Origin of the sequence: Alistipes sp. An54 (genome assembly GCF_002159375.1) — a bacterium.
Lineage (GTDB): Bacteria > Bacteroidota > Bacteroidia > Bacteroidales > Rikenellaceae > Alistipes > Alistipes megaguti.
Window position 1 is genome coordinate 1 of sequence record NZ_NFIA01000012.1, and the last position, 57,671, is coordinate 57,671.

Genomic DNA, 57,671 nt, shown 5'->3' on the forward strand with positions numbered 1-57,671 from the left:
GTTTCTGTTTGCAAAGGCAAAGATAGATAGTTTCCGGTTATTCGCAAAGAAATTCCGGTCATATCATTTTATACCACCATCAGCAGAAACGATACGCGGCATCCGACCTGCAAATCGGATGCCGCAATCGTTTTTCAGATTCGTTTCAGTTTCGCGTTGGAACTTTGCAGCAGGAAATAACGGAAACCGATTACAGACGATTATGAAAAAGTTCACGATTCTTTTGGCCGCCCTGCTGGCCGTATGCACGACCGTTGCGGCTTTGGCCGGCAACGACCGGATGATCTCCGTCGGGGAGCTCCCCGCTTCGTCGCAGCAATTTATCAATACCTATTTCAAGGGGCTCGAAGTCTCCTATGCCAAGGTCGACGAGGAGCTCTTCGACAAGAGTTACAAGGTCCTCTTCGTCGATGGTTCGAAGGTCGAATTCCGGCGGAACGGCGATTGGAAGGAGATCGAGTGCAAGTATGGCGAAGTCCCGGCCGAGATTGTTCCCCGGCCGATCCGGGATTGTGTCTCGACCCGTTTCGCTCAGCGCCGGATCATCAGCCTCGACCGCGATCGCCGCGGTTACGACGTCGAGCTGGACAACGGGCTGGATCTGGAGTTCGACAGCAGCTTCCGCCTGGTCGACATCGACGACTGATCCCCGAAACCAACCTCCGGCAACGATTGCGGCATCCGATTTGCAGGTCGGATGCCGCGTATCGTTTCTGCTGATGGTGGTATAAAATGATATGATCGGAATTTCTTTGCGAATAACCGGAAACTATCTATCTTTGCCTTTGCAAACAGAAACCATACAACCTGAAAACGTTACCGCTATGTTGAGTCAAAAGCTGCACGAGGCGCTCAATGCGCAGATCAATGCCGAGATGTGGTCGGCGTATCTCTATCTTTCGATGTCGGCGGATGCCGAGGCCAAGGGGCTGAAGGGCATTGCCAGTTGGTTTTACGTTCAGTTCCGCGAGGAGCAGGACCACGCCCGGATCATCATGAATTACCTGCTGACGCGCGAAGGCAAGGTGACGCTGCGTCCGATCGAGGCCGTACGGACCGAATGGGCCTCGCCGCTGGAGATGTTCCAGGATACGCTCAAGCATGAAAAGGAGGTGACGGAGATGATCAACCGTCTGGTCTCGATCGCCGCCGAAGACCACGATTACGCCTCGTCGAACATGCTCGTGTGGTTCGTCAACGAGCAGGTCGAGGAGGAGGAGACGGCCCGTGAGATGATCGCCGCCTGCGAAGCGGTCGACGGCAACAAGTTCGGCCTCTACATGCTGGACAAGGAGCTCTCGTCGCGCACCTATGCGCTGGCTGCACCGCTCTCGTCGACCGAGGCCTGACGGCTGTAATGCCGCCTCTCCGGATACGGAGGCCTCTTTCCGGAGCCGTGTTGCCCGGATGATTGTACCGAAAAGGTTTTTGTCATAGTAGAATAGTAGTTGTGAGGTCCGGTCCCGGCGTGTCGGGGCCGGATTTTTTTTTGAGCGCTGGGGTCGCTGGCGGGATCCAGAGGGCGGTGGCGCGGGGCGGCATGTCCCGTTTTTTTTTTGCAAATCACGGATATTATTGTATTTTTGTTCGGCTCCCGATTCTCGGAGATCCCCGGGAGCGCGCAGATGAGAGCTGCCAGCGAAAATACGCAACAGGTGGTCGACATGCAGGACAACCGTACGGTCGTCCGACTGCTCCATGCCGGCGACGAAGCGTGTTTCCATGCGCTCTTCCGGCGCTACTACAAACCCCTGTGCACCTATGCAACCCGCTTCGTGACCATCGACCGGGCCGAAGAGCTGGTGCAGGATACCATGATGTGGCTCTGGGAACACCGCATGACGTTGCTTCCCGAGATGCCGCTCAAGTCGCTGCTCTTCACCATCGTCAAGAACAAGTCGATCAACAGCGCCTCGCGCCATACGGTCCGCAACCGCATCTTCCGCGAACTGGCCCGGGATTGCGAGGAGGAGTTCGACGATCCGGACTTCTACCTCGAGGGCGAACTCATGCGCCGTCTGAACGAGGCCCTGGACAAACTGCCTGCGGAGTTTCGGCAGACGTTCCGCATGCACCGTCTCGAGGGGATGACCCACCGGGAGATCGCCGAGGCCCTCCACGTCTCGCCCCAGACGGTCAACTACCGCATCGGTCAGACCGTCCGCCTGCTGCGCGACGAGCTGCGCGAATACTGGCCTCTGATCGCGCTGGTGCTCGGAAACAGGCTTTCCTGAAAAAAAAGTGAAAAAAATGCGTCTCTCCGTTAGTAACTTTTACCGGCGGATTGTATTACTATGCAGACAAGCAGATGAAAATGGCGGATTTTGAAATCAACGAAGCGACGCTGGCCGCTTATCTGAGCGGAGAACTCGACGCGCAGCAGCGTGCCGCGGTGGAGGCCTGGTACGATGCCTCGCCGGCCAACCGTCGGCGGTTGGGCGAGATCTATCGGCTGCTCTATCTCAACGACCGCATCAACGATACGGCCCGCATCGACGTGGAAAAGGCCTACGGGCTTTGCCGCACGCGGCTCCGCGAACGGGTTCGGCGGATGGTGTGGATCCGCGGTCTGAAGCGTGTGACGGCCGCTGCGGCCGTGGCCGTCGTGCTGCTGGCCGGCGGCTGGATGGCCCGGACCTCCGTCGAGCGGCTGACTCGTCCGGTTGTCGTCTATACCGAACTCGGCGAACGCTCGCAGGCCGTGCTGCCCGACGGCACGAAGGTCTGGCTCAATTCGTCGAGCCGCGTGGAGTATGCCGCCTCGTTCTTCTCGCGCAAGCGCCGCGTGAAGATGGACGGCGAAGCCTACTTCGAGGTGTCGCACGACCGGCATGCTCCGTTCGTCGTCTCGACCAACGGCCTCGATATCCGGGTGCTGGGAACGCGTTTCAATATCCGGAACGATGCGCAGAAGCACCTGATAACCACCGTTCTGCTCGAAGGATCGGTCGAGGCCTCCGTCACGGGGGAGCACCGGCCCGCTCTGCGGCTTCGCCCCTCGCAGCAGCTGCTCTTCCATACCGATACGAAAGACATGCAGCTGTCGGATATCCCGACGGCCGAACGCTCGATCAACTGGATCTACGGCCGCTTCAGCTTCGAACACAATACCCTCGAAGAGATTGTCCGGGAGCTCAACCGCTACTACAATGTCGATATCCGCTTCAAGGACGATGCGCTGCGCGGGCTGCGTTTCTCGGGCGACTTCCAGGTCGAGGACGGCATCTACCACATCATGTCGGTGCTGCAGCTGACCTACAAGTTCAACTACCGGATCGTCGGTGACGACATCGAAATATACGCCAACTGAAGGCCGGCCGGAAACCCCTCCAACCCGGATCCCGGCTCCGGCCCAACCTGACCAAATACCAACCAACCCCGAAAACCTAACTTGAAACCGTAAGACCTCTGCTGCCTATGGAGAACTGACCGACCTGCTCCTGCCCGCGGTAAACCGCGGCGAAAACGACCTGAAAACATTACCAACCTACTTTAACCTTTTTATGAAAACTTTCAACCTTGTTGCAGGCAAGGCGGGGCGGATTGTTGCCCTATGTTTCCGCAGCCTGCTGCTTGTCTCGATGCTTTTGTCGGGATATTCGAGTGCCCGGGCCGCGGCCCAGACGCCGCAATCGGCTCCCCGCGTAAGCCTCGGCGTACGGAATGCCGCCATCATCACGGTATTCCAATCCATTCAACAACAGACCGGCTATTCGTTCGTCTACAACACCTCCGATATCGATACGGAGCGCAAGGTGACCCTCTCGGCGCATGACGAGGTGCTTGAGAGTGTGCTCGACCGCCTCTTTGCGGGGCTCGACATCGCCTACACGCTGCGTGACAAACACATCGTCCTCTCGCGCAAGGCCTCTTCGCCGGCCGCAGCGTCCGCCGCGCACAATGGCGTGAGCGGTACGGTCAAGGATGACAAGGGGATGCCGCTGGTGGGCGCCACCGTCCTGCTGAAGGGGACGACCATCGGTGTGGCGGTCGACCTGGACGGCAACTTCTCGCTGCCGCAGGCCAAGCCGGGCGACGTGCTCGAGATCTCGCTGATCGGCTATACGAAACAGGAGATTCCGGTGACGGGTGCCGTCACGTCGCTGGCCGTGGTCATGCACGAGGACAACGAGGTGCTCGATGCCGTGGTCGTTACGGCCCTCGGTATCAAGCGCAAGGAGAAGTCCCTGACCTACAACGTGCAGGAGGTTGCCGGCTCGATCGTCAACACGGTCAAGGACGCCAACTTCATGAACTCGCTCTCGGGCAAGATCGCCGGTCTGCAGATCAATGCCAGCGCCTCGGGTGCGGGCGGTTCGACGCGCGTGGTGATGCGTGGTGTCAAGTCGCTCAACGGCGACAACAACGCCCTCTATGTCGTCGACGGTATTCCGCTGCCGAGCCTGCGCTCGAAGCAGACCGAGGGTATCTACGAGACCCCCGACGGCGGTGACTACGAGGGTATTGCCAGCATCAACCCCGAGGATATCGAGTCGATGTCGGTGCTGACGGGCGCCACGGCCGCCGCACTCTACGGTTCGCAGGGTGCCAACGGCGTGATCCTGATCACGACCAAGCGTGGTGAAGAGGGGCGCGTGCGGGTGAACTACTCGAACAGCACGACCTTCTCGTCGCCGTTCGTCATGCCGAAGTTCCAGAACACCTACGGCACGGATCTCAACTCGCCGTCGATGAGCTGGGGCGAGAAGCTGGCCACGCCCTCGTCGTACGATCCGAAGGATTTCTTCCAGACGGGATTCGACGAGACCAACGCCATCGGCATCACCGCCGGTACGAAGCGCAACCAGACCTACTTCTCGGCCGCTTCGGTCAACACGCGCGGTATCATCCCCAACAACGTCTACAACCGCTACAACTTCTCGCTGCGCAACACGACGGCTCTGGTCGAAGACAAGCTGACGCTCGATCTGGGCGCTTCGTACATGAAGCAGTACAGCCGCAACCCGCTGATCCAGGGTATCTACCACAACCCGCTGATCGGTGTCTACCTCTTCCCGCGCGGCGACGATATCTCGAAATACCAGCTCTACGAGCGCTACAACCCGAGTCTGGGCTACAGCGAGCAGTTCTGGGGGCTGGAGTTCATCAACGGTGTCGAGAACCCCTACTGGGTGGTCAACCGCGAGATCTTCGAGAACAACATGCAGCGCTATACGTTCAACGCCACGCTGAAGTGGGACCTCTTCGACTGGATGAGCCTGACGGGCCGCGTGCGCACCGACAACATGGTGATGAACTACACGCGCAAGATCTACGCCTCGTCCAACCCGCTCTTCGCCTCGGAGTACGGAAACTACCTGAACCACACGTCGCGTCACAGCAACCTCTACGCCGATGCGCTGCTGTCGATCGACAAGAGCTTCTGGGAGAACGCCTTCTCCGTGCAGTTCAACTTCGGAGCGAGCCTGACCGACGACCGCAACGCCCTGACGGGCTATGAGGGTCACCTGGCCGGCATTGCGAACAAGTTCACCTACAACAATATCGTCTCGAGCGACCTGAACACGCTGCCCATGGAGGAGAACTACCACGACCAGAACCAGGCGATCTATGCCACGCTGCAGCTGGGCTGGAAGGGGATGCTCTACCTCGATGCCACGTTCCGCAACGAGTGGGCCTCGCAGCTGGCCTTCACCGATCAACTGAACATCTTCTATCCTTCGGTGGGTCTGTCGGCCGTCATTTCGTCGATGGCCGATCTCTCGAAGGCCGGCATCTCGTTCCTGAAGGTGCGCGCCTCGTATGCCGAGGTGGGTAACCCCCCGCAGCGCTTCATCACGGGCCCCAACTACGCGATCAAGAACGGCGTGATCACCACCCAGACCTATGCTCCGGCCTCCCACCTGCGTCCCGAGCGCACGAAGTCGTTCGAGGTGGGTATGAACGCCAAGTTCCTCGGCAACAGGATCTGGCTCGACGCCACCTACTACGATACGAACACCTACAACCAGCTGTTCCTCTACGATGCGCCGCCCAGCACGGGTTACAAGCAGTCGTATCTGAACGCCGGAAAGGTCAACAACTGGGGTGTCGAGGCCGTGGCCGGATACAACAACACGTGGGGTGACTTCGCCTGGTCGACGTCGTTCAACTTCTCGCTCAACCGCAACAAGATCCGCGAACTGGTTCCCGAGGGGACGATCGACCCGGTGACGGGTGCCGAAGTGTCGCTCCCGGAGGTGAACATGGACTACGGCGGCTACCGCGTGAAGCTGCGCGCCGGCGGTTCGATCGGTGACTTCTACGTGACGGGTCTGAAGACCGACGACCAGGGTCAGATCTACGTCGATCCCAACGGCGGTACGGTGACGATCGACCCCGATACGTGGATCTACGCCGGCAATACCGATGCCCGCTACCGCATGGGCTGGAACAACCAGTTCTCGTGGAAGGGCATATCGCTCGGCGTGCTGGTCGACGCCCGCATCGGAGGCCGCGGCGTTTCGGTGACGCAGGCCCTGATGGACCGTTTCGGCGTGTCGCAGGCCTCGGCCGATGCCCGCGAGGCGGGAGGTGTCCGCATCTCGGAGAAGCAGACGATCTCCGGCGTCAAGGAGTTCTATGCCAACTCGGGCGACGGCATGGGCATGCTCTCGCGGTATGTCTACGACATGACGAACGTGCGTCTGCGCGAGCTGACGCTGGGGTATGACCTGCCTTCGTCGTGGTTCAACGACAAGCTGCGTGCGACGGTGTCGCTCGTCGGCCGCAACCTCTTCATGTTCTACAACAAGGCGCCGTTCGATCCCGAGGTGACCGCCTCGACGAGCACCTACTACCAGAACCTCGACTTCTTCATGCAGCCGAGCGTGCGGACGATCGGATTCAGCGTACGGCTTCAATTCTAATACCAACCATTCATGAAAACGACTGTGAACAGAATCAAGATATGGGTCGGAGCCGTGGCCGCGATGGCCGTTGCGGCTACCGCCTGCACGAGTGAGTTCGAGAGCTACAACACCGATCCCAACGCCGCCCAGGTGGTGGATCAGGCCTCGCTGATCACCACCATGGAGCTCGATGCCGCCTATCCGACGACGGGCGAAACGACTGTCCCCGTCAACCGCTACCAGACGGGCTGGAACCTGCTGGCCGACCACTATGCCGGCTATATGGCCTGCGCCAACCACTTCGACGGCGGCAGCAACCCGATGGTCTACAACCTGACGGCCAACAACTGGAGCAATACGGTCTTCGAGGTGGCCTTCACGCAGGTGATGCCTGCCTGGCTGATGCTCAAGGCGGGGTATGACGAAGGGCTGCTGAGCGCCCACGCCATGGCCGTGGCCGATATCCTCAAGGTGCTGACGCTGCACCGAGCCAGTGACATGTACGGTCCGCTGCCGGTGCTCCATTTCGGGGAGTCGGTCAGCCCCTACGATTCGCAGGAGACCCTCTATCACCACTTCTTCGAGACGCTCGACCGTTCGATCGAGGCCCTCAAGGCACAGATTGCCGTGGCGCCCGGCGACAAGTCGCTCGAGAAGGTCGATGCCATCTATGCGGGTGATCTGAACAAGTGGCTGCGCTTCGCCAATTCGCTCAAGCTGCGCCTGGCGATCCGTATCCGCTACGTCGAGCCCGACCTCTCGCTGCAGTATGCCCGCGAGGCCATTGATGGCGGGGTGATCACCTCGACGGCCGACAACGCCATGCTGAAGAGCTACCGCCAGATTACGATCAACAACCCGATGGAGATGATCTGGAACTCGTACAACGACGCCCGCATGAGTGCCTCGATGGACTCCTACCTGAACGGTTACGAGGATCCGCGCCGGGCTTCGATGTTCCAGCCCGCGACGATCGACGGAGGCGGTTTCCACGGCGTGCGCAACGGTCTGGGCGCCACCGAGCAGAAGTTCTACACGAAGATGTCGGCCCCGAACATTCAGACCGATACGCCGATGAACTGGCTGCTGGCCTCGGAGGTGGCCTTCCTGAAGGCCGAGTACTGCCTGATGACGAGTGACAATGCGGGGGCGAAGAGCAATTACGAGGAGGGTGTCCGCCTGTCGTTTGCCGAGAACGGACTCTCGGCAAACGAGGCTGCGACCTATCTGGCCAGCGAGAAGACGCCGGCGACCTTCACCGACGTTTCGGAGAACCCGACGAAGTATTCGATCAGCGCCCGCGGCCGGGTGACGGTCAAGTGGCAGGACGACGGCAACGAACTCGAGCGCATCATTACGCAGAAGTGGATCGCCCTCTTCCCGAACGGCATGGAGGCTTGGGCCGAGTTCCGTCGTACGGGCTTCCCGCGGTTGTTCCCGATCGTGGCCAACAGCGAGGATCCGACCATCAGCAAGGAGACGCAGATCCGCCGCATGGTCTTCCCCAAACTCGAGTATTCGAACAATGCCGGAGCGGTCCGTGCGGCCGTGCGGCTGCTCGACGGCCCCGATGCCGGCGGTACGAAACTCTGGTGGGACAACAAGAAATAAGCGACCTTATCCAAGTAAAACAGACTAATCAAGATGAAAAGAGAACTGATTCATATATTGACCGTGATGGCCGGCGCGGCCCTGCTTTTCGCGTGCGAGAAGATGACGACGCCCGAACCGGTCCGTATCCAGTATCCGGACAAGCAGTCGCCCATTCTGCGTGACGACGCCTACTACGCCCGTCTGCGCGCCTACAAGCAGACCGATCACAAACTGGCCTTCGGCTGGTACGGTTCCTGGACGGGAATCGGCGCCTCGGAGCAGAGCCGCCTGCGCAGTGCGCCCGACTCGATGGACATCATCTCGATCTGGAGCCAGTGGCACAGCCTGAGCCCCGAACAGCTCGAGGACAAGGCCTACGTGCAGCAGATCAAGGGGACGCGGGTCGTCTTCTGTATCTCGGCCAAGGACATGCCCGAGGAGTTCAAGGTCAACGGCCAGATCACCGAGGAGGGTATCGTGGCCTACGCCAGGGCCTGGGGCAAGGACTCGATGGACAAGTACCAGTACGACGGTATGGACATCGACTTCGAGACGGCCGTCGACCACCAGGGCCCGATGAACAAGAACCCGGAGAACTTCAAGCGTTTTGCCGAGGAGCTGAGCAAGTATATCGGTCCCAAGTCGGGGACGGGGCGCCTGTTCCTGATCGACGGCAACATCGACAGCAACTGGCTGCCGGCCAACATCGGCGAATTGTGCGACTATGCCGTTTCGCAGGCCTACAACTGCTCCGGCGCCGGCAACCTCCGCAGCCGTACGCAGAGTGCCGCAGGCCGCGGCTGGCGTCCCGAGCAGATCATCTTCACGGAGAACTTCGAGTCGCTGTGGCAGACCGGCGGCACCAGCTACGGCTACAACGGCACGTCGATCCCCTCGCTGCTGGGCATGGCCTACTTCGCCCTCGAGGAGACCTCGGCCGGCTTCGGATCCTACCACATGGAGTATGAGTACGGCAACGCCAGCATGCCCTACAAGTATATCCGCGAGGCGATCCAGATCGCCAATCCCGCGCCGCAGGGCGACTATACGAAGAACCTCCTGACGCTCGACCAGGCCGGTGAGACGACGGTCGAACTGACGCCCTCCCCGTCGGGTGCCACCGAGGCCGTGACCATTCCGCTGTCGGGATCGCTGTCGGCCGTGGCTGCCGGGGAGATGACCCTCCCGCTGATCCTTGACTCCTCGCTTGTCGGGCCCTACAACGAGTACAACTATACGGAATACGAGGCCATTGATCCTGCGAGCGTTACCTTCACGGCACCGCTCCACTTTGCGGCGGGCGAGCGGCACTCCTCCGCGGAGACTCCCGTGCAGATGATCATCACGGGCAAGGGTCTCGAGGCCGGCAAGGAGTATCTGGCCGCCGTGCGCATCGACTGTTCGGGTGTGGAGGGCGTTGCCCCGAATACGGCCCGCGAGGTGCTCTACGTGCGGGTAAGCCTGAAATCCAGGCAGATGGCCAATACGGTCGCGATCTCGGGCTGGACCTTTACGGCCAACGAAAAGGACTACACGACGGCGATGTCCGACGGACAGCTGACCGGCGGATGGACTGCCTTCACGGAGGAGACCCCCGAAATCAAGGTGAAGATCGACCTGGCAGCTCCCCGCACGATTGTCGACTGGCGGATGGGATCCATCGACTCCTCGTTCAAGAATCTGCGCGACATCGAGATGAGCCTCGACGGCCAGAAGTGGGTGGCGCAGGCCTCGGGAACGGTCGAGCTCGCGCTCACGGACGGCACGGGCGCTATCTGCAACTGCGCAGTCCGGTGGAGTGCCGCTACATCCGCATGACCATCGTTCCCTACACGTGGGCCTGCAACATCTGTGAGTTCGAGGCCTATGCACCGAAAAATTAACCGATCAAAACGACTTAAACCATGAAAATGAAACAGATATGGGCCTCTTTGGCACTGGTTGCCGCACTTGCGGGCTGCCAGGAGGCTGCCCAATACGAGCCCGCGATCTACATCACGGAGGCACAGCGTGAGCCGGCGAAGATCGTCACCATCACGCAGGCGGGCGAGAAGGCCACCTTCTCGGTCTCGGCCTCGCAGATTGTCGGCCATGAGACGCACGCGACGCTGCAGGTCTGCCCCGAACTGCTCGAGGCCTACAACTCGCGCTACGGCCGTACGTGCGTGCTGCTCGATGAGAAGCTCTACGATTTCGAGAAGCAGGAGGTGACCATCAAGGCCGGCACCAGCGTCTCGGATGAGGCTGAAATCGTCGTCAAGGAGGCGCTTCAGCCGGGTACGTTCTACTGCCTGCCGATGCGGATCGTGCAGACCGACGGCTCGATGTCGATTCTCGACGCGTCGAGTACACTCTACCTCGTCTTCCGCGCACCGGTTCACGGCAAGGGCGTCTACATCGGTTCGGGCAACAAGTACATCGTGCCGGGCTTCTACGATCAGCGCGGACAAGAGGGTACGCGGGACTTGTCGGCCCTGCCGGAGCTGACGCTCGAGTGCCGGGTCTATGCGAAGAGTTTCCAGAAGAGCGATCCCTACATCTCCTCGATCATGGGTCTCGAAGGAAACGTCTGCATGCGTTTCGGCGATGTGAAGATCGGTTACGACGTGCTTCAGGTCTGCAAGGGCGATTATCAGCCGGCGGCGATCAACGCTCCGTGCGCCACGAACCAGTGGTATCACGTGGCGGCCGTATGGACCCGCAGTTCGCTGCGCGTCTACATCGACGGGCAGTTCATTACCGAGACGACCCACAAGGGCGAAACGGTCGACATTTCGCAGGTTCAGCTGTGGAACGGCCGCGGTATCGGCTTTGGCCTGGGCTGCGCCTCGAACTACAACAGCAACCGTCCGCTCGACGGCTATCTGGCCGAGGCGCGTGTCTGGACCCGGGCACTCTCGGCCAGCGAGATCGCCAACGTGAAGGATCTGGTGATTGCCGATCCGCAGTCGCCCGATCTGCTGGCCTACTGGAAGATGGACGCCAGCGAACCGGCTTCGATGAGCGAATCCTACTCGGGCTGGAACCTGAAGAACAAGGTGGTTGACCAGACCGGTCACGGGTATGATGCCTACGGATTGTCCTCCGATCCGCAGTATCTGGAGGCAACCTGGTAATAACAGGGAGTTTTGGTGCGTTGATTCTGCCGGGATCCGGTATGGAATATTGGGGTCCTCGGGTTCCCGGCGGAACGGCGCTAAAATGAGATCAGAGAGGAGCGGACGGCTTTCGGGCCGTCCGCTTTTTGTGTGTGAGGAGCGTTTTTCTGTGTGAGGAGAGGTGCTCCGCGGATTGTCAGAAGAGGGAGACGACCCCTTCGAACGAGGCCAGGATGACGATGTAGCGCAGCGTCTTGCCCGCGAGCATCGAGCCGGCCGTCAGGTAGATGTTGCTGCGCATGAGCCCCAGCACGATGGCGATGGCTTCGCCGATCGTGGGCAGGAACGAGAAGAAGGCCATCAGTGCACCGCGGCCGGAGAGGAACTTGCGGGCCCGGGCCAGTTGGCGCGTGGAGACCCCGATACGGGTGATCCACTCCGTGCGGCCGAGCGTGCCGATCCAGTAGCAGGTCATGCCTCCGAGGGTGTTGCCCAGCGCGGCGGCCGCAACGCATCCCACCGGATCGAGCCCCATGCGCACCAGTACGACCATTACCGCCTCGGAGCTGAACGGCAGCACGCTTCCGGCGATGAAGGCCGAGAGAAAGAGGCCCCAGTAGCCCCAGTCGATCAGAAATTGGGTGACAGCTTCCATGTGTTCGGTTTTCGACCTTCGTTCGGAAGGCTCTGCGGGGCAAAGATAGGAATTTTTTGATTCCATCCCCTCTTTGGAATCTCCCGTCCTGTTGTGCCGATGTCGCTTTTTCGGGGCCGTTCCTCTTCGGGGGATCGGCTATTCGCCGAGGATCGTGGCCGTGATCTGCCGTCCCGAGGCCCGGTCGCGGAACTCGCAGAGGTAGATCCCCTGCCAGGTCCCCAGCCCGAGACGCCCGTCGATGATCGGGATTGTCAGATCGACTCCCACGAGAGCCGATTTGGCGTGGGCCGGCATGTCGTCGTCTCCCTCGAGCGTATGGGTGTAGTAGCTTTCGCGTTCGCGGACCAGCCGGTTGAAGATGGCTTCGAGATCCTGCCGTACGTCGGGGTCGGCGTTCTCGTTGATCGAAAGCCCCGCCGAGGTGTGGCGGATGAAGAGGTGCAGCAGCCCCGTTGCGGGGAGCTCGGGCAGGTGGCGGCGGATTTCATCCGTCACCAGATGAAAGCCCCGGCCGTGAGGACGGAGCGTGAAGGTGCATTGGCGAATCATGGGTATGGTCGGTTGTCGGTTGTCGGTTGTCGGTTGCGGGGCGGCGGCCGGCGGCGGCCGGCGGCGGTTCGTCGGGACGGATTCCGGCTCGGATGTCTGTGGCGGCGGTTGTCGGCCCGGATACCAGCGGCGGCGGTTACTCCTCCTCCTGGTAGTAGACTTTGTAATATTTGCCCTTTTCGTCCTGACCCTGCTCGATCAGGTCGCGGTTGCCGTGGATGTAGATGTGGAAGTTGCGGTCGAGTTTGATCACGCTCTTGTAGGCCCGGGCCTGCCGCTTGACCGCCGCATCCGAGATGCCGAATTCATCCTCGATGCGGATGTCGCGCTCCTCTTCGTAGGCCTGCTTGAAGCGGGCGAAACTCTCGGCCACCTCCGGCTGGCGGATCACCCGTTCGGAGAAGTCCGACATCGAGAAGTTGTCCTGCTCGCGGAAGTAGTTCATCGTCTCGTTGAGCAGTTCGGCCTGGTCGGCCTTCGAGACGTCGAACTCCCGGGCCAGATGCTTCGTGACGTATTTCTTGCACATGGCCAGGGCATTGTGCGTCTGGTGGTAGCTGTCCTGGCGCTCGCGCACGTGGAGAAAGTCGTCGATCCAGTAGCGGGCTTCGGTGCGGTTGGTGTTGTCGACGATCTGCACGACGAAGCCCTCGTCGCGATCGAGGTTGAAGATCACGGCTCCCTTGTCGAGGTGTTTGATGTCGATACCCTGGTGGGTTGCAAGGCGTACTCCCTGCTCTTCGGGATGGGCGTCGAGGTAGGTGTCGCGCGTCTCGGACTTGAAGAGCCCGACGGCATCGACCGTCTCACCGGCACCGCGGCAGTTACGGAAGCAGACGACATAGAACTCGCCGCCCTTGATCTGGGGCAGCGTGCCGCAGGCGTAGAGGTGGCGGGCCAGATTCACCGAGTTTTCGTAGAGGGTCGAGGGGTCGTCGAAGATCCGCCCGACGAAGTTCCAGACTTCGTTGCACGACAGATCGCTTTCGTGATGGAGGTTGTAGAGGATCTCCTCCTTGAAACCGTCGAGGAAATAGGAGGTCAGCGTGCGCATGAGTTCCTCGTCCGAGGTTTGGGGCGAGAGACCGGGCGAGACGAGCAGCGGTTCGTCCTTCGACTGGTTGCCGACTACGTGTACGGCCAGTGCTTCGATGCGGGTATCTTCGGTGTAGAGCATGTTTTTCGGAATTTTGCGACGTGCAAAGATGCGGATTTTTCACCGTTCGGGCAAATTCCGACGGTGGAAACGGGCTTCCAAAAAGAGCCCCTGCCGCAAAAGACGGCAGGGGCGTGGCTCCGACCGGAGGGGCGCGTTACTCCTCCTTGATGTCCACGAAGGTTGCCTTCACGTTGTCGATGAAGAAACGGTTCAGCTTGTCCTGGATACCCGTGAATTCGATCTGGGTCTCCTTGGTCGCGCCAACGATGTAGAGCGTCATGCTCTCCCATTTGTTGCTCGACGTGAGTTCGTATTCGACCTCCGACTCTCCGTCGATCGTGCCGCTGTTGTGGACCTTGATCATGAAGCGGCCGAGGTCGGTGTTCATGATGCCGACATTGAAGCTCAGCGTGACCGTCACCCGTTTCTCGCCGATGGCTGTCATGGCGGGGCTGGTGAGCCAGCCGCGGCTGCTCGACGTGCTGATCTTGGCGAAGCCCGGATGCTGGTAGACGCGCGTTCCCGACCAGCCGTTATGGTAGGTGGGGCCTCCGTTGTCGGATCCGGGCAGCGTACTGTTGTCCTCGCCCGCCTTGCCGACGCACCAGTCGAAGGTCTCGTCGAAGATCGTATAGGTCTCGTACTCGACGATGTCCTCGACGAAGGTGATGGTCTGACCGCTGCCGTCGCCCTCGGCCAGTTCGATATCGTCGATCCGGTAGTTGCGGGCATTGGCGCCGTGGAAGCGCACGTAGAGCTGCGAAACCCCCTCGGGAAGGTAGAACGGAAGTTCGCTCCGCTCCCAGGCGGCGGCCGTTGAACGCGTATAGGTGAGCTGGGTCCAGTTCTGGCGGTCTTTGCTGATGAAGAGCTGCAGGGCGTCGGGATCGAACGCCGCATCGGAGGTCATGCTGGCGAACGAAAGACGGAAGTTGATGTCGCCCTTCAGATCGATGCCTCCGAGCATGAAGTCGGCATCGTCACTCCCGAAGGTAATGTTGTTGCCGCCCGAAGCTCCGTCGTAGCCCGTCGAGGGTGAACGGCTGTCGACCAGGGCATCCGTACCCCAGTACTGGCAGCGCAGGCTGCCGATGCCCCGATTCTCCCACGCCTCGAACCGGTTGATGGAGAGCTGCGAGGCTCCGTCGCCGAAACGGCCTTCGTAGAAGGTGACCCGACTCTCCGCACCGGACTGCCGGACGGTGAATCGTTTCATTTCGCCCTGCCGGGTTTCGAAAACGAGGACGGCCGTACGTTCGGCCCCGTTGTTCGGGGCCGCCTCGACGACCACCTCCACATCGCCCGATCCGGCCGTCGGGGAGAAGTTGAGCCATTCGGCCTGTGTCTGCGTGCGGATCATCCAGTAGGTGTTCGAACGGACGTCGATGACCGGAGTTTCGCCTTCGGCATCGAGTCCGCGCTTGTTGATGTCGAGCTCCTGCAGTCCGGTCTCCACGAAGTCCTGACGGGGTTCGGGTTCGTCGCTGCAGGCCGTGGCCGCGGACGCTCCGACGAACCACAGCAGGAGATACAGATATGTGCTGAACGTTTTCATGTTGGTCTGTTTTGGATTCGATTACTGGTTGTAGCTGTTGGTCGAGAAACTCTTCGGACGGGACATTACCTCCTTGTAGACGTTGCCGAAACGGTCGGTGACGGTGATCGTCAGCGTGGTGTTGGCGTCGGGCGCCTGAACCGAGAAGAGGTGGATGAGCGGCGTCGAGGCGAAGGACTGCGTATACTCGCCCGCCTCGGAGACGCGCGGCACGTCGTAACTGATCGTATGGAGCGGATCCCGCTGGTAGATCTGATCGACGGGCAGATCCCGTGTTCCGTCGTTGACCTTGATCTCCCAGTCGGCATCCCAGTTCCAGACGTTGATGTAGACGATATTCTCGCCCACGTCCCGGTAGTCGTCGCGCGAGGGGTAGACCTTCAGGAAGTTCACGGCCATCTGGTTGATGCTGAAGTGGCGTTTTACCTGATTCATGTCGTAGGTGAGGAACTGCCGGTCGGCATCGAGTCCGAAACCCTTGTAGCGCCATTTGATCTTCGTACCGTCGATCTCGAAGATGCTGTAGCCGCCCGGCGAACCGTCCCGGCAGACCTGGCCGTTGCCGTATTTGCCCGTCCACCACCACGTCGAGCAGGCTGCCGCCGTGTTGTGCTCCATGATCGAGGGGGAGTAGACCGTGTTGTGGTTGTAGTGGGTGTGCCCCGTGAGGAAGTGGACGTCGGTGAAGCCCTCGAAGCAGTTGAGCAGATTCGTCCGGTCGCTCTCGGCATACATGGCGTTGGTCACCTCCAGGTCGCTGTTGAATCCGAAGATCGGGCAGTGGAGCCCCACCAGAATCGGGGTCTGTTTGTCGACCAGCGCCAGATCCTTGCGCAGCCAGTCGAGCTGTATCTGCGTGAGATAGCTGCGGAACGTCCGGTCGCCGGACACCCCTTCTGCGCCGCCGTTGTTGATGTAGACGTTGTTGTCCAGCGCGATGCAGTGGACCTTCCCGAGGTTGAACGAGTAATAGGTCGGGCCCAGCAGCTCCTTGTAGGCGGCTTCGGCCTTGAAGTCATCGGGACAGTAGGGGTCGTTGTCGTGGTTGCCCGGCAGGTGGAAGAACAGCGAGGGGAGTTCGGCTTCGTTGAGCGTGGTGATGTAGTTCTCGAGGTTGAACTTGTTGGCATACCAGAACTGGTCCCACGACATGTCGCCCAGCACCATCGTGTAGAAGGGCCGTGTGCCGCACGCCTCCATCGAGGCGAGCAGATCGGGCACGACAATCGAATTGTACTGCGTCAGGTCGCTGTTGCGGTTGGCCAGATGGATGTCCGTGGTGACGAAGAGGGTGAAGTTGTCGTTGTCGGTTTCGACGAGTTCGAAGTTGTGCTGTTCGTGTTCGAGCAGCGACCCCGTGAGCGGCTGCCAGAATTGCGGAAGAGAGCCTTCGGCCAGCGGCAGATACCCCGAGGGGATCGTGACGAAGACGTAGCCGTGGTACTTCTCCGACGGAAGCCAGTAGTAGCCGCTCTCGTCGGTGGTGGTCACCTCGACGCCGTCCGAGACTACGGCTCCCTGGATGGCCTTTTCGCCGCAGAAGACGGCTCCGCGGATCGTCATGCCGGGTTTGTCCGGAACGTTCAGGTCGATGCTCTGGCGGAATTTCAGAATGCCCAGCGCCTGTTCCTCGGTACCGCGCACCAGCGTCAGCGTGTATTCGCCCGTTGCGAGATCCCGCGGAACGGCAAACGTGACGTAGGTGGATTCCAGGGCGGAGGTCTCCAGCGGAATCTCTTCGGAGCCGTTGCCGCGCAGGCAGAAGCGGTCGCCGGCCTGGAATCCCTTGCCCTGAATGGTCAGCGTTTCGATGGCCGAGACATAGAAGGTTGTCTCCGGAACGTAGAGGTGGGTGACGAGCTTCTCCTGTTGGAAGGTATCCCCGGCCGTTTCGTCGTTCTGGCACGAGAACACGCACGGCGAGAGCATCAGGCAGCTCAACAGCCAGAGCGTATGGAAGGTATGTTTTTTCATTGCGTCTTGCATTTAGGTTCTTTCGGGTTGAATCCCTCCTCGCCCGGAGTCTCCGTGCGGGCGGCTCCGGAGAGAGGAGAGTGGTGGATTATTTTTGTTCGGTGAGGGCCCAGAAACTGATTCCCGAGTAGCCGCCCGAACTGATGGCCAGACCGTTGGCTCCGGCACGGTGGTTCTCCGTGGCGCGGAAGCGGATGGTGAAACTGCGCTTCGATTTCAGTTCGTCGGGGAGTTTGGCCGTAAACTGCCGCAGATGGAAAGCTCCGCCTTCGTTCCACAGCGGGCTGACGAACTCCTCAATGGGGTGATACTCGTTCAGCGGGGCATCTTCGTTGTCGGCCCATTCGATGCACATCTCCAACGGGCCGTACCAGCTGCTGGCGATCGTGAAGGTCAGCCACAGATCGCCGCCCGAGGGGGCAAAGTCGGTGACGTTGAAGACCCAGGCCTCGCCCTTGTAGTCGGGATCGGTGCTGCCTTCGCGGTTCATCGACGAACCGGTGTGATTCCAGAAGTCACGGGCGAGGATGTAGGGATAGGTGTTCTCCTGGCCGTTTTCGGGCGGGGTGACGGTTTGTTTGCCGTTCGCTCCGACGGTGAGGACTCCCGGGATGTTGCGCGTATGGCTGTAGCCGAGCTCAAGAGCGATGCTCTGTGTTGACTGCAGCCCCTTGAAGGCCGTGGTCTTGATCTCGCCTGAACCGACGACCGGCGTCACCTTCTCCAGCGGGATGGCGTTCCAGTCGAAGGGCCCGAACTGCACGAGCGTACGGGTCAGACGGGTCGATTCGTCGTCGGAACCCTCGATGTCGCCGATCGTGCGGACGCGGAGCGTATTCTCCGTCAGGTTGTTCTTCGTGTATTTCATCACGATGCCCGTGACCGAGCAGGCACCCTGCGGCACGATCCGGTTGTAGCGCTCGAGGAAATAGCTGCGGGTCAGCAGTTTGGTCCAGTTTCCGGTAGCGTCGCGCAGGATGTGCACATAGCGCAGGTGACCGTCCGTGTAGGGCTCGGCCTGGAGGTTGACCGAACCGGCGGACGTCTGGTCGTACTGATCCTCCTGGCTGTTGTAGAGAGTGCCCAGCGGCACGGAGAACTCGACGCTCGGCAGCTTGACCAGCGTGTTCTCGTAGTTGTCGAGCCGGTCGATTGTCACCTCCACCGGCTGGATCGGCTCGCCCGCCGACTGGTCGAAGATGGCATTGGGCGTGAAGGCGGCCAGCTTCGAACCCATCGTCACGGGATCCTGCACGAACTCGGCCTCGTAGAGATGGAGTTTCAGCTTGTCGTTCAGTTTGTAGATGTTATCCTTCGTGTTGGCGAACTCGATCAGAATGCCCTGCCCGCTCTCGTCCTGCACCACCATCTGATTGCTTTCGATATTGAGCAGCGAGGGGTCGCTGACCACGGTGGCCTCCACCCAGAGGTTCTCGGTGATGTGTCCGATGCCGTTGTTGAGGCGCTGCTTGATCTGGGCAATGGTCTGCTGCGTTCCGTTGTAGGGGTCGTGCTCCTGGTCGAACTGCTTGATGATGACGTTGGTGTAGAACTCTTCCAGTCCGGTGCCGAGGGCGAAGAAACGGATCTCGCCGCTTCGTTCGGCGCCGCTGTTGGGCTTCACGCTGACGATCTGGGTGCTGTCCGTGGCCTCGCCGAACTCGATCCACGAGGCGGCTTCACCGACGGCTTCGGCCTTCCAGCCGACGTTCGTCTGCAGGGCGATGTTGAATTCGCTGCCCTGGGCCGAGGCCTTCAGGGTGTTGTTGCCCATGCCGAGGGCGAAGATCACGTCGCCCGATGCCTGGCGGACGGTGAACGATTTGACGGATTTGCCGCCGACCACCACGTTGACCGTGCCGTAACGCGCGAAGGCTTCGGTATTTTCGCCGACGGTGATGGTGAAACGGCCGCTGTTGTGGCCTTCGCGGGGCCAGATGTCGATCCACTCCTCATCCTCGGCGAAGGTGGTCTCGATGGTCCAGTCGCCCATGTTGGTATACATTTCGAAATCCTGCGCGCCGCCCGCACGGTCGTAGGAGATCTCCCGGATCTCTTCGCCGAAGCGTACGTAGGGTTCGTCCGCTGCCGTCTCGTCCTGCGAACAGGCGCTTCCCGAGAGCCCCAGCGCGAAGATCAGCCCCAGGCGCAGCAGAAGATTCGAATGAAATCGTATCGTTTTCATGAAATAGTAGGATTACGTGTGAATGAATCAGTTGTTGACGGCCTTCAGGCTCCACCATACGGGAATGCGCATGTTGTCGCCGCCCATCTGCTCGACCGCTTCGGCATAGTGCTCGCTGTTGGTCTGCTGCGAACGCTGGGGATACATCAGACGGGTCGGAAGCACGCCGTTGTTGTCGGTGCCCGTACCGATGATCAGCTCCGGATAACCCGTCCGGCGGTAGTCGGCCCACGCCTCGTAGCCGCACCAGAACTGGGCGATGTACTTTTGCTCCATGATCTGCTTCAGGGTGTTGTTGTAGGTCGTCTTCTGGAGGTACTGCTCCTTCTGGAGCTCGTTGATGTGCACCGACGAGGGGTTGATGCTGTCCCAGTAGTCGATCGAGGCGAGGATGCCCTGTTCGTAGTAGCGCTGGGCCTGGATCTCGCCGCCCTTGATCATGCCGCGGTAGGTGGCTTCGGCCAGGATGAAGAGCACCTCGTCGTAGCGCATGAAGCAGTAGGGCGAGGTGTAGTCGCCCAGAATGGCCTTGTTGAGGGTGGCGCTGCCGTTGTTGATGGTCTCCGTGGTGGGGTAACCGCTCGGCAGACCCTGCCACGTGTCGCCCTGCAGCACGGCGTAGAGCGGCAGCCGCGGGTCGCCCAGTTCGTTGAGCAGGTTGATGAAGTATTCGGCCATCACCCGCACGTTCGACGAGAAGTTCTTCTCGGTATATTTGCCGAAGCGGTTGATGTTGGGCGAGATGTTCGTGTAGACGTACATGGCGTTGTCGCTGTTGTCCGTGAAGATCGGGTAGGTCGACGGATTGTTCAGCATCGCCTGCATCTTCTGCGAGACCTGCATCTCCTCGTCGCGGTTGCTCAGACGCATCAGCAGCCGCAGGTGGAGCGAATTGGTGAATTTGCGCCATTTGCTCAGGTCGCCGCCGTAGAGGAGATCCTTGTTGGGACTTTGCAGGGGTTTGTTGACGTTGTAGAGCGAGTTGGCCCGTTCGAGATCCTCGAGCAGCTGTGTATAGATCTCCTGTTGCGTGTCGTAGCGGGGCTGGGTGATGGCTACCGTGTCACGCCCCTTGTAGGCTTCGCTGAAGGGGATGCTGCCGAACAGGTCGGTCTGGTTCGAAACCATCAGCGCCCGCATGGTCAGGGCGATGGCTTCGCAGTTGGGCTCGTTCTTCAGGATGGCCAGACGCCGCATGTGGTCGGCATTGGCCGCCTGACGCGAAAGGTAGCTCCAGGGTGTCTGTACGAAGGCGTCGCGGATGATGTAGCGATGGATGTTCTCGGCCTGCAGGCTGACGGTGTACTGCATCAGCTCGCCGTTGAGCTGCCAGGTGCCGTACATCAGGCCGTCGGCTGCCGAGAAGAGCAGTTGTTCCATCATGCCCTCCGGATGGATCTGCCACATTTCGATGCTGTTGGGGTCCGTGTTGTATTCGTCGAACAGGTGTTCGCAACCGGAAACCAGCGTCGCGGCGATGACCAGGGCGAGATATTTGATTTTTTTCATGGTTCAGCGTATTAGAAGTTCAGTTTCAGGTTCAGACCGTAGGTGCGGGTCAACGGATAGGCGCCGGCCTCGATACCCCGGTTGATGGAGGAGCCGACCATGTATCCGGCTTCGGGATCGTAGATCGGGAAGTTGGTCCAGCAGAAGAGGTTCGTGGCATAGAAGGCCAGCGAGGCGCTCTGGACGATCTTCAGCTTCTCGCAGATCCGTTTCGGAAGGGTGTACTCGAGGCGCAGCTCCTTGAACTTGAGGAAGGAGGTGTCGAAGGTGTTGTTTTCGGCATTCTCGCGGGCGTAGACATAGGTGCTGTAGTAGTCGACGATATCCTTGGTGATGGTCGTGTTCCGGCGGTAGGTTCCGTCGTCGTTGAGGTTGACGCCCTCGTGGATCAGACCGGCGTAACGGCCCGGCAGCGAGTTCTTCAGCTTGCCCTGGTAGGCCAGTGCGAAGTGGGTGACCGAGTAGGCGTTGCCTCCCCACTGTCCGGTGAAGGTGAGCGAGAGCTTGAGGTTCTTGTATGACAACGTATGGGTCATGCCGGCCTTCCAGTCGGGGTAGATGCTGCCCAGATCGAGCAGCGGGTCCTCCGTGCCGGTGAGGACCGGAGCACCGCTCGCGGCGTCGACGATGACCTGTCCCGAGCAGTCGATCTTCGCGCCGTTCTCGTCGACGTAGAAGGCGCCCTGCGGAGCCCGTTTGTAGCCGCGGCCGTAGAGCCGGCCCAGCTCCGTTCCCGGATAGGCGTTGATGTAGATGTTGCCGCTGACGTTCATGTTCGAGTTCATCTGCCAGACCTCCACGCCCGGGGCGAGGCTGACGAGTCGGTTCCAGTTCTTGCTCCAGTTGAGGTTGATCTCCCAGCGGGTGTCCTTCGTCCGGATGGGGACGATGCGCGTGGAGAGTTCGACACCCTCGTTGCGCACTTCGCCGGCATTGATAAGTTTGCTGGTGGCGCCGGTGACCTGGTCGACGGGTACACCGATGATCTGGTCGGTGGTGCTCGAGTGGTAGTAGGTGGCGTCGAAGGACCAGATGTTGTCGAAGAGGTGCACTTCGGTACCCACTTCGAAGCTCTCGACGTTTTCGGGTTTGATGTCGGGATTCTGAATGGTGCTCGAGAGGTAGTAGGCGCTGGCGAAATTGCTCGACGAGTAGACGTGGTTCAGGCTGTAGGGCGAGGTGTCGTTGCCGACGTTGGCCCACGATCCCCGGATCTTGAGCATGTTGATCCACGGCGCGCTGTCCCCGAGGTTGAGCAGCCGATCGAGCAGGATGCTGGTGCTCACCGAGGGGTAGAAGTAGGAGTTGTTGCCGCGAGCCAGGGCACTCGACCAGTCGTTGCGGCCGGTGATGTCCAGGAAGATCATGTCACGCCACGAGAGGTTGACCAGTCCGTAGAAACTGTTGACCGACTTGTTGCTGCGGCGCACGTAGGAGAGCGGCGTCGACCGCGAGTTGTTGATTTTGTAGATGTTGTACTCCTGCAGACCGTCCTTGGCCGTCAGCTGTACGTTCTGGTAGTTGTAGACCATGTTGTTGCCGCCGAATGAGGCCGTGAGGTCGAAGTCGCCGAAGCGGCGCTTGTAGGTGAGCAGAAAGTCGTTGTTCATCTCGTAGTTGCGCACAGTCTGCTCCTTGTAGTAGCCGTACTTGTAGCCGTACGAGTACCAGGGTTTCTGCTGGGTGCGGAAGTCGTTGTAGAAGTCGACACCCGAACGCAGGTCGAGCGTGAGGTTCTTGTGCAGGTTGAGCGTCAGGGCGACGTTGCCGTAGACGCGGTCACGATCCAGCGTGTTGAGCTGCTGGTAGAGCTGCATGTAGACGTTGTCGGCGTACGAGGAGTTGATGAGCAGATACTCCGTACCGGCTTCGTACATCTGGCGGATCCGGTCGTTGTAGTACTCCCGGGCGTAGGAATCCACGCCGATGACCGTCGGATTCCACAGCAGCGTATAGAGCGGTGCGGCGGGGTTGTAACCCGACATGGGGAGGTTGTCGCTGTTTTTGCGGTAGTAGGTCACCTTGCCCTTGAGCGAGATGAAGCGGTTGAGCTTGGAACTGACCGAGAAGCTGATGTTCTGGCTGTTGTATCCCGTGTTGGGAACGATCCAGTTGTTGCGCGAGTCGCGGATCGAGAGGCGGACCGACGTGCCGTTGCCGTTGCTGCCCTCGACCGATACGCTGTTATTGTAGGTGATGCCGGTCTGGAAGAGTCCCTTGTACCAGTTGTCGTTGTATTGCCAGGGGAGTTTGTGGTATTTGCCGGTCTCCCAGTCGCGTGATTCGTACTGGTAGAACATCTGACCCTCGAATTTCGGTCCGAAGCCCATGCGCGAATAGATGCGCGTCGGGGCTTCGATGCCGTCTTCGGCATCCTCGGCCCGGACGGTCCAGTAGTTGTAATACCGCTGCTGGATGACGTTGGTGAGGTTGCCGTTTCCGGCACCGTATTCGGTCTGGAAGTCGGGCCAGTAGCCGGCACGCTCGAAGGTGAACGACGAGTTGAACGAAACGCCGATGCCCTTGGTCGTGCGGCCCGATTTGGTGGTGATGATGATGGCGCCGTTGGCGGCCCGCGATCCGTAGAGGGCCGTAGCGGCCGGACCCTTGAGTACCGATACCGATTCGATGTCCTCGGGGTTGAGGTCGCTGGCGCCGTTGCCGTAGTCGATCGGGGCGTCGGTGTCGAAGGTCTGCGAGGCAGAGCTGCTGGCGGTCATGTCGCTGCTGATCGGAATGCCGTCCACGACAAAGAGCGCCGTGTTTTTGTCGTGCGAGAGCGAACCTTCGCCGCGCAGCGTCACGCGCAGCGAGCCGCCGGGTCCCGATGAGGTGCCTTCGAGGTTCAGACCAGCGACCTTGCCCGAGAGCGAATTGAGCCAGTTGCTCGAGACGGTGGTGTTCAGCGCTTCGTTGTCGACCTTCGAGACGGCGTAACCGAGCGACTGCTCCTGACGGGTGATGCCGAGGGCCGTGACCACGACATCCTGAATGGCTGTCGACGAGGCGCGCATCGTCACGTTGACGATCGACCGCGTGGGCGAGACGGGAATCTGCTGCAGGTCGTACCCGATGAAGGAGAAGAGCAGCACGGGTGAACGGTCGCTCTCACGGACGGTGATGCGGTAGGAACCGTCGGCATTGGAGGTGGTGCCGCGCGTGGTGCCCTGCAGCAGGATGGTGGCTCCGACGATCGGGGAGCCCTGTTCGTCGGAGATCTTTCCCGAGACGGTCCAGGTCTGTTCCTGCTTCATGGTGGCACGGTCGGCCAGGAAGATCTTCCGGTCGGCGATGCGGTACGAGATGCGTGTTCCGGCGAAGAGTTCGGTGAGAACCTCCTTCAGATCGGCGTTGGTCTTGCGGATCGAGACGTTGCGTGTGACGTCGACCACCTCGGGGCTGAAGGCGAACGTATAGTGCGTCTGGCGGGAGATCTCGTCCAGAACCCGTTCAAGCCGGGTTTGCGAGAAGATCAACGTGACTTTCTGGGCCCACAGGTTCGTCGTCGACGAAAACACGAAAAAGACAATCAGGAAAGCGATCCGGGCCAATGGGTATTTTTTTGACCCGACTTCCCCCGAATGTAATTTGTTTTTCATACATTTGCGGTTGGTTAGAATTGGAAAAAGAGGACTGATTCTGCCATTCGGGTCGGGCATGTGGGGCATGTCCGACTTTTTTGGGTATTGGGGGGTGTCAGGTCATAGGCGGGAAGTTTTGAGGTTTGTTCAGGTCGGTTTTCATGGTTTTTGGTTTTAGAGCGGGTAGATGGTGATCGAATCGTTTATCCGCACGATCCGCAGCGGTGTAATGCGTTCCATAGCCGAGAGAATCTGGTCGATGGATTCGTTGTAGAAGTTGATCGTATAGGTGTACCTGTAAAGACTCTCGTCGCAGACGCGGCACTCCACGCCGTAGTTCCGCTCCAGGAAAGCGAGCAGATCACGCAGCGGCGTATTCTTGAAATAGTATCGTTTGTGCATCCACCCCATGAGCTGTGTCGAGTCGGCATCGCTCTTCAGAAGGGTTTCCCCCGATTCGCGGTTCAGTTCGAGCAGTTGTCCGGGGTGCAGTTCGTAGTTGCGTTCCTGTCCCGAGACCAGCTCCCGGGCCCTCACCTTTCCCTCCTGCAGATAGAGGCTGGTGATGCCGGGCGAGGCCGTGTTGAGGTTGAACCGTGTCCCCACCACCCGGATCGAGAGACCGTCGGTCTGGACCACAAAGGGGCGTTTGGCATCCTTGGCCACGGTGAAGAAGGCTTCGCCGTGGAGTTTCACCTCGCGCCGCCGGCGGTCGAAGCGGGAGGGGTATTCAAGAGTCGTTTCGGAATTGAGCATCACGGAGGTGCCGTCGGCCATGAGTACGTGCATCTGTTCGCCGGCCGGGACCACGATCTTCCGGCTGGCAGTCTCCACGCCGTCCCGGGGCTCCAGCTGTGTGAGTAGCAGCAGGTTGAGCAGAATGAGCGGCAGGGCGACGGCCGCGGCCATCCGGAGTTTGAGCAGGCGGTTGTGACGGCGGCTGCGGCGGCCGATCTCTTTCAGAATCCGTTCGCGCAGTTCGGCGGAGGGTTGCGGCACGGCCTCCGAAAGCAGGGCGCGGGGATCGTTCAGTGCCTGTTTGATGTCCCGATCCATTGCCTTGGCGGCGATCCTCTGTCCGGCGGGGGTCTTCAGCAGCCGGCGGGCCTCCTCCTCGCGTTCCGGAGGACAGTTTCCTTCGAAAAAGGCGAGCAACAGGTCGCGGTCGGTTTCGGGTCGGGGGGATGAGGTCGGTTTCATGGGCCGTGTTTTATCATAAATACACACGGCGCGGGGAAAAGTATTATGCCGGAGAGCGATTTTTTCGGACCGATCCGTTGTGGATCAGTTTTCCAACAGCAGGAGTAGCAGCAGACACCCGGCTCCGATCATCTTGCGCAGTTGCTGGATCGACTGGTGGTAGAGGACCTTGACGGTGTTGACCGAGATGTGGAGCCGTTCGGCGATCTCGGCATTCGAGAGCCCTTCGTGGAGTTTCATGCGGCAGACGGCGATCTTCTGCGGGGAGAGGCGTCCGATAGCCTGGTCGAGTTTGTCGAGCAGGTCGCGGCGTTCGAGCTCATTCAGGAATCCGGCCGAATCCCTCTCTGTCATTCGTTCCCAGGCTCCGTCGGTGGGGATTCCGGATCTCAGCACGTTGAGTGTCAGATTTCTGGAGATGGTAAAGAGATAGCCTCCCAGTCCGGATTGCGGATCGAGCCGCGAACGGTTTTCCCACAACTTGAGGAAGGCCTGCTGGACGATATCCTCGGCGGCCGAACCTGTGCGGGTATATCGGTAGGCGAAGGCATAGAGTTGCCGGTGGTATTTGTCGTACGCCATCGCGAATGCCAGATGGTTGTCTTGGCGTATCTCCTGTGCCAACTCGGTGTCCGTCATCTCTTTGAAGGGTTCATGTTTCGGGTTATCAGTTCTTTGCTGCCTTCGGCGAGGGGCCTGCCGTGAGGTAAATATAGAAATTATTTGCGAGATACCGAAGCCCCGATTTGATTTTTCATGAAGATGCAACCTCTCCCGGCGGGGTACGGAACGGCTTCTTACAGTCCGGAACCGCTTCGTCCGACAGTATCGTCTCTTCTGCTGTTCCACCTTCAAAGAGACGGCCTCTTCCCGGCAGCGATTTTTTTGCGGAGATGACTTTTTGCAAAAAATAGTATATTTGTACAATTCAAATGCAACTTCTCCGTGGAACACACCCCTGTCAACAGGAATGACGATGATGATTTCGGCCGGCTCTATGACGAGTACCGTCCGCGCTTCATCGAGTTCGCCCGCGGATATGTCAAGGACCGGCTCGCGGCCGAGGATCTGGTCACCGATTCGTTCCTCTACTTCTGGGAGAACCGCGGCCGCATCGATCCCTCGTGCAACGTGGCGGCCTATGTCTTCACGACGCTGCGCCACAAGTGTCTGAACTACCTGCGGGCCCGGCTGGTCCGTCTGCGGGCCCACAACGAGATGGAGGCGCTGGAGAACCGTGTGCTGCGCGAGAACATCCGTTCGCTGGAGATGTGCGACCCCCGGCAGCTCTTCGAGGGGGAGATCGAGCGGCTCGTGCGCGAGAGTCTGGACGAGATGTCCGAGCTGACGCGCGGCGTCTTCACCGAACAGCGTTTCCGGGGGCGTTCCTACCGCGAGGTGGCCGAACTGTTCGGCATCACTGAACGCCGCGTGGCCACCGAACTCGAGAAGGCCCTGACCGCGTTGCGCCGGGGACTGCACGACTATCTGCCGGCCGTGCTGGCGGCAGCCCTTCTGGAGCGTCTCTCCAGGCCCTGAAATCACTTTTTTCAAAAAAAATGCATTTTCTTCCGGTAAAACGCTTCGCTGAAGTGCTTTTAGGATGTATGCACCCCAAAACGAGCTGCCGAAGCATGGAAAAAGAGACACTGTACCGGTTTTTCCGAGGTGAAGCCTCCCCCGAGGAGGAGCGCCGCCTCATGGAGTGGCTCGACGCCGATGCGGAGAATCGTCGGACGTTCGACCGCGAACGGGCCCTGTTTACGGCCCTGCAACTCTTTGCACCCCGTCCGAAGGTCCGTGCCCGCGTGTCGGCATCGCGTCCCGGCCGCCGTTCGGGAGTCCTCCGGCGTCTGGCCGCACCCGCCCTGCGGATTGCCGCCGTGGTGGCTCTGGCCGTGGGGATCAGCTGGGGGGTCATCTCCCACCGCGAACGCAACTGGGAGCAGCTGACCAACCGGATCGTCGTCCCCGCCGGACAACGCATCAACCTTACGCTGCAGGACGGCACCTCGGTGTGGCTCAACTCCGGTTCGGAACTCGAATATCCGGCCCTCTTTGCCGGTGCGACACGCCAGGTAAAACTCCGGGGTACGGCCCTTTTCGATGTGACGGGCAATGCCGAACGCCCCTTCATCGTCGAGACCTACGCCTGCCGCGTGGAGGTGCTCGGCACCCGATTCAACGTCCGTGCCGACGAGCAGAACGATGAGTTCTCGACGGCTCTCTTCCGTGGCAGTGTCCGCGTCACCTCCCGCGATTCGCTCCATCAGCAGGTAACGCTCCGCCCCAACGAGCGGGTCCTGCTCGAAGAGGGGCGCCTGCGCGTCGAACCTGCCGACGATCCGAACGAATACCTCTGGACCGAGGGGCAGATCTCGATCGGCGGCTGTTCGTTCGAGGAGATCCTTGCACGCTTCGAGAGTTGTTACGGCGTACGCTTCGACGTGCGGCTCGAGCAGCTGCCCAAAGTCGGGTCGATCGGCAAGATCCGCATCTCGGACGGCATCGAACACGCCCTGAGCATCCTGCAGCGCAACGGCGACTTCCGATACACCTACGATACCCAGACCAACGTAATTACGATCTATTGATAAACCTGAATCCCCGAACCTTAAACTCCGCCTGCCTATGATGCTGTAATCCGTCTCTTTTCGACCGTATCCGGTCCTCTGCGGACATTTCGTGAAAGAAAAACCCGGAATTGTGCCAACAACTCCGGGTCGTCAGGATAACGGTCTATTCCCAGCCTTGGAACAACCTGAATTATTATCCTTTAACCAATCTGCAAAGATATGAAGAAAAAAGTATCAGGCCAAATGAAAAGCCTGATAATCTTCCTGTTCGCGGCGATTCTGTGCCTCGGGGCACGTCCGGCCGCGGCTCAGACCGCACGCGTCACCATCGACCTGCGGCAAGTCAAAATGGAACGGGTCATGAACGAAATCGAGAAGCAGACCCGCTATCTGTTCATCTACGACAAGAGTCTCAACATCGACCATACGGTCAGCGTTGTGGCTGACAATCTCCCCGTGACGGAGGCCCTCGGTCAGATGGTCCGCGGTACGGGAATCTCCTACGAAATCAAGGGCTCGAACATCATTCTTTCGGCCGGAGAGTTGCGGACCCCCCCCCTTGCATCGGCTGCTGCGCCGGGTGAAGTCTCCGGACGGGTCGTCGATGCCCACGGCCTGCCGGTCATCGGAGCCTCGGTGATCCTCAAGGGTACGACCCTGGGCGTGAGCACCGATGTGGACGGCCGCTTCACGCTGCGCATTCCCGAAGGAACGGCCCATCCGGTGCTGCTCTTCGACTATCTGGGCTACGAGTCGCAGGAGGTGTCCGTCGACGGGCGGACGCAGTTCGACATCACGTTGCAGGAGTCGGCCGTGGCCGTGGAGAACGTCGTCGTGACGGCCCTCGGTATCAAGCGCCAGGAGAAAGCCCTCTCCTACAACGTGCAGCAGGTCAAGGCCGAAGAGATCATGACCGTGCAGGATGCGAACTTCATGAACTCGCTCAACGGCAAGGTAGCCGGTGTGCAGATCAACTCCTCGGCAGCCGGCGTGGGTGGTGCGGTGCGCGTGGTGATGCGCGGTGCGAAATCCATCTACAAGGACAACAACGCCCTCTATGTGATCGACGGTGTGCCGATGACCAACGTCTCGTTCGGCTCCTCGGACGACGGCCTGCAGGGCAACTACCTCGGTTCGGACGGCGTGGCCGACATCAACCCCGCCGACATCGAGTCGATTTCGGTGCTGACGGGCCCTTCGGCCGCTGCCCTCTACGGTTCGGATGCCGCCAACGGCGTGGTGCTGATCAACACCAAGAAGGGGGAGGCGGGCAAGACGCAGGTGAGCGTCTCGAACAGCACCACCTTCTCGATGCCGTTCGTCATGCCGCGCTTCCAGAACCGCTACGGCAACGAGGTGGGATCCTATCAGAGCTGGGGCGCTGCGACGTCGCGGCGGTTCGACCCCTCGAGCTTCTTCAATACGGGTTCGAACGTCAGCAATTCGTTTTCGTTCTCCACCGGCACGAAGCGTCACCAGGCCTATTTCTCGGCCGCGACGACCAATGCCCGGAACATCCTGCCCAACAGCGGTTACAACCGTTACAACTTCACGATGCGGGACGTGAGCTCGTTTCTCAACGACCGGATGACGCTCGACCTGAGTGCCAGCTATATCCTGCAGAACAACAAGAACATGATCGCCTCGGGACAGTACTTCAACCCGCTGCCGGCGCTCTACCTCTTCCCGCGCGGCGAGGATTTCGACAACGTGCGCATGTACCAGATCTGGGACGAGTCGCGCAACCTCTACGTCCCGAACTGGACCTACGGTTCGGGCGACATGTCGTTCCAGAACCCCTACTGGATCATGCACAAGATGATCAACGAGTCGAAGAAGCGCCGCTACATGCTCTCGGCCAGTCTGAAGTACGACATCACGAAGTGGCTCAACGTGACGGGCCGCGTGAAGGTCGACAACTCGGACATGGACATCACCAACAAGCGCTACGCCGGTACGGATACGAACTTCGCCGGTGAGAAGGGTCTCTACAACATCACCAAGCGCAACGACCGTCAGATCTATGCCGACGTCATCGCCAACATCGACCACTACTTCTCCGACGACTGGCACCTGACGGCCAACGTCGGCGCCTCGATCAAGGACGTGCAGATGGATCTGATGGGCTGGGGCGGCGACCTGCGCAAGATCCCCAACTTCTTCTCGATCACCAACATCTCGACCACCTCCTACCGTGAGCGTGAGGACGGATCGCGGGTTCAGTCGCAGAGCATCTTCGCCAACGTCGAGGTGGGGTGGAAGAACATGCTCTACCTGACCGTCACGGGCCGCAACGACTGGGAGTCGGCGCTGGCCTTCTCGAAATACAGTTCGTTCTTCTATCCGTCGGTGGGTCTGTCGGGCGTGATCTCCGAGATGGTCGATCTTCCCGACTGGTTCTCGTTCCTGAAGGTGCGCGCCTCCTATTCGGCCGTCGGCTCCTCGTACGCCGCCTACCTGACGAGCCCCTACTACGAGTACCGCGCCCAGAACCACGAGTGGGACTCGAACCACCGCTTCCCGAACGACAACCTCAAACCCGAAAAGACCAAATCGTGGGAGGTGGGTCTGAATGCCCGCTTCTTCGGCGGCAAGCTGAACCTCGATGCCACGTGGTACCGTTCGGACACCTACAACCAGACCTTCGAGTCGACCCCTTCGTCGACGTCGGGCTATTCGTCGGTGCTGGTGCAGGCCGGTCAGGTCCGCAATACGGGTCTGGAACTCCTGCTCGGCTATCACAACACCTGGAAGGATTTCTCGTGGGATACGAGCCTCACCTACACGACCAACCGCAACCGGATCATCCGTCTGGCCGACGGCGTGATCAGCCCCGTCGACGGCAAGCCGATCGAGATGCCCTATCTGGAGAAGGCAACCCTCGGCAACACGGGTTCGCCGCAGGTGATCCTCTACGAGGGCGGAACGATGGGTGACCTCTACATCAACCGCGAACTGCGCACCGACGGCAACGGCAACATCTATGTCGATCCGTCGACCAATCAGGTCGAACTGACGACCACCGAACGCCGCAAGGTCGCCTCGCTGCTCCCGAAGGGCAACCTGGGCTGGAGCAACAGCTTCTCCTACAAGGGCGTAACGCTGTCGGCCATGATTGCGGCCCGGCTGGGCGGATCGGTCGTCTCGAATACGGAGGCCTTCCTCGACTACTACGGCGTTTCGGAGCGTTCGGCCGCGGCGCGTGACGCCGGCGGCGTGCGGATCAACAACGGACTGGTCGATGCCAGGAACTACTACCAGACGATCGGTGCCGGTACGGGCGCCGGAGCCTACTACATCTATTCGGCCACGAACGTCCGTCTGCAGGAGCTCTCGCTGAGCTACTCGCTGCCGCGCAAGTGGTTCCGCAACAAGATGGGGATGACCGTCTCGCTCGTGGGCCGCAACCTGTGGATGATCTACAACAAGGCGCCGTTCGATCCCGAACTGACCACCTCGACCTCCGACAACTTCCTGCAGGGCGTGGACTACTTCATGCTGCCCAGCCTGCGCAACATCGGATTCTCCGTGAAATTCCAATTCTAAAACTGCCGACCAATCATGAAACAGCATACAATCAAACGTTTGTTCGGACGCGGGGTGCTCGGCGTGGCTCTGCTGGCCGCCGCAGCCTGCACCGGTAACTTCGAAGAGTACAATACCAAACCCTACCGCCCGACGGACGAGGATCTCGTCGGCGACAACGTGGGTATCGGCATCCTCTTCCCCTCGATGATGGAGTGGATGACCCACTACCAGGTCAATGCCTCGCAGTATCAGGATGTCCTGATCGGCGACGAACTGGGCGGCTACTGCTCGGCCGTGAAACCCTACCAGGGTCAGAACATCTCGACCTACAACCCTTCGGATTCGTTCAACGATCCGCTCTTCAACAACACCTTCTCGAACTTCTACGGCAACTACTTCCAGGTGCTGTCGAGCACCGGGGGCGAAGGGGCCGTCTATCAGCTGGCCCAGATCATCCGCGTGGCCTCGATGCTCCGCGTGACCGACGCCTACGGCCCGATTCCCTACTCGAAGATGCAGAACGGAACCTTCTCGGTGCCCTATGACAGCCAGCGCGACGTCTATCTGGCGATGATCGACGATCTGGATGCCGCCATGGAGGAGCTCTACACCTTCGTCTCGGCCGGCAATACGACGCTGCTCGCGGATTTCGACATCAGCAACTACGCCGGTGATGTCCGTTTGTGGATCCGCTTTGCCAATACGCTCAAACTGCGCATGGCCATCCGCATGAGCGGTGTGGAGAGCTCGGCACGCACGATCGCCGAAGAGGCCGTGGCCGCCCGCGAGACCTACGGTCTGATCGAGACGACGGCCCAGTCGCTCTACTTCGTCTCCACGTCGCGCCGCAACCCCTTCTATACCCAGGCAACCAGCTCCTCGTGGCAGGACCTGCGTTCGAATGCCAACATCACGATGTACATGAACGCCTACTCCGATCCACGGCGCAGCTCCTACTTCTCGACCTCGGGGTATGCCGGCCAGCCCTATGTCGGAGCCCGTTCGGGCATCGACAACGTGAGCGTGACCGACTACACGGCGTTCTCCTATCCGCTCTACGGCGAGACGGATCCCGTTCCGGTGATGTACGCCGCCGAGAGCTGGTTCCTGCGCGCCGAGGGCGCGCTGCTGGGCTGGTCGATGGGCGATACGGCCGAGAATCTCTACAACAGGGGAATCGAGACCTCGTTCGAAGAGGCCGGCTGCTCGTCGTCGCTCAACACCTACATGCAGACGGGTGCCGTCACGCTCTCCTATACCGATCCGCTGGGGCGGAACAATGCGTCCGATTTCGGTACGGCCCCCTCGGTGGCCTGGGCCGACGACGGGCAGGCACTCGAGCGCATCATCATCCAGAAGTGGATCGCCAACCACATGATCGGCCACGAGGCCTGGGCCGATTTCCGTCGGACGGGCTTCCCGAAGATGCTCATGGCGGTCGACAACCTCAGCGCCGGCAGCATGTGGGGAACGGTGGACAGCGACCGCGGCATGCGGCGTCTGCACTACCCGCAGTCGGAGTACGACAACAACCGTGAGAATCTCCAGGGCGGCATTCAGCTGCTGGGCGGCACGGACGAACACTCGACCGATGTCTGGTGGGCAAAGAAAAACTGACCTGAAAAACCTGAAAAACCATGAAAATGAATCGTAAAAACATATTTTCGGCCATGACGGCCATGGCTGTCGTCCTGTTCTGCGCGTGCAGCGAGTGGACGGAACCCGAGGCCCGGGATCTGAAGCAGTCCCTCCCGGACTCCTATTACGCCGATCTGAAGGCTTACAAGGCTTCGGACCATTCGCTCGCCTTCGGCTGGTTCGATGGCTGGAATCCGGTTTCGGCCTCGACGGCCATGAGCCTGATGGGAATTCCCGACAGTGTGGATCTGGTGGCCATCTGGTCGCCCTTCACGCCAAGCGAGGAGCAGAAGGCCGACATGCGGGCCGTTCGCGAGAAGAAGGGTACGCGGGTTGTCGTGACGACCCTGCTCACGGACATCGGTCTGAACGTCACCCCCGAGGAGGTGACCGCCGGAGCGACCACCAACAACGAGATTATCCGTCTGCGGCGCCTCTACTGGGGGTGGACGGACGACGCCTCGGCCGCCGAGATCGAGACCGCCATCCGCAAGTATGCCAATGCCATGGTCGACGCCGTGCTGGCCAGCGGATACGACGGCCTGGACATTGACTTCGAGCCCAGCTATGCCGGACACTCCGGCAACATCGTCAACGATTACGAGCGGATCCCGGAGCAGGGTGAGATCTATGCCGGAACGACTCCCGCCCAGCGCGTAAACTGGTTTGTCGAGGAGTGCAGCCGGCGTCTGGGACCCAAGTCGGGCAGCGACAAACTGCTGATCGTCGACGGTGAGGTGCACTCGATGCCCGTCGAGACGATCGACTGCTTCGACTACTTCATCCTGCAGACCTATAAGCTCTCCAGCCAGACGAATCTCGACGACGCTCTGAGCCGTGTGGTCTCGGCCTTCGACGGGACGCTCTCCGCCGAGCAGATCACCCGGCGGCTGATCGTGACCGAGAATTTCGAATCGGCCTCCATTGCGGCGGCCGGCGGCATCACCTGGACGCTCAGCGACGGTACGAAGGTCAACTCGCTGCAGGGCATGGCCCTCTGGGAGCCCTATACCGGTGTGCGCAAGGGGGGAGTCGGCGCCTACAAGATGCAGAACGACTTCAAGAACGACTGCTACCACTACTACCGTCAGATCATCTCGACGATGAATCCGGCGCAAACCAACCGATAAAAAGCAACGACCTATGAAAATGACATGGATGAATCGTGCCTGCAAGGGGCTGATGGCAGGCTTTCTGATGGCAGCCGTTGCGGGTTGCAACGACGCCGAATTCCAGCCCATCGACAATGCCGCCTACATTGCCGAGGCTTACGGGGCGGCGAGCAAGCTTCTGTCGTTCTCGAACGACGAGGGGGCGCAGACCACGCTGACGGCCCGGCTGGGTGATCGTGCCGCCGCCGATTGCTCGTTCCGCTTCGAGGTGGCTCCCGAGGTGCTGACCCGCTACAACCAGATGAACGGCACCTCCTACGTGCAGCTTCCCGACGGAGCCTACAACCTTCCGGCCGATCCCGTATCGGTGACAGCCGGTGCGGCCTCGGCGGCTCCGCTGCAGGTCGAGATCCTGCCCTATACCCAGGAGATGAAGGATTCGGGTGTGACCTATGCCCTGCCGGTGCGGCTGCTCAGTACCGACGGCAACATGCGACTGCTCAATGACCTTTCGGAGTTCCTGCTTATCTGCAACTGGCAGCGGATCGTGCCGGTTCCGCTCTTCAATACGGAGTTTGTCGAAACCGGCGACCGTTCGAAGAAGAACCGGATCATGTTCGACATGGGTGATGCGGATATCAACTTCACGGCCTATACCTTCGAGTTCATGATGTACATGGAGGACTTCTCCACGACGAGCGACCAGATGCTCGTGGGTCTGGAGGGCTCGTCGCGCTCGCTGACCAACCGCATGTGGGTGCGCTTCGAGAACAACAGTCCGAAGAAGTGGATGCAGATCAACTCGATGGTCAAGCCGGCCATCGATGCCTCGACACCCAATCAGGCCAAGGTCTGGCAGCACGTGGCCATTGTCTTCGACGGCAGCAAGATGCATCTGTATCTCGACGGAACGGAGGTGGCCACGAAGGATGCCCCCAATCCCTCGATCAACTTCCGCTACTTCTCGCTGCTGCCGCAGCCGTCCTCCTTTACGCAGACGATTTCGTTCCGCGAGGTGCGCCTGTGGAACGTGGCCCGTACGGCGGTCCAGCTGGCCAACAACGCCACGAATGTCGATCCGAAGAGCGAGGGGTTGCTCGGCTACTGGAAGATGGACGAGGGCTCGGGCTACACGTTCAACGACGCCACGGGCAACGGCCATCTCGGAACGTGCCAATACTCGACGGCTTCGGGAATCGGCAACGCCGCCTGGCCCGAAACCTTCACCGGCCCGGCCACGGGGCTGAAGTGGGTGGAGAACTCCGAAAAGATGGACGAATAGGAGTCCCTGCGAATCCCGAATGACGAAGGGCGCCGCCGTGCGGTTCGAAGCGCTGCGGCGGTGCCCTTTTTCCGAAAATCATACCGCAACATCACATGAAAACCACTGACCTCTATCTGTTGGGCCTGGGTGGATTGGCGACGCTGTCGCTGGCGGGCTGCACGGACCGCAAACCCGCGGCACGCCCGATGAACATCCTCTACATCATGACCGACGACCATACGGCGCAGATGATGAGCTGCTATGACCGCCGCTACGCCTCGACGCCCAATCTCGACCGCATAGCCCGGGAGGGAGTCCGCTTCACGAACAGCTTCGTGGCCAACTCGCTGAGCGGTCCGAGCCGGGCCTGCATGCTCACGGGCAAACACTCGCACAAGAACGGTTTCTACGACAATACGACGTGCGTCTTCGACGGTTCGCAGCAGACCTTCCCCAAGCTGCTGCAGCAGGCCGGCTACGAGACGGCGATCGTCGGCAAATGGCATCTGGAGAGCCTCCCGACGGGCTTCGACCATTGGGAGATCATCCCCGATCAGGGGGACTACTACAATCCGGACTTCATCCGGCAGACGGGCGACACGGTCCGCAACGAGGGCTACATCACGAACCTCATCACGGACAAGGCGCTGGCGTGGCTCGATGCGGAGCGCGATCCCGAGAAGCCCTTCTGCCTGCTCGTGCACCACAAGGCGCAGCACCGCAACTGGATGGCCGACACGTGCAATCTGACCCTCTACGAGGATCGGACCTTCCCGCTGCCGGAGACCTTCTACGACGATTATGCGGGGCGTCCGGCAGCTGCCGCCCAGGAGATGTCCATCTCGTCGGACCACGACATGGATGTGATCTACGATCTGAAGATGTACCGCACGTCGGATTCGAGCCGGCTGAAGGAGCTCTACGAGGGGATGATCGGCCGCATGAATCCCGATCAGCGGGCGGCCTGGGACCGTTTCTACGATCCGCTCATCGCGGAATTCCATCGCACGAATCCGCAGGGCCGCGAGCGTGCCGAGTGGAAATTCCAGCGCTATGTGCGCGATTACCTGAAGACGCTCAAATCGCTGGACGACAACGTGGGACGGCTGCTCGACTACCTCGACCGCACGGGACTGGCCGGGAATACGCTGGTGGTCTATACCTCGGACCAGGGCTTCTACATCGGCGAGCACGGCTGGTTCGACAAGCGCTTCATGTACGAGGAGTCGATGCATACGCCGCTGGTCATGCGGCTCCCGGGCGGCGTGCAGGGCGACATCGATCAGCTGGTGCAGAACATCGACTATGCTCCGACGTTCCTCGAACTGGCCGGCGCGGAGATTCCCGACGACATCCAGGGCCGCTCGCTGCTACCGCTGCTGCGGGGCGAAAAGTCCGCCGACTGGCGTCCGGCCCTCTATTACCACTTCTACGAGTATCCGGCCGAACACATGGTCAAACGCCACTACGGGGTGCGCGACAACCGCTGGAAGCTCATCCATTTCTACAACGACATCGACCACTGGGAGCTCTACGATCTGAAGACGGATCCTCACGAGCTGCATAACCGCTACGACGATCCGGCGTGTGCCGGCGAGCGGGCCCGGATGATCGACGAACTCCTCCGCCTGCAGCGGCAGTACGACGATACGCTGGCCCTGCGCATGAACGGAGATTTCCAATCCAAAGACTGATTCCATGACGAGACGATTTAGATTCCTACCGTTTTTGTTTGCCGCCGTTCTGTTCCTGGGCGGTTGTGCGACGACACCGGCCGGGGAGCGCCCCACGCTGATTCCCCAGCCGCAGCAGGTGAAGTGGGGACGGGGCGGCTACCGTCTTCCGGACGAGGTGCGCATCGGCATCTCCGATCCGCGGCTGACCCTGCAGGCCGACTACCTGAGGCAGGCGCTGGCCCCCTGTACTTCGGCCTCGCTGTCGGAGACCCCGCAGGGTGATATCTGCCTGCAGCTCGATACCGCATCGCTGGCCGAAGAGGCCTACCGGCTGGCTGTCACGCGGTCGGGCGTGCGGATCACGGGCGGATCGCCGCGCGGCGTGGTCAACGGCATTGCTACGCTGCGGCAGCTGCTGCCCGCGGACGAGAGGACTGAAGCGGTGATTCCGCATGTGGAGGTGGAGGATGCCCCGGCGTTTGCCTGGCGCGGCGTGATGCTCGACGTGAGCCGCCACTTCTTCGACAAGGAGGATATCTGCAGCATGCTGGACCAGATGGCCCGGCTGAAGCTCAACAAGTTCCACTGGCATCTGACCGACGATCAGGGCTGGCGCGTCGAGATCAAGGCCTATCCCGATCTGGCCGGCAAGGGCGGCTGGCGCCGTTTCAACAAGCACGACACGATCTGCATGGGACGTGCCGCACGGGAGGAGAATGCCGATTTCCTGATTCCGGAGAAGTACCTGCGCGTGGAGGGTGCCGATACGCTCTACGGCGGTTACTACACGCAGGAGGATATCCGCGAGGTGGTGGCCTATGCCGCCGAACGGGGTATCGACGTCATTCCGGAGATCGACATGCCGGGCCACTTCCTGCAGGCCATCGAGTACTATCCGGAGATGACCTGCTTCGAGCCCGAGACGTGGAGCGGCGAGGCCTTCTCCTCCCCGTTGTGCCTGGGCAAGGACGAGGCGCTGGCGTTCTGCGAGGAGATCTGGCAGGAGGTGTTCGAGCTCTTCCCCTATGAGTATGTCCATATCGGAGGCGACGAGGTCAACATGAAGAACTGGAACCGTTGCCCGCGCTGCCAGGCGCGCATGCGCCAGGAGGGGTTGGCCGACGGACACGCCCTGCAGGCGTGGTTCACCCGCCGCATGCAGCGCTTCTTCGAGGCCCACGACCGCCGGATGATCGGCTGGGACGAACTCCTGCAGGGCGAGGTCGATCCGGCGACCACGATCATGTGGTGGCGCCCGTGGGTGCCGGAGTCGGTCGACAGGGCCACGCGTCAGGGTTGCGATCTGATTATTTGTCCGCAGACGTGGTTCTACTTCTCGCTCGAGGAGGATGCAGGCTCGTTGAAGCGCACGTGCAATTTCCGGCTGGTTCCCGATTCGCTTCCGCAGGAGCAGAAGGCCCGCATTCTGGGTGTTCAGGGCAACGTCTGGGCCGAGAAGGTGCCTTCGTTGTCGCGGGCGGAGTATCTCTTCTATCCGCGGCTGCTGATCGTGGCCGAGAAGGGGTGGAGCCCCGAGGAGCGGGTCAGCGAGGAGGAGCTGCTGCCGCGTGTGATGCGCTACTGCGCGCGGCTCGATGCCGAAGGGATCAACTACCGCATCCCCTCGCTGGAGAATTTCCACGAATTCTGCGTCTTCACTGACTCGACGCGTTCGACGGTGACCTGCCCGCTGCCGGGCGCCACGCTGCGCTATACGCTCGACGGATCGGTGCCGACCGTCTCTTCGCCGATCTACACCGGCCCGATCACCTTCCATGATGATGCCCTGCTGCAGGTGAGGGCCTTCCATCCCGATGGCCGGACGGGCGACTGGGTGAAGATCCGCTATGAGAAGTGCGGCTTTGCGGCTCCGACCGAGGTGGCCGTGACGGCTCCCGGCCTGCAGGCCGAGTGGTATTTCAAACGCTTCCCGAAGTGCGATGCCATCGGCGGAGCGAAGGCCGACGGGGGATGTGTGGTCGATACGGTGCAGTTCCCGAAGGTGGCGCAGGGGCGCCGTGCCACGGGAATCCTCTTCCGGGGGTATATCCGCGTGCCGGAGAATCGGATCTACACCTTTGCGCTGGCCTCGAACGACGGCAGCCTGTTGCGCATCGACGGCCGCGTGGTGATCGACAACGACGGCGAACATACGCTGATCGAGAAGACGGGACAGGCAGCCCTTTCGGCCGGGCTTCACCCCTTCGAGCTGCGCTATTTCGACTACAACGGCGGGCGTGTGACACTGGCGCTGGTCGATGAGCAGGGCCGGCGTCAGCCCTTCTCGGACGGATGGTTCTGTCACGACGCCGATTGATCCCGCAACGCTGTTTCAATGCAAAGAGGGCGGAGCCTGTAGGCTCCGCCCTCTCTTGTTCATGGGAGTGAGATGTGGCCCCGTTCGCGAGGCCCCCCCCCCGGTTCGACTTTGAACCGGTATGCTCCCCCCCCCCGGTCGGTGCCGCTGCGCTCCGGCTCAGTGTGAAACGCCGACCGGACGGAGCAGGAAGTCGAACTGCAGGTCTGCGTAGGGGATGCGGTATTCGGGCCGGGCCTGCTTGCCCCAGCTGTTGACGCATCCCAGTCCGGACTGAATCAGGTCGAAGCAGACATGCGTGCGGCCGTCGGAGACCAGTTCGGAGGGGTGGCGCCGGTACTCCGGCGTTCCGTTGTCGAGCTGTGGAATGGAGTAGGGGATGGCCGAGGCCGAGAAGTGGCGATCGGAGCAGATTTCCAGGCCGAGGCCCGTCTCGTCGGTCAGCCGCCACCACCTCAGGCCACTGCGCGTGCCGGACTCCTGGGGGCTGGCGTATTTGGCGTGGAACTGGTCGGCAACCCGCTGGTCGTAGCGTCCGACGAAGGCGGCCGAAGCCCGGTCCGCGTAGTTCTCCATCGGACCGCGTCCGTAGTAGGAGAGGGTGTTGAACATCCCCGGCGCCTCGAACATCATGCCGAAGCGCATCAGATCGGCTACTCCCGTACGGGTCGAATCGGCCTTCAGTGTCTCCCGGACGCGGATCGTACCGTCTTCGGCAATCCGGTAGCTGAGTGTCAGCCGTCCACCGACCTGCGGCAGCAGATAGTGTGCCGTGGCCCGTACCTGTTGATTCTCCTTCGTCAGGTCGAACTTTTCGAGTCGGGGTGTGATCTCGGCCCAGATCCGGCTGTCGGGAACCTTCCCGGCCTGACGAACGCCGAGATCATTGTCCGTGGCGGCCCGATAGAAGTTCGGACGCAGCGCTCCGGAGAGCAGCTCTACGCCGCGAAGCCGGTACGAGACCAGACAACCCGTTTCGGGATCGAAACGCAGCGTGAAATCTTCGCCCGTGACGGAGCCCCCGTCGAGGCGGAGCTCCTCGCGGGATGCGCCTGCTTCGAGCGAGGCAAAGCGCCGTGCGGAATCGTCGGCCCGAAGCACCAGCTGATCGGCGGCCACCTCGTAACCGGCCTCGAGCAGATCGGTCGTCTCGCGGAGCTGGTAGCGGACCGTGAGCAGCAGTTCGCCGTCGAGGGCCTCGATGCGTGCCGGATCGTATCCCAGCGTGATCTCTTTCGTCTGCTGGGGAGCAACCTCGATCCGTTCGATCACGCCGCTTGTGACCGGCTTTCCGTTGGCCGACACCTCCCACAGAAGCCGATAGGGCGAGAGATCGGTGAAGAAGTTCTCGTTGTAGAGGGCCACGATGCCCTTTTTCGCATCGCGCAGGGTGGTATGAACGGGCTGGTGGAGGTGCTTGACCTCGTAGGCGTGGGGATGCCACGAGCGGTCGCTGGCCAGAATGCCGTTGCAGCAGAAGGTGCTGTCCGAGGCGTCGCGGTCGTTGTAGTCGCCGCCGTAGCGGAACGTCAGCCGCCCCTCGGGGCTGCGCCAGGCCAGCGCCTGATCGGCGAAGTCCCAGATGAAACCGCCCTGATAGCGCGGCTCGCGGCGGATCATCTCCCAATACTCCTTCAATCCGCCCAGCGAGTTGCCCATGGCGTGGGCGTATTCGCACTGGATGAGTGGTTTGTCGGGATTCCGGTCCAGATAGCGCTGGCAGGTGTTATAGTCCCAATACATCGGGCAGGTGATGTCGGTGTTGTAGTCGCCGTGGTAGGAGGCCTGCTCGTACTGGACCGGACGCGAGGGGTCGAACGCCTTGATCCAGTCGTAGCACCGTTCGAAGTTGGGGCCGTTGCCGGCTTCGTTGCCCGTGCTCCAGATGATGATCGACGGGTGGTTGAAATCCCGGTGTACCATGCGCTGGTTCCGGTCGAGGTGAGCCTGGGCAAAGTCGGGATTCCCGGCCAGATTCTTCGACTTGTCGTGGTAGAAGTAGCCGTGCGACTCGATGTTGGCCTCGTCGACGACGTAGAGCCCGTAGCGGTCGCAGAGATCGTACCAGATGGGGGCGTCGGGGTAGTGACACGTGCGGACGGCATTGATGTTGAGGCGTTTCATCTCGCGGATGTCGCGGATCATCTCCTCGCGGGTCACGTAATAACCCGTGTTGGGCTCCATTTCGTGGCGGTTGACCCCCTTGATGAGGATCGGCTGCCCGTTGACGAGCAGCTGCCCGCCGCGGATCTCGACCTTGCGGAATCCGACCGGGAAGGCGGCCGCCTCGATCACTGATCCGTCGCGGGTGAGGGCCTCGGCCGTAAGCGTGTAGAGGGCGGGACTCTCGGCGCTCCATTTCCTGGGGTTGCTGACTTCGAACGACGTTTCGATCCGGTTCTGCCGCGGAGTGACGGTTCGCCGGAGGAGTTCCGCCCCCGCATCGTCGCGCAGGACGAGCCGTACGGCTCCGATCCCCGGCGTGGTGGCGATCCGGATCTGCAGCTCTCCGTCGCGGTAGTCCGACGTGAGGTCGGGCGTGATCCGCACGTCGGCCAGACGTCGCTTGTCCCGTGCATAGAGGTAGCAGTCGCGGCCGATGCCGGTCATGCGCCAGAAATCCTGATCCTCGAGGTAGGAGCCGTCGCACCAGCGGTTGATGCGCATCACGATGAGATTCTCCTGCCCGGGTTTCGTGTAGCGGGTGATCTCCCATTCGGCTTCGAGTTTGCTGTCCTCGCTGTATCCGACCTCGTGTCCGTTGACCCAGAGGGTGAGGTTCGAGGTGGCCGACCCGATGTGGATGAAGAGCTCCTTGCCCTTCCACTCCTCGGGAAGGGTGACCGTACGGCGGTAGATACCCGTGTAGTTCTGTTCGTAGGGAACCAGCGGAGCCTTCACCGGGAAGAACTTGTGCCAGGGATAGGGTTTGTTCGTGTAGACCGGATCGCCGTATCCGTTCATCTCCCAAAGCCCCGGAACGGGCATCTCGCCCCACGACGAGTCGTCGAATCCGGGACGGAAGAATCCTTCGGGTTCGGCGCCGGGGCGGTCAACACACAGGAAGGTCCATACACCGTTGAGCGAACGGTAGAGGGGTGAACGTTCGGGTGTGTTTTCGGGCGAGGCCTCCCCGGCGGTCGGGTAGACAATGAAGCTCGTGCGCATGGGGGCCCGGTTGACTCCGAAGCAGGTCGGGTCGAGCCATCGCTCTGCGGGAGCCTTTGCCGAGACGCTCGATGCGGCAAAAAGCAGGATGAACAACAGTTTTTTCATTTCGGTTGGTTTTGGAAAAAAAGGATCGGAGGCAAAAATAGTAAAAAATCGAAAGATTCCAAGCTTTTGCAACGAAACTTCTTCCTCGCTCCCGTCATCGGAGACTGTTTCGGGCGACCATCTCGGCTTTCCGTGTATGAATTGGCTGCTTTCACCTCTTGCAGGCCCCGGTGGCAGATCCGGAAAATAAAAAAGCGGCCAACCTTGGTTGACCGCTTCTCAATGGTCCGTCGATCGGACCGCTATTGCGTGTACGCTATTTGTTCAGGCTCTTCAGACACTCCGAAACGTTCTTCTCGATCCGCTGCAGGATGGTCTGCGTATCGGCCGCCTCGGCCTTGATGAACTTTTCGCCGGTGATCTGTTCGTAGAGTTCGACATAGCGGTTGGTGATGCCGGCGACGATCTCGGGGGTCATCTCGGGCACCTTCTGCCCCGGCTGTCCCTGGAATCCGTTTGCCATGAGCCATTCGCGGACGAACTCCTTCGAGAGCTGGCGCTGCCGTTCCCCCCGTGCCAGCCGCTCCTCGTACCCCTCGGCATAGAAGTAGCGCGACGAGTCGGGCGTGTGGATCTCGTCCATGAGGTAGATGACACCGTCCTTCTTTCCGAACTCATATTTCGTATCGACAAGGATCAGCCCCATTTTTGCGGCGATTTCGCACCCGCGGCGGTAGATGGCGCGCGTGTACTTTTCGAGCTGTTCGTACTCCTCGCGGCTGACGAGTCCCGAGGCGATGATCTGCTCTTTCGAGATATCCTCGTCGTGACCTTCGGCGGCCTTCGACGTGGGGGTGATGATCGGTTCGGGGAACTTCTGGTTCTCGACCATGCCGTCGGGCATCTCCACGCCGCAGATGGTGCGTTTACCGGCCTTGTATTCACGCCAAGCGTGGCCCGAGAGGTATCCGCGGATGACCATCTCGACCTTGAAGGGTTCGCACTTGCGGCCGACGGTGACCATCGGATCCGGTACGGCGAGTTTCCAGTTGGGGAGGATGTCGGCCGTGGCGTCGAGGAATTTGGCGGCGATCTGGTTCAGGACCTGACCCTTGTAGGGGATTCCTTCGGGCAGGACCACGTCAAAGGCGGAGATCCGGTCGGTCACCACCATGACCAGATATTCATCGTTGATGTCGTATACGTCGCGGACTTTTCCCGTATACTTGCTTTTCTGGCCTTCGAAGGTGAAATCGGTACGAGTGATTGCGTTCATGGTGTTTGCAGGTTTATCTGCGTGCAAAGATACGTTTTTTGCGTGAAAATTGGATTCCTCGGCGGTGGAAAGTTTCCGTCCTGATAGGCCGTATCGGCATAAAAGAAACTTTCCGATGCAGAAAATCGTTGTAATTCGTTAATTTTCTGTTAGTTACGACGTTAGTCGATGCCACAAAAAGACACACTGTAAAGAGGCGGCAAAACCTTGTTTGACGCTTCATTTCTTGTGTCCGATATTCTCGGAAAAATGTAAAACTCGGGTTTGGAGTCCGATTTTGGGCGGTTCTTTTCCCTCACTGGAGCGGGTCGCCGGAGGGGTGTGACTCCATGAGCAAAGGTAGTAATTTTTGCGCGAACTCCAAGCCTTAGCGGAGGATTTTTTTGTCGGTGGGGATGTGATCCGGCGGTAAGAAAAAAAGCCCGGCACGTCGGAACGTGTCGGGCTGAAAATGAGGCGATGTGCCTTATTTCGTCTCGGGGAAGTTGTCGTTGGTCAGCAGCTTGCCCTGGTATTCGCCGGTCAGCGTCTTCAGAAAGGCTACCATCCGGTCGACCTCCTGCTGCGTCAGCTCCTCGCCGACCTCGTAGCGGGCCATCGCTACGACGGCATCCTCCAGCGTTGCCTGCGTGGCATCGTGGTAGTAGGGGGCCGTCAGAGCGATGTTGCGCAGTCCGGGCACCTTGAAGCGGTGGCGGTCACGCTCCTCCTTGGTCTCCTTGTAGCGGCCGTTATCCTCGATGGTGAGCTCCGTACCGCGGTCTGCAAAGTAGTCGCGCTTGATGCCCATCAGCTCGTACGACTGTCCGCCCAGGTTCTCGCCGACGTGGCACGTAGCGCAGTCGTACTTCTTGAAGAGCTCGTATCCGGCAATCTCGTCGGCGTTCATGGCCGTCTTGTCGCCCTTGAGGTACTTGTCGAAGCGCGAGTTGGGCGTCAGCAGCGTCTTCTCAAACTCCTGGATGGCGTTGGTGATGTTGGCCTGGTTGATGCCGTCGGGATAGACCTCCGTGAACTCCTTGCTGAATGCGGCGTCAGCCTTCAGCTTCTCGCAGATCTCGTCGAACGACTTGCAGGCCATCTCCACCGGGTTGACCGGAGGTCCGGCAGCCTGATCGGCCAGCGTGGCGGCACGTCCGTCCCAGAACTGCACGAAGTTGTAGTAGGCGTTGAAGACCGTCGGGGCGTTCACGCCGCCCAGCTGTCCGCCAACACCCTCGGAGAAGGCCTTGTTGTCGACACCTCCCGTATTCAGACCGTGGCACGAGGCGCACGAAATGGTGTTGTCGGCCGACAGACGGGTATCGTTGTAGAGCTTGTTACCCAGCATCACCTTGCGGATGTCCACCGGAACCGAGTCCTGAATCGGGCGGATCGTCTCGTTCGCCCACTCCTGGTCGGCCAGCGGATTGGGGTAGAAGGCCTCACGCTGCGACTTGGCCCATGCGAGCGCCATCTGCGTCTCCTTGTTCGTCAGCGACGCACCCCAGTGTATCAAGTAGTACTTGGCCAGCGGCATCGTTCCGTCGGCAATCACCTTCTCGACCTTCGCCAGGTCCACTTCGTTGATCTTCTCTCCGTTCTTCAGCGCCTCCATCATCGGAGCCATATCGAACGAACGGTAGCCCAGCCGCACATCCTCCTGCACCAGTTTGCCCGCTACCGGGAAGTTGGCATAGAAAGGCAGCTTCGGATCGGCCGAGTGGCAGGAAATACATCCGCTGCTCGCCACGATCTGCTCCATTTGCGCATTGCTTTCGAGGTCGGCCGACGGTGCCTTGTTCACCAGTCGGTAGACGACGCAAAGCACGATTATCACTACCAGCACGGATAGAATAATCTTTGAGCCTTTTTTCATAACAAATGAATTAAAATTAAACAGTTTATATAACTAAGAACGTGAATACATGTGAACACTCTGCCGGGCCGCCGGGAGGTAGTTGACCCCGTACCAGCACATCTGCAGCGCCAGAAACGAGACAATCAGAATCCAGTAGAGCGGCCGCGAGGCGTTTTTGCGGAACAGTCGCAGGTGGACATACAGCAGGTAACCCGCCCATGTCGCAGCGGCCCAGGTCTCCTTCGGGTCCCAGCTCCAGTAGTGGCCCCAAGCCGCTTTGGCCCAGATCGACCCGGTGAGCATGCCGACGGTCAGAAAGGCCAGTCCGGTGTAGACCAGCTTGTCGGTCGCCTCGAGGTAGTCGGTCCGGTGCTTGATGAGCCCCATGCAGGCGAGGATAAAGGCGCACCCCAGCACCGAGTAGGAGAACATGTAGACCGTGACATGCGGGATGAACCACGGGCTCTGCAGGGCAGGCATCAGCGTCTGGTCATGGATTTCGGGTTTCAGGATGTTGATGAGGGCGAAGACCGTCGCCACCACCGTCGAGAAGCTGAGGATCCACGGGTAGCGCCACCGCAGGTAGGTCAGCAGTCCGGATACGCTCATGAAGAAGGAGTACCACAGCCGGGTCTCCCCCATGGTGCGCAGCGGCGGACGCTGCATGTAGAGCCAGAACCCCGCAATGAATGCCGCAAAGACCAGCGTGCCCACGCCGGTCAGCAGAATGGCCCAGCGGCGCCGTTCCCTGCTGAACAACGCCACCCCTGCGCCGGCTGCCCACAGCACGATGGAGACCAGCGCAAACCATTCGAAATTATCCCACGTGAACATCATACTCGCACACTTTTACAATACGTCTTTCGTCACCGCGATGTTTCACAAAGTTCCTTGTTTTGTCTGTTCGGGCCGGCCAGAAACAGCAGGCAGCCTCCGCACAGCATCATGACCACGCCCAGCCACATGACGTACTTCAGTGGCTCCCGTACGATCTGCACCACGCAGTAGCGCGGCTGCTCCGACTGCACGTCGTACGAGGTCAGGTAGTAGTCCTCCGCCCAGTTGGCCGCATAGGGGTGGTTGACCTCCAACCGGGCCGGTTTCCCGTCGATCGAGATCTCGGCAAAAAAGTGGCGCGGGGTGCCGTTGGCGTAGTGCTCCACCGTAAAGTCGTTCAGTTGCAATTCCTTTGGCAGGTAGACTTTCGCCCCCTCTTCGCTGACGGCCTCGTTGTTGGGCCGGTCGCGGAAGACCGGGATGCGCAGCGTCTGCTCCTCGGCGCTTCCCACTACGCCGGCAAAGAGTGCCAGCCACAGCCCGGCATGGTTCAGGACAAAGCGCCAGCGGTTGCGCCCCGGGCGGAAGCCCCGCCGCAGGGTAATCATCCCCAGATGGGTCAGCAGGGCGAAGAGCCCCACCACGAAGATCCAGGAGGTGGTGAAGTGGTAGCACCCCAGCCGGGCGAACAGCCCCGAACGTTCGGCAGCTTCCGCGGCCGAGAGCTGCGGGAAGAGCCCGATGACCAGACTGCCGGCTATGAGCCAGCCCAGCGTCCAGTAGGTGCATTGCGGCGAGAGCCACATCTGAACGAACCTTGAAGCGCGGTTTTCCTTGTAGGCATACACCATTCCTGCAATCCAGAGCAGGGCTATGAGAGCATCCAGCGGGAAGGCGAAGAAGGCAAACGGGAAATTGCCGAACGCGCATTGAATCACCACCGAAAGCAGCAACAGCAGGATGAACAGATGTTTAGCCTCGAATTTCATATGTCGGTCATCTATCTAATCGGCGCAAATATATAAAAATATCGTTTACCCGGTTACTCCAAACAGTGCGTTTCGGGAGATAAACGGGCTGTCGATTGGTGGAATTTGTCCGTGCAGGCGGCAACAATCGTTGAGGCAGTTGGCAAACTTCGAAATCGGGAGACGGTCTGCTGGTGCGCTTAATCCGCAGGGCGGCCGTGGAGGTCATCTCGCCACGGTGGAGGATATCATCGAACGGGTCCAGTCCCGCAACAAGGAGGTGACCGTTTCGACCATCTATCGGATTTTGGACAGCTTCCGTTCGGCAAACATTTTGTCGTTCATCTATCACCCCGACACCGGGAAGTGCTACTACGACATCACGGTGGCGGAGCACCATCACCTCTTCGACGGCAAGTCGATCGAGGACTATGCGGATCCGGAGCTTTCGCAGCTGATCCGCGAATACCTCGAACAGGTAACACTGAAAAAGAATGTCTAACTTAAAACCGCAATTTGTTATGAGAAGTATCACAACATTCGATCTGCAGTATGCACACCGTTTCTACGGTTTTCAAGGAGAGGCTCAGTATCTCCACGGTCACACGGGACAGTTGACCATCGAGGTGGAGGATAGCATCGAGGCGGGTGTGAACATGGTTTACCCCTGCAACGAGATTCAGAAGGTAGCGTGGAACATGCTCCGGAATTTCGACCATGCGCTGGTTCTGCGCGAGGATGATCCGCTGCTGCCGGCCGTTCTGGACGTCTACGAGAAGCAGGGCATCCGCAACGGACACCCGCAGAACAAGATGAAGGGCCCGGCCTTCAAGACGGAGCTGGCCACGGCCTATCCCGATTACCGTCTGGTGGTCACGAAAGAGACGCTGACGGTTGAGGGGATGATCAAGATTGTCTACGACCTGCTGAAGGATAAGCTCAACATCGCCAAGATCTCCTTCACGAGTGGTGTGAATGCGGCCTCGGCGGAGTTCGTGACCAAGAATGACATCGACCGCTGCCCGCTGTGCGGTGTTGCACTCAACGAGGAGGGTGTATGTCCGAAGTGCGGGTACCGCAAGAAGAAGTAACCGTCACACTTTGTGGATAGGGTAGTCGGGTTCCGAGAATCGGGGCCCGATTTTTTTATTCTGTTGATACCTTCCGGCCGGTTGTAGTGTTTCATGGTGAGTATTGCTTAAATGGAAGATATTGATTATATTTGTAAGGAATACTATTTTATTTATTTTGTGGTATAAATAGCATTTATGAATAATATGATAGCGTTTGATATCTTAAATCCAGGTGAGGTGGCCATGAGGATTGCGGCGAGAGTCAAAGCTCGGAGATTGGAGCTGGATTTGACGCAGGAGGGTTTGGCTGTGAGAGCAGGAATCAAGTTCGCAACCTATCGCAAATTTGAGCAGACGGGTGAGATCTCATTGAAGGGGCTGCTCCAGATAGGCTTTGCCTTGAATGCTCTTTCGGAGTTCGATGCTCTTTTTGCGCAGAGGCAATATCAATCGCTCGATGATGTCTTGAATGAACAAAGTGTCACGCGTAAACGGGGTCGGAAAAATGAATAGCATCAAACAAATCGAAGTTCTTCTTGCGGATCGGTTAGTAGGTCGTCTGGCTCTGACCAAGGAGGGGTTGTGTGCTTTTGAATATGCTCCCGATTGGCTAGGTTCGGGTTTCTCCATTTCTCCCTTTGAGTTGCCTTTGCGAAGTGGCGTCTTTATCGCCAAACCGCGTCCGTTTGAGGGAGGATTCGGTGTCTTCGATGATTGCCTGCCCGATGGATGGGGCCTTCTTATCTTGGACCGATACCTGCAGCAAAAGGGGGTTAATCCTCGCGAGCTTTCTCTGCTGGATCGCCTCGCATTGGTCGGGTCGTCGGGACGTGGAGCCCTGGAGTTTCGTCCGGATCATAGTGTCGTGACGCGACAGGATTATGCCGATTTCGAGAAATTGGCATTGGAAGCAGAGCGGATATTGGACAGCGACGAATATAGAGGGGAAGGCATCGAGGAGTTTCAAGACCGTGGTGGCTCTCCGGGGGGCGCACGTCCCAAGATCTTCGCCCGTTATGAAGGCAAAGAGTGGCTGGTCAAGTTTCGAGCCAAGAGGGATCCGCAGAGTATCGGTGTGGATGAATACCGCTATTCGCTGCTAGCTAAAGAGTGTGGAATCGAAATGCCTGATACGCGGCTTTTCGAAGGCAAGTACTTCGGCGTGGAGCGTTTTGACCGAACGCCTCAAGGCAAGTTGCATGTTGTAAGCGTGGCCGGTCTTATCGGTGCTGATTATCGATTGCCCAGTATCGACTACAAGCATATTTTTCAGGTGTGCGCCATGTTGACGCATAGTGTAGCCGAATTGTGGAAAGTCTATCGACTGATGGTGTTCAATTATCTCATCGGCAACAAGGATGACCACGCTAAGAACTTCGCTTTTATTCATCGGGATGGCGATTGGCACTTTGCTCCGGCCTATGACCTGTTGCCCAGCGATGGCATTAACGGTTTTCGCACGACTTCAATCAATGACAGTATAGAACCGACGAAAGACGATCTTTTGGTAGTGGCAGCAAAGGCTGGGTTGAATGAGAAAGAGGCTATTATTGGTTTAGGAGAGATGAGACGGATTCTACCTTGCAAATAATTTAGGCCATATGATTTTGCCATTATTGATAAAGAAATTAGAGAGCTTGATCTAAATTGTTGATATGGAGAAAGGTATGGTTTTGGAAACACGAATACACAATACCCTCGAGTCTGGAATTTGAATAATATTATAACAATCTGAATAAATTTATCATGTTGTATTTTGATGAATCCGGGTATACGGGGCCCGATTTAACCAATGTCAGTCAACCGTACTTTGCATTGGCATCTGTTAGGATGGCGGATGATGAAATTGCGCGTCTGAAGAAGGATATAGGTTATTGCGAATGGGGAAAGGAGCTTCATTTCAAAAGTATGTATACTAATCCTCAAGGTAGGCAGATGTTGGATAAAATATTTAATCATCCTCTTCTGGATTCAAATCATGTGCTTCTATCATTTGCATATAAACGATACTGCATTTATGCCCAGATTGTTGATATGCTAGTTGAGACTAGGTATTATAATGAGGGCATTAACTTATATGAAGGAGCTGTAAATTTGGTATTAGCAAATGGCTTGTATTATTATGCTATTCAGCATCCCAATAAGGATTTAGTGGCAGAATTCGAAAATAATTTTGTTACAATGGTTAGAACTCCATCTGTTGTATCCATTGCGGATTTCTATAGGACCACAGATAAATTAAGAAGGGATACTGCAACAGAGTTTGTCTTTTTTAAGATGCTGTCAGAAATATCTTGCACTATGCCATATATTAAAGAGGCTTTGTCTGTCAGTAAATTCCATATAGACCTAACAATACCGTTGTTTTCTGTTTCAGTTCAAGAATGGTATAAAAGAACTGGGGAGAAAGAGAATATCAGTTTTGATTCCTCTGAACCTTTCTTTGTAAACAAGAAGTTTATGGAATATTTAAGAGATATGGATGTGCCTGAGACGGCAGTGGGATATGGCAAAAGTAAGCACGTTTATCCATTGCCCGTCGGTAAGATGGAAATAGTTAGGTCGCATGAGGTTTTCGGCATACAGTTGGCAGACTTATTTGCAAGTGCTTTGGTTTTTGCCCTTACTCCACGTGATGATAAGTTCCAACTTTACCAAAATAAAATAAGGTTATTACCTATATTCCAGAAAGTTGAACTGAATGTCGCACCATCTTCAGAGGATTTAATTGAAGAAAGAATGAAAGAAACGGCAGAAATTGATCCGATAACATTTTTATGCAAGTATGGTGATAATGCAAAAATATAGATTAAGAGATTGCATCAAATATAAAGACCATACTGGAATTTGCAATGCAATTAGAAGTATCTTTTGAAAAATGCTTTAACAGGTTCAAATTAGAGAGTTTTATGCTTATGAGAATAAGGATGAAATGAATATACTAGATATAAAATCTCGAAAGATTGCTAAGAAACAATAATCTTATTGATTGATAAGTCTGAACTCTTGTATCTATGGGAGCGCTCTTGAATCAATAATATTGATAAAATTAGCGAAGCTGTTTTGGATCTTTAAAATCTCAAAACAGCCTCGAGAAAGTACCTGATATGAGAGAATTGATTGTCTATATTGTTTTTTGAATCAAAGGGATGATTACATCTTCTCCATTATCATGCATCTCAATGATCGGCAGGAAATATTTTGCATATGGAGTGTTTTCCGTTTTTGCACATAATGCACCTCTCGATGTGCTTATTGCTATCCTAACAAGGGCTCCCATGAAATCTTTGGGGAGAGTAGCATCTTTGGTGCCATTATCAGTGAGGGCATTCCAGCACGATTCTTCAATGATATAGTGGCATAATACCTCAACGATAAGGAATGGCTTATCATTCTCAAGAAACTGGATATTAGCTCCTACAGCAAGACTTCGCTCCTGATAATTCGTACGAATAGGAATGCTCAGGTTTAACTGAATTTTATCAGTTGTTGGTTCAAAGAGCGTTGCGAATTGCTCTATTGAGACTCCTCTGAGTATATATTGAATTGTATTCATAATTTACAGTCAGTTTGTTCTAACCCTTCTTAGAGAGTTTGAAGTGTAATCGAAGCGATTGTTGCTAATGCTGTTGATAGAAGTTATCGTTTGGCAGCAATAAATGGTAACCTGAGGCGTAGCAGGTTCGTCTTCGGGGAGTGTAATTAATTTAATTCCGAGGATTCGGCCATATCTTAATGCCGTAGTGATTTTGAGATCAAGATCTTGCCCATGAAGAAGTTTATTGATGTACTGAGGAGAGACATTCAATTTTTTTGCGAGGTCTTTCTGATTCATCTTATTATCCTTCATGTAGCGGATAATTCTGAGGATGATTCTCCTGCATGCAAGGAGCTCTTCCTCGTTCTCAATTTCAATTTTTGATCTTGAGATCCAAGTTTTTGTTGGCTTAACACGTGCACGCATAATCTATTGATTTTATTATTATTGATAACTATTATTTTATTGTTTATAGAGCCTGAGATACAAAGGTATTTTTAGTGTTTATGCCGTTATTGTTGATATATTGCAAGGTATATTCCAGTTTGTTCAGCTCTATTTCTGTATTATCCGCCTTTTTCATATCCTTATGAACTTTGATTGTAGCTCCGGTTATAAGATAACACTTCTTTTCTTCAACTTCAATAGCATAAAATCGGAATGGGTAGTGGCCAATGATCGTTCCTTGTTTTAATTTTACTCTTATACTCGCATATAGTCTCTTTTCTTCTTCGGAAGCTTCTAGAGGTTCAATCAATTTGTAGAATGTGCTGTTTCCCATGGCTTCAATAATTGTTTTTCTAATCGTATTTAGAGACTTGTTAACCTCGGCCATAAAAGTGTGCTCGGGAATATTTCGCCAATATTCAGTTTGAAAATAAGTCTTAAACTGATTGTAGAAGTCACTTAGGTATTGAGGAGATGACCATAATTCAAATGCTTTTTCAAATTGATTGTAGCTATAGAATGAGTCATCTAATTCAGGCGAATTACTTTTTACTCCAAATGAAAGTAGTTCATTATCATCGAAGAATACCGCTGCAATTATACATTCTGCATCAAATGCGTCAGTTTTATTTTCCGGGTATATGATGTCAAACTCCATAATCAACCTCTGGGTTTATGGCGCAAAGATAATAATGTTTTTCGAAAAATCAACCGATAAGTTTATTATTTCCGAGGGAAAGTTACTTGCGAGAATCCCTTATATGCCAATTTTTAGAGGTTTACGGTTTGACGGATAAGTTAAGTATTGGTTATAAGTACTTTTTCTATTAAATAGATAAGCTAGTTACATGCCTAAGAATGTACAAGTCTATCTTTTGTCTGCGTTAATTTATCCAAGAGATATGCAGCAATCTTATTGCTAGGAAAATTCATAAAAACTTGCTTATAACGACTAAAAAGACTATATTTAAACAATAATCTATGGTTAACATTCTACAATAAAATAAAAACAGAATAATGTGTAAAACAAGTTCTGACCTTGCCTACATCAGCTCTCATTCTTGTACCTTTTGCTAACTACGAAAATATCTATTTGGCATTAGAATCCTTGAAATAAACCATATGCATCTATTAAAATCATCATATTATGGGATGTAATATTATTGAACAAGTTTCAGTGCGGAAACTGTTGGATGGGAGATTTTTCTTCATTCCATCCTATCAAAGAGGATACAGATGGACGAAAAAACAAATTTATGATCTCTGTAATGACTTATTGGAATACATTCTCAAGCAAAATAAAAGTTCATTTTACAGTCTTCAACCTCTAATTGTTCGTAAGGGGAAATACAAGATAGATGATAAAGATGTTGATGCATACGAGGTGATTGACGGACAACAACGTCTGACGACAATTTTCATTCTTTATCGTTTCCTGGTTAAAGGGTTGAACTATAACAGTATGGATGATGCTAAAAAAGATAATGGAGGGCTCGAACTATATCATATCTTTTATCAAACTCGTCCTGAAGATTATGCGCCTTTGGAAAATTCAGGATTTCGCCCGTTTAAAAGAGAAGAGATAAAGGATATTGATATTGCTCATGTATCAAATGCCTATATATATTTGAATAATTGGTTATATAATACACCTGAAAAAGATAGGGATTGTGCCTCTGCAACGTTTGCTTTGTTTTCCAAGGATGAGTTTAGTCCCAAAAGAGTCAAGGATTTGTTATTCAATTTTTTGAATAACAATAGTATGGGTAGTCCGCAATTTATTTGGTACGAACTTGACGGAGAAAAGGATGCAATCAAAGAATTTCTCAGTGAGAATAAAGGAAAAATACCGTTGACCGATACGGAAAAAATCAAGGCCCTCTTTCTGCAAAGAAGAAATTTTGAGAATAAAATAAAGGATCTAAAGCAGTTAAGTATTGCCAAAGATTGGGAATTAATTGAAAATACACTTCATCGAAATGATTTTTGGTCTTTTGTCAGCAATGATATACAACAGGAGGATGGGCGAATCAATATAATCTTCAAATATCTTTTTGACAAAGATCCTCAGAATACAATTCGTCCGGATGAAGATGATTACCTCTTTCGCTACTATTATCAGAAATTCGCCCTGATAAGGAAGAATGGAACTATAAATCAAGTGTCAACTGGAATAGATCGATTGTGGAATGATGTCATGGATTGCTTCCGCATGCTGCAAAACTGGTTCTATAATCCTAAGGTTTATAATCTTGTAGGTTTGCTGATTAAGCACGGATGTTCAATCAGAGATATCTCTAATCTTTATGATCAACCATCAGTTGTAAAGCATGATGATTTTATTAGAGAACTTAACAGGAAGATCCGAAAAGAGATTGTTGATAAAATCCCTATCGGAAAAGAACAAGCTGATCTTGGAATAGGGAAAGATGAAGAATATATTAACCTATTCTTTAACAATTCCGCAGATAAAGCCAAAATGTATGATCTTTTCCGATTCCTTAATGTCAGGGAAACCAACAAAACAATTGATAATGCATTTGCTGATATTAGTAAAAACGATAGCGAAAAAAGAAAGACGGATCTTAAGCGAAATGTCAGAGATGTTTTGAGCCACATCTATAGATTCCCGTACGAGGCATTGGACGCCTTTGGTTGGGATATAGAGCATGTTGATTCGGCTACAACAAATAATCTTACCGATCAAAAAGAACAAGAAGCTTGGTTGAAAGAAGCTGAAATAGCCCTGAATACACTCTTGACTAATGATGAAAATTATCAGGAGTTAAAGAAAGAGCTGTTAGATTCAGCAAATACAGATACAAGTAGTACTTTGGTTAATATGATTCATAGGGTGCGTACTCTTATTGGAGAAGATGAATCAGATGTGCGTAAAAACTGGATTGGAAATCTTACATTGCTTGATTCTGGAACAAATCGCTCATATCAGAATAAGATTTTCGCATGGAAGGCTGATATTATAAAAAAGAGGGTACACGACGGTATATTTGTTCCGATATGTACCCAAAATATATTTAGTAAGAGTTACAACGGTTGTTCAAACGATCGCTGGAAATGGAGCATAGATGATAAAAAAGCGTATCATGCTTACATGTTGAAGGAGATTCAGGATTTTAAAGCGAATTTTTCTGATACTTCAGTCTTCAATATGGAAATCAGATAAAATAGACGTGCAATGAGAACAACTCAATTACATACATTTGAAGAGGTTTTAACTGAAGGGATACATGTGGATAACGAGAGTGAGCCTATCAAGGTCTCTTGTATTTTTATCCCCAAGATTCAACGATCCTATGCCCAAGGACGGTCACGGGAGAACGAAATAAGGTCGGATTTTCTCAAGGAAATTTTCACCTCATTAACCGATAATAATGAAAATACGACACCTCTTGAACTTGGTTTCCTTTTTGGTTCGAAACAACCCCTTGTTAATGGCAGTGGTGAAGGATTAGAATTGCTTGACGGACAGCAACGTGCAACTACTCTATTTTTGCTTTATTGGTATATTTATCAGCAAGAAGCTTCTGAAGTTCCGAAGTATCTCAGCCGTTTTACCTATGAAACCAGAGATACGTCCACCCAGTTTCTGTTAAAAATTACCTCTACAAAATTCGATCTGAAAACGGAAAAACCTTCGGAAGTCCTGAAAGCCAACAAATGGTTCACGGATGATTTCAATTGTGACGCTACTGTTTGCGCCATGTTGAATATGCTTGACGATATTGATACCTTATACAAAGGACACAAACTGGGAAATATACATGAAAGACTGAATAGAATCCAGTTTTATGTGCTGCTTTTAGACCAGTTTGATATGACTGACGAACTTTACATCAAAATGAATTCCAGAGGACTCCGATTGACTCCTTTTGAGAATTTCAAGGCTTCCATCGTCAAATATATGAAATCAACCTGTCCGGCTGGTGTTTATGGTATGGATCTACCAGTGCAGGGGAAAATGCCGTTTTGGCTTGAGTTTATATCCAATATCGATGCTCAATGGATAGATATTTTCTGGCAGAATCCATTAAAAATATCTGAGTTGGATGAAATAAAAAATATCATTACTATAAACGATAAAGAAATAGGAGATCGATATTTCCGATTCTTCAATCGATACTTTTTTACCAAAGCAACTCTTCTTGAAGGAAACAATACTACGATAGCATCGTTACAATCGTTCTTTTATAACGATGTTGAACAAAATACTGTTGAGAGGAAATTAGAGGGATGGGAAAACTATGAAAATTTATTCCAGATGATTTCCCAACAGCAAAGGGAGGAGGTTTTTCCCGTATTTGGTCCGATAAAGCGTGTCCTCAATGTCTTTCTTTCCCATTACGAGACAATTTGTAATGTCATAAGAAAAGCTCCCTATGGGGGAGTATTCGATTTCGATGTCCGGAATAAAGAAAACTATCTGTTATCTCATAGAGTTGTATTTGCCTTTATAACCGAATTTATTGAGGCCATTCCGCAAAATAAGAATTTC

General features: G+C 57.0%; 41 protein-coding genes (1 of these 41 running past the window's edge). 23 read left to right on the plus strand and 18 right to left on the minus strand.

Going from position 1 to position 57,671, the window contains the following annotated elements; all coding sequences use genetic code 11:
* The first annotated feature begins 202 nt into the window (after positions 1-202).
* The 8 genes from B5G09_RS10900 (at position 203) to B5G09_RS10935 (ending at position 11,560) form a co-directional block, all read left to right on the plus strand.
* The gene (locus tag B5G09_RS10900) at positions 203-646 is read left to right on the plus strand and encodes a PepSY-like domain-containing protein (RefSeq protein WP_087310821.1); all 444 of its coding nucleotides are present in this window, start codon (positions 203-205) and stop codon (positions 644-646) included.
* A 178-nt stretch (positions 647-824) separates the two neighbouring features.
* A complete protein-coding gene (locus tag B5G09_RS10905) occupies positions 825-1,349 on the plus strand; it encodes a ferritin (RefSeq protein WP_087310823.1) in 525 nt (174 codons plus the stop codon).
* 276 nt (positions 1,350-1,625) lie between these two features.
* Positions 1,626-2,234, plus strand: coding sequence for an RNA polymerase sigma-70 factor (locus tag B5G09_RS10910; RefSeq protein ID WP_087405217.1), 609 nt, complete (start codon positions 1,626-1,628; stop codon positions 2,232-2,234).
* A gap of 80 nt (positions 2,235-2,314) precedes the next feature.
* Positions 2,315-3,310: a FecR domain-containing protein gene (locus tag B5G09_RS10915; protein WP_087405218.1), complete on the plus strand. Its 996-nt coding sequence runs from the start codon at positions 2,315-2,317 to the stop codon at positions 3,308-3,310.
* 193 nt (positions 3,311-3,503) lie between these two features.
* On the plus strand, positions 3,504-6,869 hold the full coding sequence (locus tag B5G09_RS10920) for a SusC/RagA family TonB-linked outer membrane protein (RefSeq protein ID WP_087405167.1): 3,366 nt from the start codon (positions 3,504-3,506) through the stop codon (positions 6,867-6,869).
* A 12-nt stretch (positions 6,870-6,881) separates the two neighbouring features.
* Positions 6,882-8,462, plus strand: a complete 1,581-nt coding sequence (locus B5G09_RS10925; protein WP_087405168.1) for a SusD/RagB family nutrient-binding outer membrane lipoprotein — start codon at positions 6,882-6,884, stop codon at positions 8,460-8,462.
* A gap of 33 nt (positions 8,463-8,495) precedes the next feature.
* Positions 8,496-10,262: a glycoside hydrolase family 18 gene (locus tag B5G09_RS10930; RefSeq protein ID WP_087405169.1), complete on the plus strand. Its 1,767-nt coding sequence runs from the start codon at positions 8,496-8,498 to the stop codon at positions 10,260-10,262.
* A gap of 86 nt (positions 10,263-10,348) precedes the next feature.
* On the plus strand, positions 10,349-11,560 hold the full coding sequence (locus B5G09_RS10935; RefSeq protein WP_087310831.1) for a DUF1735 and LamG domain-containing protein: 1,212 nt from the start codon (positions 10,349-10,351) through the stop codon (positions 11,558-11,560).
* Positions 11,561-11,738: 178 nt separating this feature from the next.
* On the opposite strand, the gene B5G09_RS10940 is transcribed toward B5G09_RS10935, so the two are convergent.
* The 10 genes from B5G09_RS10940 to B5G09_RS10985 all read right to left on the minus strand — a co-directional run bounded on the left by B5G09_RS10940 (position 11,739) and on the right by B5G09_RS10985 (position 26,551).
* Positions 11,739-12,197, minus strand: coding sequence for a DedA family protein (locus B5G09_RS10940; protein ID WP_087405170.1), 459 nt, complete (start codon positions 12,195-12,197; stop codon positions 11,739-11,741).
* A gap of 138 nt (positions 12,198-12,335) precedes the next feature.
* Positions 12,336-12,749: a secondary thiamine-phosphate synthase enzyme YjbQ gene (locus B5G09_RS10945; RefSeq protein ID WP_087310835.1), complete on the minus strand. Its 414-nt coding sequence runs from the start codon at positions 12,747-12,749 to the stop codon at positions 12,336-12,338.
* Positions 12,750-12,885: 136 nt separating this feature from the next.
* The gene (locus tag B5G09_RS10950) at positions 12,886-13,926 is read right to left on the minus strand and encodes a nucleoid-associated protein (RefSeq protein ID WP_087405171.1); all 1,041 of its coding nucleotides are present in this window, start codon (positions 13,924-13,926) and stop codon (positions 12,886-12,888) included.
* Positions 13,927-14,062: 136 nt separating this feature from the next.
* The gene (locus B5G09_RS10955) at positions 14,063-15,463 is read right to left on the minus strand and encodes a BACON domain-containing protein (RefSeq protein WP_087405172.1); all 1,401 of its coding nucleotides are present in this window, start codon (positions 15,461-15,463) and stop codon (positions 14,063-14,065) included.
* 21 nt (positions 15,464-15,484) lie between these two features.
* Positions 15,485-17,437 (minus strand): calcineurin-like phosphoesterase family protein, encoded by a 1,953-nt coding sequence (locus B5G09_RS10960; RefSeq protein ID WP_162608266.1) that lies wholly within the window; start codon positions 17,435-17,437, stop codon positions 15,485-15,487.
* Between the two features lie 88 nt (positions 17,438-17,525).
* Complete coding sequence (locus B5G09_RS10965) at positions 17,526-19,622, minus strand: DUF5689 domain-containing protein (RefSeq protein ID WP_087405174.1); 2,097 nt, start codon at positions 19,620-19,622, stop codon at positions 17,526-17,528.
* Positions 19,623-19,649: 27 nt separating this feature from the next.
* Positions 19,650-21,131, minus strand: a complete 1,482-nt coding sequence (locus B5G09_RS10970) for a SusD/RagB family nutrient-binding outer membrane lipoprotein (protein WP_087310846.1) — start codon at positions 21,129-21,131, stop codon at positions 19,650-19,652.
* 11 nt (positions 21,132-21,142) lie between these two features.
* The gene (locus B5G09_RS10975; RefSeq protein ID WP_241147643.1) at positions 21,143-24,682 is read right to left on the minus strand and encodes a SusC/RagA family TonB-linked outer membrane protein; all 3,540 of its coding nucleotides are present in this window, start codon (positions 24,680-24,682) and stop codon (positions 21,143-21,145) included.
* Between the two features lie 204 nt (positions 24,683-24,886).
* The gene (locus B5G09_RS10980) at positions 24,887-25,912 is read right to left on the minus strand and encodes a FecR domain-containing protein (RefSeq protein ID WP_087405176.1); all 1,026 of its coding nucleotides are present in this window, start codon (positions 25,910-25,912) and stop codon (positions 24,887-24,889) included.
* A gap of 84 nt (positions 25,913-25,996) precedes the next feature.
* On the minus strand, positions 25,997-26,551 hold the full coding sequence (locus B5G09_RS10985) for an RNA polymerase sigma-70 factor (protein ID WP_087310852.1): 555 nt from the start codon (positions 26,549-26,551) through the stop codon (positions 25,997-25,999).
* A 306-nt stretch (positions 26,552-26,857) separates the two neighbouring features.
* On the opposite strand from B5G09_RS10985, the gene B5G09_RS10990 reads away from it, so the two are divergent.
* The 8 genes from B5G09_RS10990 to B5G09_RS11025 all read left to right on the plus strand — a co-directional run bounded on the left by B5G09_RS10990 (position 26,858) and on the right by B5G09_RS11025 (position 40,023).
* Positions 26,858-27,451, plus strand: coding sequence for an RNA polymerase sigma-70 factor (locus B5G09_RS10990; RefSeq protein ID WP_087405177.1), 594 nt, complete (start codon positions 26,858-26,860; stop codon positions 27,449-27,451).
* A gap of 95 nt (positions 27,452-27,546) precedes the next feature.
* Positions 27,547-28,506: a FecR family protein gene (locus B5G09_RS10995; protein WP_087405178.1), complete on the plus strand. Its 960-nt coding sequence runs from the start codon at positions 27,547-27,549 to the stop codon at positions 28,504-28,506.
* Between the two features lie 201 nt (positions 28,507-28,707).
* The gene (locus B5G09_RS11000; protein ID WP_087405179.1) at positions 28,708-32,034 is read left to right on the plus strand and encodes a SusC/RagA family TonB-linked outer membrane protein; all 3,327 of its coding nucleotides are present in this window, start codon (positions 28,708-28,710) and stop codon (positions 32,032-32,034) included.
* Between the two features lie 15 nt (positions 32,035-32,049).
* Complete coding sequence (locus B5G09_RS11005; RefSeq protein ID WP_087405180.1) at positions 32,050-33,633, plus strand: SusD/RagB family nutrient-binding outer membrane lipoprotein; 1,584 nt, start codon at positions 32,050-32,052, stop codon at positions 33,631-33,633.
* Positions 33,634-33,653: 20 nt separating this feature from the next.
* On the plus strand, positions 33,654-34,784 hold the full coding sequence (locus tag B5G09_RS11010) for a glycoside hydrolase family 18 (RefSeq protein ID WP_241147644.1): 1,131 nt from the start codon (positions 33,654-33,656) through the stop codon (positions 34,782-34,784).
* A 13-nt stretch (positions 34,785-34,797) separates the two neighbouring features.
* Entirely contained in the window at positions 34,798-36,048 is a 1,251-nt protein-coding gene (locus B5G09_RS11015; RefSeq protein WP_087310862.1) for a DUF1735 domain-containing protein, read from the plus strand.
* Between the two features lie 95 nt (positions 36,049-36,143).
* The gene (locus B5G09_RS11020; protein ID WP_087405181.1) at positions 36,144-37,724 is read left to right on the plus strand and encodes a sulfatase; all 1,581 of its coding nucleotides are present in this window, start codon (positions 36,144-36,146) and stop codon (positions 37,722-37,724) included.
* Positions 37,725-37,758: 34 nt separating this feature from the next.
* Positions 37,759-40,023 carry a family 20 glycosylhydrolase gene (locus B5G09_RS11025; protein WP_162608267.1) on the plus strand — a complete coding sequence of 755 codons (2,265 nt, stop codon included), beginning with the start codon at positions 37,759-37,761 and terminating at the stop codon, positions 40,021-40,023.
* 159 nt (positions 40,024-40,182) lie between these two features.
* Here the strand turns inward: B5G09_RS11025 and B5G09_RS11030 are convergent, their stop codons facing one another.
* The 5 genes from B5G09_RS11030 to B5G09_RS11050 form a co-directional block, all read right to left on the minus strand.
* On the minus strand, positions 40,183-43,299 hold the full coding sequence (locus tag B5G09_RS11030) for a glycoside hydrolase family 2 TIM barrel-domain containing protein (protein ID WP_087405183.1): 3,117 nt from the start codon (positions 43,297-43,299) through the stop codon (positions 40,183-40,185).
* Positions 43,300-43,555: 256 nt separating this feature from the next.
* Positions 43,556-44,515, minus strand: coding sequence for a phosphoribosylaminoimidazolesuccinocarboxamide synthase (locus B5G09_RS11035; protein ID WP_087310870.1), 960 nt, complete (start codon positions 44,513-44,515; stop codon positions 43,556-43,558).
* Between the two features lie 466 nt (positions 44,516-44,981).
* Entirely contained in the window at positions 44,982-46,373 is a 1,392-nt protein-coding gene (locus B5G09_RS11040; RefSeq protein ID WP_087405184.1) for a cytochrome-c peroxidase, read from the minus strand.
* Positions 46,374-46,406: 33 nt separating this feature from the next.
* Complete coding sequence (ccsA, locus tag B5G09_RS11045; RefSeq protein WP_087405220.1) at positions 46,407-47,189, minus strand: cytochrome c biogenesis protein CcsA; 783 nt, start codon at positions 47,187-47,189, stop codon at positions 46,407-46,409.
* Between the two features lie 32 nt (positions 47,190-47,221).
* Complete coding sequence (locus B5G09_RS11050) at positions 47,222-48,121, minus strand: cytochrome c biogenesis protein ResB (protein ID WP_087405185.1); 900 nt, start codon at positions 48,119-48,121, stop codon at positions 47,222-47,224.
* 139 nt (positions 48,122-48,260) lie between these two features.
* On the opposite strand from B5G09_RS11050, the gene B5G09_RS11055 reads away from it, so the two are divergent.
* The 5 genes from B5G09_RS11055 to B5G09_RS11075 all read left to right on the plus strand — a co-directional run bounded on the left by B5G09_RS11055 (position 48,261) and on the right by B5G09_RS11075 (position 51,981).
* Entirely contained in the window at positions 48,261-48,602 is a 342-nt protein-coding gene (locus tag B5G09_RS11055) for a transcriptional repressor (RefSeq protein WP_241147645.1), read from the plus strand.
* Between the two features lie 19 nt (positions 48,603-48,621).
* A complete protein-coding gene (locus tag B5G09_RS11060) occupies positions 48,622-49,191 on the plus strand; it encodes a 6-carboxytetrahydropterin synthase (RefSeq protein WP_087405187.1) in 570 nt (189 codons plus the stop codon).
* Positions 49,192-49,368: 177 nt separating this feature from the next.
* A complete protein-coding gene (locus B5G09_RS11065; protein ID WP_087405188.1) occupies positions 49,369-49,686 on the plus strand; it encodes a helix-turn-helix transcriptional regulator in 318 nt (105 codons plus the stop codon).
* Entirely contained in the window at positions 49,679-50,764 is a 1,086-nt protein-coding gene (locus B5G09_RS11070; RefSeq protein WP_087405189.1) for a type II toxin-antitoxin system HipA family toxin, read from the plus strand. Before B5G09_RS11065 ends, B5G09_RS11070 begins: the two co-directional genes overlap by 8 nt.
* A 155-nt stretch (positions 50,765-50,919) precedes the next feature.
* Positions 50,920-51,981 (plus strand): DUF3800 domain-containing protein, encoded by a 1,062-nt coding sequence (locus B5G09_RS11075; protein WP_087405190.1) that lies wholly within the window; start codon positions 50,920-50,922, stop codon positions 51,979-51,981.
* A 316-nt stretch (positions 51,982-52,297) separates the two neighbouring features.
* On the opposite strand, the gene B5G09_RS11080 is transcribed toward B5G09_RS11075, so the two are convergent.
* From B5G09_RS11080 to B5G09_RS11090, 3 genes are read right to left on the minus strand one after another with little or no spacing between them, the layout of a single operon-like run.
* Positions 52,298-52,729 (minus strand): hypothetical protein, encoded by a 432-nt coding sequence (locus B5G09_RS11080; protein WP_087405191.1) that lies wholly within the window; start codon positions 52,727-52,729, stop codon positions 52,298-52,300.
* Between the two features lie 9 nt (positions 52,730-52,738).
* Complete coding sequence (locus B5G09_RS11085) at positions 52,739-53,137, minus strand: helix-turn-helix transcriptional regulator (protein ID WP_087405192.1); 399 nt, start codon at positions 53,135-53,137, stop codon at positions 52,739-52,741.
* 43 nt (positions 53,138-53,180) lie between these two features.
* A complete protein-coding gene (locus B5G09_RS11090) occupies positions 53,181-53,816 on the minus strand; it encodes a hypothetical protein (protein ID WP_143256540.1) in 636 nt (211 codons plus the stop codon).
* 489 nt (positions 53,817-54,305) lie between these two features.
* Here B5G09_RS11090 and B5G09_RS11095 point away from each other — a divergent pair, with 489 nt between their 5' ends.
* Entirely contained in the window at positions 54,306-56,342 is a 2,037-nt protein-coding gene (locus B5G09_RS11095; protein ID WP_087405194.1) for a DUF262 domain-containing protein, read from the plus strand.
* A 12-nt stretch (positions 56,343-56,354) separates the two neighbouring features.
* Positions 56,355-57,671 carry the 5' portion of a DUF262 domain-containing protein gene (locus tag B5G09_RS11100; RefSeq protein ID WP_087405195.1) on the plus strand. The gene runs 1,206 nt beyond the window's last position, so the window shows 1,317 of its 2,523 coding nt (coding positions 1-1,317); the start codon lies at positions 56,355-56,357; the stop codon falls past the right edge of the window.

Bases quoted from the DNA above. Each gene is read 5' to 3' on its own strand.
- B5G09_RS10900 (WP_087310821.1), top strand. From the start codon at position 203: ATGAAAAAGTTCACGATTCTTTTGGCCGCCCTGCTGGCCGTATGCACG.
- B5G09_RS10905 (WP_087310823.1), top strand. From the start codon at position 825: ATGTTGAGTCAAAAGCTGCACGAGGCGCTCAATGCGCAGATCAATGCC.
- B5G09_RS10910 (WP_087405217.1), top strand. From the start codon at position 1,626: ATGAGAGCTGCCAGCGAAAATACGCAACAGGTGGTCGACATGCAGGAC.
- B5G09_RS10915 (WP_087405218.1), top strand. From the start codon at position 2,315: ATGGCGGATTTTGAAATCAACGAAGCGACGCTGGCCGCTTATCTGAGC.
- B5G09_RS10920 (WP_087405167.1), top strand. From the start codon at position 3,504: ATGAAAACTTTCAACCTTGTTGCAGGCAAGGCGGGGCGGATTGTTGCC.
- B5G09_RS10925 (WP_087405168.1), top strand. From the start codon at position 6,882: ATGAAAACGACTGTGAACAGAATCAAGATATGGGTCGGAGCCGTGGCC.
- B5G09_RS10930 (WP_087405169.1), top strand. From the start codon at position 8,496: ATGAAAAGAGAACTGATTCATATATTGACCGTGATGGCCGGCGCGGCC.
- B5G09_RS10935 (WP_087310831.1), top strand. From the start codon at position 10,349: ATGAAAATGAAACAGATATGGGCCTCTTTGGCACTGGTTGCCGCACTT.
- B5G09_RS10940 (WP_087405170.1), bottom strand. From the start codon at position 12,197: ATGGAAGCTGTCACCCAATTTCTGATCGACTGGGGCTACTGGGGCCTC.
- B5G09_RS10945 (WP_087310835.1), bottom strand. From the start codon at position 12,749: ATGATTCGCCAATGCACCTTCACGCTCCGTCCTCACGGCCGGGGCTTT.
- B5G09_RS10950 (WP_087405171.1), bottom strand. From the start codon at position 13,926: ATGCTCTACACCGAAGATACCCGCATCGAAGCACTGGCCGTACACGTA.
- B5G09_RS10955 (WP_087405172.1), bottom strand. From the start codon at position 15,463: ATGAAAACGTTCAGCACATATCTGTATCTCCTGCTGTGGTTCGTCGGA.
- B5G09_RS10960 (WP_162608266.1), bottom strand. From the start codon at position 17,437: ATGAAAAAACATACCTTCCATACGCTCTGGCTGTTGAGCTGCCTGATG.
- B5G09_RS10965 (WP_087405174.1), bottom strand. From the start codon at position 19,622: ATGAAAACGATACGATTTCATTCGAATCTTCTGCTGCGCCTGGGGCTG.
- B5G09_RS10970 (WP_087310846.1), bottom strand. From the start codon at position 21,131: ATGAAAAAAATCAAATATCTCGCCCTGGTCATCGCCGCGACGCTGGTT.
- B5G09_RS10980 (WP_087405176.1), bottom strand. From the start codon at position 25,912: ATGAAACCGACCTCATCCCCCCGACCCGAAACCGACCGCGACCTGTTG.
- B5G09_RS10985 (WP_087310852.1), bottom strand. From the start codon at position 26,551: ATGACGGACACCGAGTTGGCACAGGAGATACGCCAAGACAACCATCTG.
- B5G09_RS10995 (WP_087405178.1), top strand. From the start codon at position 27,547: ATGGAAAAAGAGACACTGTACCGGTTTTTCCGAGGTGAAGCCTCCCCC.
- B5G09_RS11000 (WP_087405179.1), top strand. From the start codon at position 28,708: ATGAAGAAAAAAGTATCAGGCCAAATGAAAAGCCTGATAATCTTCCTG.
- B5G09_RS11005 (WP_087405180.1), top strand. From the start codon at position 32,050: ATGAAACAGCATACAATCAAACGTTTGTTCGGACGCGGGGTGCTCGGC.
- B5G09_RS11010 (WP_241147644.1), top strand. From the start codon at position 33,654: ATGAAAATGAATCGTAAAAACATATTTTCGGCCATGACGGCCATGGCT.
- B5G09_RS11015 (WP_087310862.1), top strand. From the start codon at position 34,798: ATGAAAATGACATGGATGAATCGTGCCTGCAAGGGGCTGATGGCAGGC.
- B5G09_RS11020 (WP_087405181.1), top strand. From the start codon at position 36,144: ATGAAAACCACTGACCTCTATCTGTTGGGCCTGGGTGGATTGGCGACG.
- B5G09_RS11030 (WP_087405183.1), bottom strand. From the start codon at position 43,299: ATGAAAAAACTGTTGTTCATCCTGCTTTTTGCCGCATCGAGCGTCTCG.
- B5G09_RS11035 (WP_087310870.1), bottom strand. From the start codon at position 44,515: ATGAACGCAATCACTCGTACCGATTTCACCTTCGAAGGCCAGAAAAGC.
- B5G09_RS11040 (WP_087405184.1), bottom strand. From the start codon at position 46,373: ATGAAAAAAGGCTCAAAGATTATTCTATCCGTGCTGGTAGTGATAATC.
- ccsA (WP_087405220.1), bottom strand. From the start codon at position 47,189: ATGTTCACGTGGGATAATTTCGAATGGTTTGCGCTGGTCTCCATCGTG.
- B5G09_RS11050 (WP_087405185.1), bottom strand. From the start codon at position 48,121: ATGAAATTCGAGGCTAAACATCTGTTCATCCTGCTGTTGCTGCTTTCG.
- B5G09_RS11060 (WP_087405187.1), top strand. From the start codon at position 48,622: ATGAGAAGTATCACAACATTCGATCTGCAGTATGCACACCGTTTCTAC.
- B5G09_RS11065 (WP_087405188.1), top strand. From the start codon at position 49,369: ATGAATAATATGATAGCGTTTGATATCTTAAATCCAGGTGAGGTGGCC.
- B5G09_RS11070 (WP_087405189.1), top strand. From the start codon at position 49,679: ATGAATAGCATCAAACAAATCGAAGTTCTTCTTGCGGATCGGTTAGTA.
- B5G09_RS11075 (WP_087405190.1), top strand. From the start codon at position 50,920: ATGTTGTATTTTGATGAATCCGGGTATACGGGGCCCGATTTAACCAAT.
- B5G09_RS11080 (WP_087405191.1), bottom strand. From the start codon at position 52,729: ATGAATACAATTCAATATATACTCAGAGGAGTCTCAATAGAGCAATTC.
- B5G09_RS11085 (WP_087405192.1), bottom strand. From the start codon at position 53,137: ATGCGTGCACGTGTTAAGCCAACAAAAACTTGGATCTCAAGATCAAAA.
- B5G09_RS11090 (WP_143256540.1), bottom strand. From the start codon at position 53,816: ATGGAGTTTGACATCATATACCCGGAAAATAAAACTGACGCATTTGAT.
- B5G09_RS11095 (WP_087405194.1), top strand. From the start codon at position 54,306: ATGGGATGTAATATTATTGAACAAGTTTCAGTGCGGAAACTGTTGGAT.